General features: G+C 51.4%; 50 protein-coding genes and 6 pseudogenes (2 of these 56 cut by a window edge). 25 read left to right on the top strand and 31 right to left on the bottom strand.

Going from position 1 to position 57,671, the window contains the following annotated elements:
* The 4 genes from IE105_RS02740 to IE105_RS02725 all read left to right on the top strand — a co-directional run.
* A protein-coding gene (locus IE105_RS02740) for an SDR family NAD(P)-dependent oxidoreductase (RefSeq protein WP_189495188.1) crosses the window boundary here: on the top strand, nucleotides 1–207 show its final stretch. 777 nt of this gene lie to the left of the window's left edge; only the last 207 of its 984 coding nucleotides appear in the window; the start codon falls outside the window, past its left edge; the stop codon is at nucleotides 205–207.
* Between the two features lie 899 nt (nucleotides 208–1,106).
* A complete protein-coding gene (locus IE105_RS02735) occupies nucleotides 1,107–3,344 on the top strand; it encodes a GumC family protein (RefSeq protein ID WP_189495186.1) in 2,238 nt (745 codons plus the stop codon).
* Nucleotides 3,345–3,423: 79 nt separating this feature from the next.
* Entirely contained in the window at nucleotides 3,424–4,416 is a 993-nt protein-coding gene (locus IE105_RS02730; RefSeq protein ID WP_189495184.1) for a tetratricopeptide repeat protein, read from the top strand.
* The gene (locus tag IE105_RS02725; protein ID WP_189495182.1) at nucleotides 4,413–5,774 is read left to right on the top strand and encodes an O-antigen ligase family protein; all 1,362 of its coding nucleotides are present in this window, start codon (nucleotides 4,413–4,415) and stop codon (nucleotides 5,772–5,774) included. The genes IE105_RS02730 and IE105_RS02725 overlap by 4 nt, the downstream gene beginning before the upstream one ends.
* A 175-nt stretch (nucleotides 5,775–5,949) precedes the next feature.
* On the opposite strand, the gene IE105_RS02720 is transcribed toward IE105_RS02725, so the two are convergent.
* Both IE105_RS02720 and IE105_RS02715 read right to left on the bottom strand, forming a co-directional pair.
* Nucleotides 5,950–6,456, bottom strand: a complete 507-nt coding sequence (locus IE105_RS02720; protein WP_189495180.1) for a site-specific integrase — start codon at nucleotides 6,454–6,456, stop codon at nucleotides 5,950–5,952.
* A gap of 139 nt (nucleotides 6,457–6,595) precedes the next feature.
* Complete coding sequence (locus IE105_RS02715; protein ID WP_189495178.1) at nucleotides 6,596–6,853, bottom strand: hypothetical protein; 258 nt, start codon at nucleotides 6,851–6,853, stop codon at nucleotides 6,596–6,598.
* Between the two features lie 256 nt (nucleotides 6,854–7,109).
* On the opposite strand from IE105_RS02715, the gene IE105_RS02710 reads away from it, so the two are divergent.
* From IE105_RS02710 to IE105_RS02690, 5 genes and pseudogenes are all read left to right on the top strand, one after another.
* The gene (locus IE105_RS02710) at nucleotides 7,110–7,988 is read left to right on the top strand and encodes a class I SAM-dependent methyltransferase (protein ID WP_189495176.1); all 879 of its coding nucleotides are present in this window, start codon (nucleotides 7,110–7,112) and stop codon (nucleotides 7,986–7,988) included.
* A 425-nt stretch (nucleotides 7,989–8,413) separates the two neighbouring features.
* Complete coding sequence (locus IE105_RS02705) at nucleotides 8,414–8,584, top strand: hypothetical protein (RefSeq protein ID WP_189495174.1); 171 nt, start codon at nucleotides 8,414–8,416, stop codon at nucleotides 8,582–8,584.
* Between the two features lie 78 nt (nucleotides 8,585–8,662).
* Complete coding sequence (locus tag IE105_RS02700; protein WP_189495172.1) at nucleotides 8,663–9,202, top strand: hypothetical protein; 540 nt, start codon at nucleotides 8,663–8,665, stop codon at nucleotides 9,200–9,202.
* A gap of 34 nt (nucleotides 9,203–9,236) precedes the next feature.
* Nucleotides 9,237–10,012: pseudogene (locus tag IE105_RS15335) on the top strand (DDE-type integrase/transposase/recombinase); the annotation flags it as partial.
* Nucleotides 10,013–11,159: 1,147 nt separating this feature from the next.
* The gene (locus IE105_RS02690) at nucleotides 11,160–12,056 is read left to right on the top strand and encodes a class I SAM-dependent methyltransferase (protein WP_189495168.1); all 897 of its coding nucleotides are present in this window, start codon (nucleotides 11,160–11,162) and stop codon (nucleotides 12,054–12,056) included.
* 439 nt (nucleotides 12,057–12,495) lie between these two features.
* Here the strand turns inward: IE105_RS02690 and IE105_RS15605 are convergent.
* From IE105_RS15605 to IE105_RS15325, 18 genes and pseudogenes are all read right to left on the bottom strand, one after another.
* Nucleotides 12,496–12,992: pseudogene (locus IE105_RS15605) on the bottom strand (IS66 family transposase); the annotation flags it as partial.
* 66 nt (nucleotides 12,993–13,058) lie between these two features.
* Nucleotides 13,059–13,205, bottom strand: coding sequence for a hypothetical protein (locus IE105_RS15760; RefSeq protein ID WP_189495164.1), 147 nt, complete (start codon nucleotides 13,203–13,205; stop codon nucleotides 13,059–13,061).
* Between the two features lie 54 nt (nucleotides 13,206–13,259).
* Nucleotides 13,260–13,613: an IS66 family insertion sequence element accessory protein TnpB gene (tnpB, locus tag IE105_RS02675; RefSeq protein ID WP_189495162.1), complete on the bottom strand. Its 354-nt coding sequence runs from the start codon at nucleotides 13,611–13,613 to the stop codon at nucleotides 13,260–13,262.
* 203 nt (nucleotides 13,614–13,816) lie between these two features.
* The gene (locus IE105_RS15600; protein ID WP_373299040.1) at nucleotides 13,817–13,969 is read right to left on the bottom strand and encodes a transposase; all 153 of its coding nucleotides are present in this window, start codon (nucleotides 13,967–13,969) and stop codon (nucleotides 13,817–13,819) included.
* A gap of 124 nt (nucleotides 13,970–14,093) precedes the next feature.
* On the bottom strand, nucleotides 14,094–14,927 hold the full coding sequence (locus tag IE105_RS02665) for a glycosyltransferase family 2 protein (RefSeq protein ID WP_189495159.1): 834 nt from the start codon (nucleotides 14,925–14,927) through the stop codon (nucleotides 14,094–14,096).
* Nucleotides 14,924–15,502 carry an LbetaH domain-containing protein gene (locus tag IE105_RS02660; RefSeq protein WP_189495157.1) on the bottom strand — a complete coding sequence of 193 codons (579 nt, stop codon included), beginning with the start codon at nucleotides 15,500–15,502 and terminating at the stop codon, nucleotides 14,924–14,926. The genes IE105_RS02665 and IE105_RS02660 overlap by 4 nt, the downstream gene beginning before the upstream one ends.
* A 14-nt stretch (nucleotides 15,503–15,516) precedes the next feature.
* Nucleotides 15,517–16,608, bottom strand: a complete 1,092-nt coding sequence (locus IE105_RS02655; protein ID WP_189495155.1) for a glycosyltransferase — start codon at nucleotides 16,606–16,608, stop codon at nucleotides 15,517–15,519.
* 25 nt (nucleotides 16,609–16,633) lie between these two features.
* Nucleotides 16,634–17,215, bottom strand: coding sequence for a sulfotransferase domain-containing protein (locus tag IE105_RS15595; RefSeq protein WP_373299039.1), 582 nt, complete (start codon nucleotides 17,213–17,215; stop codon nucleotides 16,634–16,636).
* Between the two features lie 140 nt (nucleotides 17,216–17,355).
* Nucleotides 17,356–18,234 (bottom strand): sulfotransferase family protein, encoded by an 879-nt coding sequence (locus tag IE105_RS02645; RefSeq protein WP_189495151.1) that lies wholly within the window; start codon nucleotides 18,232–18,234, stop codon nucleotides 17,356–17,358.
* A gap of 4 nt (nucleotides 18,235–18,238) precedes the next feature.
* Nucleotides 18,239–19,510 (bottom strand): hypothetical protein, encoded by a 1,272-nt coding sequence (locus IE105_RS02640; protein WP_189495149.1) that lies wholly within the window; start codon nucleotides 19,508–19,510, stop codon nucleotides 18,239–18,241.
* Nucleotides 19,500–20,270 (bottom strand): hypothetical protein, encoded by a 771-nt coding sequence (locus tag IE105_RS02635; protein ID WP_189495147.1) that lies wholly within the window; start codon nucleotides 20,268–20,270, stop codon nucleotides 19,500–19,502. The genes IE105_RS02640 and IE105_RS02635 overlap by 11 nt, the downstream gene beginning before the upstream one ends.
* Nucleotide 20,271: 1 nt before the next feature.
* The gene (locus IE105_RS02630; protein WP_189495144.1) at nucleotides 20,272–21,567 is read right to left on the bottom strand and encodes an oligosaccharide flippase family protein; all 1,296 of its coding nucleotides are present in this window, start codon (nucleotides 21,565–21,567) and stop codon (nucleotides 20,272–20,274) included.
* 13 nt (nucleotides 21,568–21,580) lie between these two features.
* A complete protein-coding gene (locus IE105_RS02625; protein WP_189495142.1) occupies nucleotides 21,581–22,273 on the bottom strand; it encodes an acetyltransferase in 693 nt (230 codons plus the stop codon).
* Nucleotides 22,243–23,310, bottom strand: a complete 1,068-nt coding sequence (locus IE105_RS02620) for an N-acetylneuraminate synthase family protein (RefSeq protein WP_189495140.1) — start codon at nucleotides 23,308–23,310, stop codon at nucleotides 22,243–22,245. Before IE105_RS02620 ends, IE105_RS02625 begins: the two co-directional genes overlap by 31 nt.
* Nucleotides 23,303–24,025, bottom strand: a complete 723-nt coding sequence (locus tag IE105_RS02615; RefSeq protein ID WP_189495138.1) for an acylneuraminate cytidylyltransferase family protein — start codon at nucleotides 24,023–24,025, stop codon at nucleotides 23,303–23,305. Before IE105_RS02615 ends, IE105_RS02620 begins: the two co-directional genes overlap by 8 nt.
* Nucleotides 24,026–24,027: 2 nt before the next feature.
* Nucleotides 24,028–25,509: an aminotransferase class I/II-fold pyridoxal phosphate-dependent enzyme gene (locus IE105_RS02610; RefSeq protein ID WP_189495135.1), complete on the bottom strand. Its 1,482-nt coding sequence runs from the start codon at nucleotides 25,507–25,509 to the stop codon at nucleotides 24,028–24,030.
* The gene (locus IE105_RS02605; RefSeq protein ID WP_189495133.1) at nucleotides 25,502–26,365 is read right to left on the bottom strand and encodes a sugar phosphate isomerase/epimerase family protein; all 864 of its coding nucleotides are present in this window, start codon (nucleotides 26,363–26,365) and stop codon (nucleotides 25,502–25,504) included. Before IE105_RS02605 ends, IE105_RS02610 begins: the two co-directional genes overlap by 8 nt.
* A 315-nt stretch (nucleotides 26,366–26,680) precedes the next feature.
* Nucleotides 26,681–27,683 (bottom strand): annotated as a pseudogene (locus tag IE105_RS15325) (IS3 family transposase).
* Between the two features lie 353 nt (nucleotides 27,684–28,036).
* On the opposite strand from IE105_RS15325, the gene IE105_RS02590 reads away from it, so the two are divergent.
* Together IE105_RS02590 and IE105_RS02585 are read left to right on the top strand one after the other, a co-directional pair.
* Nucleotides 28,037–29,341: a UDP-glucose dehydrogenase family protein gene (locus IE105_RS02590; RefSeq protein ID WP_189495127.1), complete on the top strand. Its 1,305-nt coding sequence runs from the start codon at nucleotides 28,037–28,039 to the stop codon at nucleotides 29,339–29,341.
* On the top strand, nucleotides 29,341–30,306 hold the full coding sequence (locus IE105_RS02585; RefSeq protein WP_189495125.1) for a UDP-glucuronic acid decarboxylase family protein: 966 nt from the start codon (nucleotides 29,341–29,343) through the stop codon (nucleotides 30,304–30,306). Before IE105_RS02590 ends, IE105_RS02585 begins: the two co-directional genes overlap by 1 nt.
* 172 nt (nucleotides 30,307–30,478) lie before the next feature.
* Here the strand turns inward: IE105_RS02585 and IE105_RS02580 are convergent, their stop codons facing one another.
* Entirely contained in the window at nucleotides 30,479–31,423 is a 945-nt protein-coding gene (locus IE105_RS02580; protein ID WP_189495123.1) for a tyrosine-type recombinase/integrase, read from the bottom strand.
* 37 nt (nucleotides 31,424–31,460) lie between these two features.
* On the opposite strand from IE105_RS02580, the gene IE105_RS02575 reads away from it, so the two are divergent.
* Complete coding sequence (locus IE105_RS02575) at nucleotides 31,461–31,694, top strand: helix-turn-helix domain-containing protein (protein WP_189495121.1); 234 nt, start codon at nucleotides 31,461–31,463, stop codon at nucleotides 31,692–31,694.
* A 28-nt stretch (nucleotides 31,695–31,722) separates the two neighbouring features.
* A complete protein-coding gene (locus tag IE105_RS02570; RefSeq protein ID WP_189495119.1) occupies nucleotides 31,723–32,082 on the top strand; it encodes a VanZ family protein in 360 nt (119 codons plus the stop codon).
* 21 nt (nucleotides 32,083–32,103) lie between these two features.
* On the opposite strand, the gene IE105_RS02565 is transcribed toward IE105_RS02570, so the two are convergent.
* The 3 genes from IE105_RS02565 to IE105_RS15490 all read right to left on the bottom strand — a co-directional run bounded on the left by IE105_RS02565 (nucleotide 32,104) and on the right by IE105_RS15490 (nucleotide 33,534).
* Nucleotides 32,104–32,382 (bottom strand): HGGxSTG domain-containing protein, encoded by a 279-nt coding sequence (locus IE105_RS02565; RefSeq protein ID WP_233353951.1) that lies wholly within the window; start codon nucleotides 32,380–32,382, stop codon nucleotides 32,104–32,106.
* The gene (locus tag IE105_RS02560) at nucleotides 32,379–32,999 is read right to left on the bottom strand and encodes a hypothetical protein (RefSeq protein WP_189495117.1); all 621 of its coding nucleotides are present in this window, start codon (nucleotides 32,997–32,999) and stop codon (nucleotides 32,379–32,381) included. Before IE105_RS02560 ends, IE105_RS02565 begins: the two co-directional genes overlap by 4 nt.
* Nucleotides 33,000–33,402: 403 nt before the next feature.
* Nucleotides 33,403–33,534 carry a hypothetical protein gene (locus IE105_RS15490; protein WP_267904648.1) on the bottom strand — a complete coding sequence of 44 codons (132 nt, stop codon included), beginning with the start codon at nucleotides 33,532–33,534 and terminating at the stop codon, nucleotides 33,403–33,405.
* Between the two features lie 1,128 nt (nucleotides 33,535–34,662).
* On the opposite strand from IE105_RS15490, the gene IE105_RS02555 reads away from it, so the two are divergent.
* From IE105_RS02555 to IE105_RS02545, 3 genes are all read left to right on the top strand, one after another.
* Nucleotides 34,663–35,421, top strand: coding sequence for a polysaccharide biosynthesis/export family protein (locus IE105_RS02555; protein ID WP_189495115.1), 759 nt, complete (start codon nucleotides 34,663–34,665; stop codon nucleotides 35,419–35,421).
* A 209-nt stretch (nucleotides 35,422–35,630) separates the two neighbouring features.
* Nucleotides 35,631–36,863 carry a glycosyltransferase family 4 protein gene (locus IE105_RS02550; RefSeq protein WP_189495113.1) on the top strand — a complete coding sequence of 411 codons (1,233 nt, stop codon included), beginning with the start codon at nucleotides 35,631–35,633 and terminating at the stop codon, nucleotides 36,861–36,863.
* 1,189 nt (nucleotides 36,864–38,052) lie between these two features.
* Nucleotides 38,053–39,179, top strand: a protein-coding gene (locus IE105_RS02545; RefSeq protein ID WP_189495111.1) for an IS3 family transposase whose coding sequence is annotated in 2 segments (ribosomal slippage) — nucleotides 38,053–38,284 and nucleotides 38,284–39,179 — 1,128 coding nt in all. Because the reading frame shifts where the segments join, the coding sequence is not laid out codon by codon here.
* 36 nt (nucleotides 39,180–39,215) lie between these two features.
* Here the strand turns inward: IE105_RS02545 and IE105_RS15320 are convergent.
* Nucleotides 39,216–40,081 (bottom strand): annotated as a pseudogene (locus IE105_RS15320) (IS3 family transposase); the annotation flags it as partial.
* A 384-nt stretch (nucleotides 40,082–40,465) separates the two neighbouring features.
* Here IE105_RS15320 and IE105_RS02530 point away from each other — a divergent pair.
* From IE105_RS02530 to IE105_RS02515, 5 genes and pseudogenes are all read left to right on the top strand, one after another.
* Nucleotides 40,466–41,050 (top strand): annotated as a pseudogene (locus IE105_RS02530) (hypothetical protein); the annotation flags it as partial.
* Between the two features lie 40 nt (nucleotides 41,051–41,090).
* Nucleotides 41,091–41,219 (top strand): hypothetical protein, encoded by a 129-nt coding sequence (locus IE105_RS15485; protein WP_267904646.1) that lies wholly within the window; start codon nucleotides 41,091–41,093, stop codon nucleotides 41,217–41,219.
* A 160-nt stretch (nucleotides 41,220–41,379) separates the two neighbouring features.
* A complete protein-coding gene (locus IE105_RS02525) occupies nucleotides 41,380–42,939 on the top strand; it encodes a TylF/MycF/NovP-related O-methyltransferase (RefSeq protein WP_233353981.1) in 1,560 nt (519 codons plus the stop codon).
* Nucleotides 42,936–43,871: a hypothetical protein gene (locus IE105_RS02520; RefSeq protein WP_189495101.1), complete on the top strand. Its 936-nt coding sequence runs from the start codon at nucleotides 42,936–42,938 to the stop codon at nucleotides 43,869–43,871. Before IE105_RS02525 ends, IE105_RS02520 begins: the two co-directional genes overlap by 4 nt.
* Nucleotides 43,872–43,925: 54 nt before the next feature.
* Nucleotides 43,926–44,609 (top strand): annotated as a pseudogene (locus IE105_RS02515) (hypothetical protein); the annotation flags it as partial.
* 14 nt (nucleotides 44,610–44,623) lie between these two features.
* On the opposite strand, the gene fcl reads toward IE105_RS02515, so the two are convergent.
* Together fcl and gmd are read right to left on the bottom strand one after the other, a co-directional pair.
* The gene (gene fcl / locus IE105_RS02510; protein WP_233353949.1) at nucleotides 44,624–45,604 is read right to left on the bottom strand and encodes a GDP-L-fucose synthase; all 981 of its coding nucleotides are present in this window, start codon (nucleotides 45,602–45,604) and stop codon (nucleotides 44,624–44,626) included.
* Nucleotides 45,597–46,664, bottom strand: a complete 1,068-nt coding sequence (gene gmd / locus IE105_RS02505; protein ID WP_189495097.1) for a GDP-mannose 4,6-dehydratase — start codon at nucleotides 46,662–46,664, stop codon at nucleotides 45,597–45,599. Before gmd ends, fcl begins: the two co-directional genes overlap by 8 nt.
* Nucleotides 46,665–47,035: 371 nt before the next feature.
* Between gmd and rffA the strand changes: the two genes are divergently transcribed.
* Nucleotides 47,036–48,151: a dTDP-4-amino-4,6-dideoxygalactose transaminase gene (gene rffA, locus IE105_RS02500; protein ID WP_189495719.1), complete on the top strand. Its 1,116-nt coding sequence runs from the start codon at nucleotides 47,036–47,038 to the stop codon at nucleotides 48,149–48,151.
* The gene (gene rfbA, locus IE105_RS02495; RefSeq protein WP_189495095.1) at nucleotides 48,148–49,026 is read left to right on the top strand and encodes a glucose-1-phosphate thymidylyltransferase RfbA; all 879 of its coding nucleotides are present in this window, start codon (nucleotides 48,148–48,150) and stop codon (nucleotides 49,024–49,026) included. Before rffA ends, rfbA begins: the two co-directional genes overlap by 4 nt.
* On the opposite strand, the gene IE105_RS02490 is transcribed toward rfbA, so the two are convergent.
* Entirely contained in the window at nucleotides 48,996–49,703 is a 708-nt protein-coding gene (locus IE105_RS02490) for an acetyltransferase (RefSeq protein ID WP_189495093.1), read from the bottom strand. The two genes, rfbA and IE105_RS02490, sit on opposite strands and share 31 nt — an antisense overlap.
* Nucleotides 49,704–49,889: 186 nt before the next feature.
* On the opposite strand from IE105_RS02490, the gene IE105_RS02485 reads away from it, so the two are divergent.
* Nucleotides 49,890–51,692, top strand: a complete 1,803-nt coding sequence (locus IE105_RS02485) for a hypothetical protein (RefSeq protein ID WP_189495091.1) — start codon at nucleotides 49,890–49,892, stop codon at nucleotides 51,690–51,692.
* A gap of 108 nt (nucleotides 51,693–51,800) precedes the next feature.
* On the opposite strand, the gene galK is transcribed toward IE105_RS02485, so the two are convergent.
* The 3 genes from galK to IE105_RS02470 form a co-directional block, all read right to left on the bottom strand.
* Nucleotides 51,801–52,862: a galactokinase gene (gene galK / locus IE105_RS02480; RefSeq protein WP_189495089.1), complete on the bottom strand. Its 1,062-nt coding sequence runs from the start codon at nucleotides 52,860–52,862 to the stop codon at nucleotides 51,801–51,803.
* Complete coding sequence (locus IE105_RS02475) at nucleotides 52,862–53,935, bottom strand: galactose-1-phosphate uridylyltransferase (protein WP_189495087.1); 1,074 nt, start codon at nucleotides 53,933–53,935, stop codon at nucleotides 52,862–52,864. Before IE105_RS02475 ends, galK begins: the two co-directional genes overlap by 1 nt.
* Nucleotides 53,936–54,156: 221 nt before the next feature.
* Entirely contained in the window at nucleotides 54,157–55,050 is an 894-nt protein-coding gene (locus tag IE105_RS02470; protein ID WP_189495717.1) for an aldo/keto reductase, read from the bottom strand.
* A 249-nt stretch (nucleotides 55,051–55,299) separates the two neighbouring features.
* Between IE105_RS02470 and IE105_RS02465 the strand changes: the two genes are divergently transcribed.
* Nucleotides 55,300–57,671, top strand: the 5' portion of a protein-coding gene (locus IE105_RS02465) for a CHAT domain-containing tetratricopeptide repeat protein (RefSeq protein ID WP_189495085.1). Its footprint extends 589 nt past the window's final position; the window shows 2,372 of its 2,961 coding nt (coding positions 1–2,372); the start codon lies at nucleotides 55,300–55,302; the stop codon falls past the right edge of the window.

The raw sequence follows: 57,671 nt of genomic DNA, 5'->3' as shown, positions 1-57,671 counted from the left end.
GTGGTTGCGGTGGAGGAAGCCTGCGGGCGCGAAGCCAAAAATAAAATCATTCTTCCCAAACAGGCCGGTGACGTCTCTAACACCTATGCCAATGTTGACGCCGCTGGGCGCGACTTCGGCTTTGCGCCAAGCACGCCTCTGTCGGAGGGTGTGCCAAAATTTGTGGACTGGTACCGTGAGAACTGGACTGCCATCTTAGCGAAGTAAGTTATGATCTGCCCCGGTCTGGTGGACCACCTGCTCAGTTTTAGCTCGGCAGTTTGAGGTGCTTGGTCTGGGTGGTCCAGGTTCAGTGTTAAAATCCAGTGGCCATTTTCTTATTATTCCTGTAGCACCGGGATGATAAATCTGCAAATTCTCGCGATGTTAGGCCTCGGCTATGGAGTGGACGCAGTTTCCATTTAACAGCCCTTCTCGGACAGAATCTATTGAAAGACTTCATTTGGGCATTACCGTTGGCGTTCCAGCTCTAGAAAATTCTATCCTGACTCCTTGGGTCTTCGCCAAGAGGTGAAAGCGGTGTTCCTACCTTTCAATTACCCACAAGTGGAGGTCCTGTTGATTTTGCCACCCGGTAACCTTCGTCAAGATCAGACAACCGGGAGAAGCCGCGCCACATGACGATTGTTCCGGGAATCGGGGCACTCATTCGATCCAGATAGCCCCCTAAGGCGTGCGTTTCCGACCATGTCGAAGGCCAGGCCTCTTTGCGTACTGTAATATCTCCGAGGGGTTGAGCGCTCGGTTCCGAGCATTTCTCATGTCCGGGGACGCCTAAGCACTATCAGGTACCACTTTAACGAAAGCCGGTCGGTGTGACGTGCGGTGTCGACTCGAGCACGGAGTCGTTCGGGGTTAAAGGGAGTTAAGGCTTGCGGAGCGTCGGTAGCCAAGCTTACCTCAAAACACTAGGAAGGCATTATGTGAAAAGCAAAACCCGTGGCTGGCGCCAAGAAATATGACATATGAGTAAACCTACTTGGCACGTCGTTATGGTGATCAAATCTCATGGATTTCGTCCTTGAGGCTTTTGCTTCATAGCAATAGGTAACCAGAGAGAGAAACAAGGACTCGCAAAGTAGCGTGGCCACGGGAATATTAAGCTGATGAATAACCGTGAGATCGAGGAAAGAAGGGGCCAACGGGACAACGTTGTAATTTCCCCTCCCCAATCAGATGAATATGATCGCGTATTCGACCCCCGACTGTCTTATGGTCAAAACGCTGATGAGCAGGAAGGCTTCGATTTTTGGGGGGCTATCGCTACACTCACCAGGTTCAAGTGGCTAATTATCGGCCTCCTCCTTGTAGGAATAGGGGCCGGCTTCCTTCTCACCCTCAGTTCAACGCCTTTGTATAAGGCGTCCGCGTCCATCGAAATCCAGAAACAGGAAAATCAGATTGTCGATGGGGCTGCCGAGCCGGGCTTTATTGCAGATGCCGAGTTTATGGCAACGCAATATGAACTGTTACAAAGCCGTGTTTTAGCAGAGCGCGTGGTCAATTCGCTAGGGCTGGTGAATGATCCATCTTTTGTTGACCAGAGCTTAGATCGGGTAACACGTCGAGAGGTTGCGGCTAGGAAAATTCAGGAAAATATTCGGGTGGAGCCTGAAGGGCGTAGCCGTTTGGTTAAGGTAACCTACATCAGTCCGGGTCGAAATGAAGCAGCGAGTATTGCGAATGCAATTGTTGATAACTTTATCGAGTCGACCCTCGAACGAAGGTATAACGCGACAGCCTATGCGAGGAAATTCCTGACTGAACGGATCGTGCAATCTAGAACGGCGCTAGAACAATTCGAGCTTGAAGTTGTCGGATATGCTGAAGACGCAGGAATTCTGGACGTACCGACTGGAGAGAATAGAACAACGCCGCTTGAGGCGAGCACAATCCTGAGTTTAAATGCTGAGCTGGCCCAGGCGCAAAGTCGAACGACTGAATTAGAACAAGCCTATCTGGCTGCAAGAGATTCGAGTGCGTCTGAGCAGACTCTCAAAAATTCTGAAATCCAAGAGCTTATGAGTGAGAAGCGCGAGTTGGAAGATGAATATCAGCAACTCATTCAGAGCAGAGGTCCGTCTCATCCCGATGTTCTGAATATCCAATCGCGCCTTGATGCCATTAATCCGGCAATCGCCGAAATCAAAGCGCAGATTATAGCGGCCGAAGAAGCGAAATTTTTAGCCGCACAAACGCAAGAGGCTGTTTTGCGACAGCGCTTTAATGAGCTCCGTTCAAACCTGAGTGAAGATCGAACTAAGCGCGTGAATTATACGATTTTGCAACGCAATGTAGATACGGCGCGCTCCCAATATGACGCGCTCCTTCAGCGACTTAAGGAGGTCAGCATTGCCGGGGGGGTTGGTTCCAGTCAGATTTCAGTGGTGGACAGGGCCTTGCCGCCGAGAGTGCCTTTTGAGCCGAGTTTGACACGCAATGTACTGCAAGCTGTGATCTTAAGTTTGGCGCTCGGTGTGGGACTTGCTTTCGGGCTCAGCTTTATTGATGATACCATTAAGGTGCCGGACGATATCAAGAAGGCGCTATCGCTGCCGGTGCTCGCCGTTGTCCCCAAAACGGATGAAAAGGAAGGGTCAATCGCCGATCAGTTTTCGAATCCGCGTTCTGCTGTGGCGGAAGCCTATTACTCAGGGCGAACAGCGCTTGAGTTCTCAAGCGAAAGCGGCACGCCAAAAAGTATAATTTTAACGAGTACTAATCCAGGAGAAGGCAAATCAAGCACGGTGATGGCGCTCGGAATTGCTTTCTCTAAGATTGGTAAAAAAGTACTCATCATAGATGCGGATATGCGAAAACCGTCCTTTGTGGCCGATAAGGCGGACAGTATCGGCCTGTCAGGCCTTTTGACATCAAAGGACGAGCTGTCTGAGAACATCATCTCATCAAAGATGGAGGGGCTCTACCTCTTGCCGAGTGGAGTTATTCCACCCAACCCGTCCCAGATCATTTCCAGTGATCGCTTGAGACAAATTATACGAGAGGCTGAAGGCACTTTTGACCTTGTCCTGGTGGATGCGCCGCCCGTACTGGGGCTGACAGACGCATTGACTTTAAGTTCGGTCTGTCAGGCAACCATTGTTGTCATGAAAAGCGGTAAGATCCGCAAACCCTCGGCGCGACGGACGGTCGACAGGCTCAAGGATGTCAACGCGAACATTATCGGTGCTGTGCTCAACCAGTTTGACGCCAAGCGGACAGGATATGATAGCGGATATTATTATTACGCTTACGGAGACGGGGCGTACGCTTATGGCGCAGCGGACAAGTCGTCTTCTAAAATCAAGGCCTTGCGTAAAATCAATCTGTTTACTGAAAAGTAAAAGACGACTGGGGTCCAATGCTTATCCAAGGATTGTTATGAGGTGGCTTCTCCTGGTTTTTGCAATCACGGGGCTATGCGTGACCATTTTTCTTGGGAGGCAGGGGGCGGAGGGTCGACAAAACGCTCTTTCGCTTAATCCAATCGAAACGATCCGACTTTCCGATCACGCAGGGTCCGTTTTCTTAGAAACCGGAACCTACCCAATTGAAGCGGCTCGCATCATTTTTAACCGAAACCCCCGGCATGAGGTGGCGCGACTCTTTTTAGCCAATGAGGCTCTGCTTAACGGGCGGCCAAAAGAGTTTGTCGCCCTTTATACGGGCCTGTTCAAAACAGATCCGCAAAACGCTCAAAGCTATGCCAAAGGCCTGGCGCAGACAATTGTAGCTTTTAATCTCCACGATGAGGTTCTGCCTGTTCTGAAGAGTCAACCATATTGGGCAAATGCCTATTTGCGAGAGGCTCTCGCCCAATCTGGGTATAATATCAGCCGTTTGTTGCCAGCCTTCCGTGTCACCCCTTCGGCGCAGCCCAATTATCTAGACGCGTTGATCCAGCTGAGTGGGTGGGATCAAGCCTATGCCGCCTTTCAGGAGTTTGTTGGAGTAACTCCGGATCCAAAGAGGGGTCTTTATGATCCTGAATTGAACAATCAGGGGGGGGCGGCTCCTTTCAACTGGCAATTATCAACCAACGCCGAATTCATACCCGGCGGCGGTGTCGCGGCATTTTTCAATGGTCGCGGCACCCCCTGGATTATGCGCCAAACCTTTCCTTTGGGACAAGGGGAGTTCCTTTTCGCAAGCGCGATGTCGGGCTACGCCTCAGAAGATGTGGGCCGCTATGAATGGGTGCTAAGGTGTGAAGGGCACAACACAACGCCGATGAAAGCTGGACCTCTGCGTCTCAGCGCAACCCCGGAAATGTTTGAGTATCGGGTCTTGGGGGATGAGGATTGCGACTTCGCCACATTGACGCTGCAAGGCGTGGCCGGCCGGTTTCCGCAAAGCTCGGATATTCTCGTGAAGCAGGTGAGCCTGCGTTGGCTTCAGAGCGAGGGGGAGAAATGAACCCCTCTCTCTATCAGACGCTGGCGTGGCTTGCGCTTTTGCCTATCATATTGCTTGCCTATCTGTTTGGTGGGTCCTCGACGGAAGGGTTAGAGCTGCGCTTGATCACGAATGGGGCAAGCGCTTTTCTCCTTGTTCTCCTGCTCATGACCGCACCGCGCTCTCAGATTGAAGCGTTTTCGCGCCCTCTGGCCGCATTTTTTCTAATGCTTTTTATTATATTGGGGCTGCAAGTTCTTCCCCTGCCGCCATCTCTCTGGGCGGCCCTGCCGTTTAGAGAGACGGTTGTCGCGGAACTGTCATATTTTGAAAGAGACCTTCCCTGGCTGCCTTTGTCGATGACGCCCGGCAAAACGCTGATCATGATGAGCGAGCTGATGCCCGCTTTGCTGGCTGCTTTTGTCGCTGTCGGCCTCGATCAGAAACGCTTTATATGGCTGCTGGGCGCTCTCCTTATCATCTCGCTCATCAGTGCGCTCTGGGGCTTCTTACAGGTCCTTATACCGTCAAACTTTGGCGATTATCTCTGGCGGGTGCGATCAGGGGGGACGCCATCTGGCGCTTACGCCAATATTAATCATCAGGCGACCCATATGCTGCTGTCCATGCCCATTCTGGCACTATGGGTAATATCGTTAAAGCGATCCAGTGGTCTGCCGGACGCGTTCCTTCATATACTGGGTCTTTCTGCGTTTTTCATATTTTTTATATGTCTAATCGCGGCTGGATCTGTCGCCGGCTACATTCTTGGGGCGGTCGCCGTTCTTGGCACAATTTGGATTTATGCGAGAAAGGTAAGGGAACCCCCTCGGCGGTTCCGGTCTCAGGCCGTAATGCCCTTGTTGGGTGGAGGATGTTTGGCCGCGATAATTGTGATCATTTTCACTAGTCCGAAGTTGTCTGGACTAGGTGTCACGTCCATTGAAAATACGCCGCTCTCACGCCTGGGCATAAATGAGCTCTCCCTGACCATTCTCGCCGATCAGTGGTTTTGGGGCACCGGGGCAGGCAGTTTTTCGCAAGTCTACGCGTCCTATGAGGCGCCTGAATTAGCTTCATTTAAATATGTCAATCACGCTCATAACGAATTCTTCGAGATTTTTATTGAATATGGAATCTTGCCGATCGGATTGTTGACCTTAATCGGGCTTTATGCAGTGTGGCGTGGATTTAGGAAGAGCTGCATGACTTCAACGTCGCAATATGCAATGATGCTAGTTGTGTTATTGGCTGCTCTGAATAGCTTTATTGATTATCCGCTGCGCAGCCAATTTCTCCTAATTACAGTTATAATTTGCGCGGCCCGGCTTTGCCCAACGGTCGAGACAAGGTTCGCCAGCGCAGATCGAACAGGGTAGAAATGTGGAAAGGCCCCAAGGGCAACGCATATGAAAAGTGACTGGAAGGGGGCATTACTTTTAGAATTACATATGCCGGACGCTGATAATCGTAAGCGGTCTTCCTACCCCACCTTTAAAAAGACCGCATGGTGACTTTGCAGGGAAAACCCCTTACGAAGCCCTCCGAGAAAAGCTATAAACAATACAAGAAGTGTTCCACCAGACCCACTATATTAATGTGCCCCGATAGGGGCAGGCCAAATGAGCGGCCCAATTTCATCCGAGAGATGGAGATTACCGCATCGTTCAGCCGCACCCAGTCCTGGCGCAGGGCAACGAGGGTCCCGGGGCGCAGGCCCGACAGGACCGAGCTTGTGCATGTAGCGCCGGAGAAGGTTTGGCAGTGCCTGCCCCGGGTCCACAAGTTGGCGAGGTCCTCGGGCATTATAACCCGGTTGCTGGCCCGATCCTTGTTGAACGCGACCGTCGCGACCGGGTTGCCCGGGAGGGCGTCCGGGTCGTCAACCACTTTGAGGGCGAAGTTGTAGGCGGCGCAGAAATCGCACATGGCGTTGTTCGCGATGGTCGCGCCGTGGTTGGTGGTTATCCGGCGGTGCTCCTCCCGGTCGCCGCTGCGCTTCACATCAGTTATGGGAAGGTCTCCCCACTTGGGCAGGTATCGGTCCAGCCTCTCCATCATGTCGGTTTATGGACCGCTCGACACAGCCCCCCGCGCGCATGGCCGTGCCATACTCCTCGAACATCCGCCGCACCGTCCATGCGCCCGCGTCCTCGGCGGCGTCCGGCGGCGGGGCGTTGTGGTCGATGCCGCGTTTGATCTAGTCCAGCACCGCGAGCGCCCGGCTCCGGGCGTCGTCCAGTGTCATCTCCTCGGTGCCCCCGAGGGTGTGGTGGACGGTCTTGACCAGCACCCGCCGCCCTCGAGGGCCCTGCCAGATGTCACGCTGCACCTTGTGGGATTTGCTGGTCTTGTTAACCGCAACAAGGAGCCCAGTCACCTTCGCGTCCCGCACCACGGCGGGCTTCCTCTCGAATGCGAGGGCACTCATCCCCGCCTCTCTAAGCCTCTCAGGCATCCCATGTTCCTTCCGAACCGCATAGCGGCCCGTCTGCGAACCGTAAACCAACCGGGAGGGGATCGGGCGGGAGCAGGCAGCCTAGGGGAAGTTGGCTCCAAATACCTGAGAACGCTAATGTTCAGGGTGGACTGAGGTAGAAAACACGGATAAGTTGTTAGAATTATAATCTGGATGTTGGGGGTCGGATCATCCCGGGAACGCCAAAATCCTGCGCTTGCAGGTGTCTGCAGTTAATTTGGGCGGATTCGTAATTATGTCGAACAGAATTTTTGAATATCTCGTGGAACTTGGATTGGTCAGTGAGAGCTCTAGCGAAGTGTTTTCTATTGGCACTCGTGACGTTCCGAACTTGAAAGTTTGGAAAGATAGGGCATCTGGTGTGATCTACATCAAAGATCATTATGTCGGTGAAGACGAATATAAAACCGGCGCTTACCGAGACGATGAGATATATCGTATAAACAAACCCGACTATGAGCGACTCAGGGACCTCCAAAGACGTGCCGCCTCTTATCAACACTTCTATGCTGGAAGGGACATCTGTGATTTTGGCTGTGGCGCAGGCGATTTTCTTGAAGAGGTTCGAGATAGCTGTAATTCCGTTATCGGAGTTGAGTTACAAAAATCCTATTTGGACCGGATGACGAGTTTAGGCATTGCGTGTACTAATGAACTCGCCGAGATCGCAGATGGCAGCCTAGACGTCATCTTTTTGTTCCATAGCTTGGAGCATTTTCCCGATCCTAAAGAGATACTCGCTGGTCTTGCGATAAAGCTCAGACCCGGAGGTCGGTTTGTCATAGAAGTCCCTCATGCGGGAGATTTTTTGCTGAGTGAAGACCTTGGGTGCGAAGCGTTCAAGCGCTTCACGCTCTGGAGTCAACACTTAGTATTGCATACACGAACATCTTTGCGGACAATCCTGCAAGACTGTGCCTTAAGAAGTATCGTGGTTGAAGGTGTTCAGCGCTACCCCCTTTCCAATCACATTTATTGGCTTTCTCAGGGCAGGCCCGGTGGACACAAATCGAATTTTGCGTTGTTAGATACTGTTGACTTGCTCCCAGCCTATGAGGGTGCCCTTAATAGGCTCGATGCCACCGATACACTCGTTGCTGTGGCTGTAAGGTAGGAGGGACAAGTGGGTTTGTTTATCATAGTCGCGGGCTTGGCTGGTCAGGGATAAGTTGCTGTTGACGCACGACCCAAGCGTCCCGATACTCTTTCCAGGCTGGCCATAGGCACAACATCGCTAACATCCCCAGCGGGCAGCCCGGAAACGGGTGCGACTAAGCCACGATGTCGCGGACGATTAGACCGTCTGTGAGCCGACAAGACCAACGTAACCCCGGTTGCGCTGGCTGTAAGCATAGTGTGCGTCCGCGTTACCCGAAACCGACTGCCAGCGCTCCGAACGACAGGAGTGACTGGAAGATGACCAGCTATCATCATGGGCCGACCTTCACAGAGATCATGGACTCTGCGCGGAGGGCCGCTCAATACGCGGTCCTGCTCAGGGACAGGTGCATCCTGACCTGTGAGATGAAAGAGGAGGCCATGTTCGCCTTGTGCCTCTACGAAACGCCCGATGAGGACCCATACCTCACCCGGGCTTTTTCCCGGATGGAGGAGGCCGTAGAGTCGCTGAATGCGGCGCTTGCCGACAATCCGGACGTGCGCGCCAATCTTGATACAAACCGTTTGACGATCAGCTTCAACGTCGCCTGAAACCCGCGCCGCCCGGTGGGTGCCGGGCGGCGCTCCTCCAAATCATGAAAGGAACACCCGATTGGTGAAGAATAAAACGTGGGCGACCACCGCCTACTCGCAGCGTTGCGCGCCGTAACGCGGCTGATCAAGGACATCAAGGCGGGACCGGAAGTGGACGGCCTTGACCACCGCCCGCTTCCGCTGGCCGCGTTGAAGGTCGCGGTGATGGCGATTGAGGCAACGATTGATGACCTCTGTTGGCCCCTTTCAGAGGCGGCGGTCATCATCGGCGAGGCGCTGGCAAAAGAAGCGGACAACGGGCCGGAAGACGGGGCGAACACCATCTGGGTCTCTGCCGAGGCGCTGGCCCGGGCGGAAGGCGTTGATGACTACGACCACCCTGCCCCAGACTTTGCCTCGTTGCGTGATTTGATCAGCAAGGTGGTGCAGCGCAGCACGGGCGATGACATAGACCGGAACGGACGTTGGACCGCACTGACCCTCTGGAAGACTAATGGCCATGACCCGACGCAGGCAGCCGGGATAATGAAAATCGCGCCGATCGTGGCAGAGGTCGCAGAGAATTTTCGCCTTGGCAGACCGATGAGCCGCAACTCTTTGGAAGCCATCCAGTAATACCCCCATTATTTAACGGAGTTCATAAGTAGAATTTACCATCAGCGAGAGTTGCTATCGTTATCAGCCCAAGCTGTCCCATGAGAATGCTGTGATTGCGCAGTGGCTTCAAACCCTGACGGAGACCAATCGAACGTGGGGCTTTAACTGTGCTTTTTATATCTTCGCAACGTGAAGGGCTTTGGCTGAAATCATAAGCGTGTGTACCGGATCTACTGCGAACTTTCGCTAAACCTGCGCATTAAGCCCAGACGGCGGCTCAAACGGCAGACGCCTACGGCTTTGGCCGTGCCGGACGCTGTCAATCTGACTTGGTCGATGGACTTTATGCATGTGGAGTTGTCAAACGGGCGCAGCTTTAGAGCCTTCAACGTCATCGATGACTTCAACAGAGAAGACTTAGCGATCGAGGTTGATACCTCTCTGCCGGCTCCGCGGGTCATGAGGGCCTTGGATCGGGTCATTGAATGGCGTGGTATGCCCAAGGCCTTCCGCTGTGATAATGGCCCTGAATATATCAGTGAAGCCTTGGCGGCCTGGGCAAAGAAACACAGCATTGCGATCATATTTATCCAACTGGCCAACCCACAACATTTGAAGCGCCCGCGCGAAGCGAGGAAAGGGCGCGGAATGGCTTATGTCGAGCGATACAATTGCACAGTCAGATATGACTGGCTGAATTAGCACATGTTTATGAGCATCGACAGAGCCCAAACCTCAGCCACTCATTGGTTATGAGCTTACAATAATGAGCGCCCTAACATGGCGATAGGCGGGATAACCCCCGCCCAAAACTTAAGCGGCACATGAAACGCGCCGCTTAAAAACGAGCCTACTTATGAACCCCACTAGAAATTGGGGGTATTACCATCCGGGCCATAATCTGACCACCACCCCAAAAACGCCGCGCTGGATCACACCGGCGCGGCCCACTTTTTCAAGTATCCGGGGGTGGCGCCAACCGCCCCCCCCCCGGATACTGCCGAATGCAGGGTCAGTCGACATGGCGCGCCCGCTCGCCGCGGGTGGGGCGGTGGCGACGAAGCAGACGCAGGACCGCAGGACACGCCGGGTGAGCCTGTCAGGAAGCGTACGCACGACAATCTCCGGGTGCCGCTGACTGGCTACCCATACCACCTTGCCGCGCGGATGATCAGGCGGAAGGAAATGATGACTGCCATCGAGCCCAGTTCTTGTACGTCCACGCCATAGGCTCCGGCGAACCGGATAACGCTCGGCACGTCTGGCCATGCGCCGGGGACGCACTATTCTGCGTAGCGCAGCAGGGCCTCCTGCGCCAAGCGCAGGTCGGGCGGGAACACGGTGGCCATGCCCTCAACAATCCGCCGGTCGCGGGCCTCGCGCGGTGTCACGCTCCGCGGTCTGGGCCAGTGTATGTGCCCAAGGCATCGTCCAGGAATACGCAGGGGGAGAAGCCGTCCGCCTCCTTTGCCGCGACCTGCGTGGTGTCGAAGCCGTCGAACGGGGTGCGCGGCGTGGATCGTTATGGCCGTAGAGCCGGAAAACGGTTCGTAGAACTTCTTGATGTTCTTGGGTAGGTAGTCGTCAATCATCGGCGCTCGCGGCCTGGCAGGGAATCGGGTGCGGCAATCTTGTCATCTTTCCCATCGTTTCCCGTGGATTGATCCAAGCACAATTTGTGGTCGGGTGGTAGCTCCACGCTCAGTCTTGCGCTAGTGGGCCGTGTCTCGGGCGAGGTCTCGCGCTGCCCCGGGTGTGGGCCAGTAGGCGGGCAGCAGCAGGAAAAGCCACAGCTGGAGGCCAGCCCGGCGGGCGGCGGAGGTGTGGAGGGAGAGCGCGGGGCGTAGTCCGCCAACAGGAGGACCGCGAGGCTCCCGGACAAGTCAGTTATTGATCTGGACTCAGAACGGAATTAATGTAGACGTTCCGAATCCTGTTTACGGAACGATGACTAAACTGAAGGAACCGGATTTCGATGTCAAAACTTAAGTCAATTTCAACAGTGTATGCGCGGAAACTTGCGCAGAAGTTTGGTTATGAATTATTGCGCATGCCTAAAGAAAATCTCAGCCGCCTAAAGGAATTTTACCCCAATGAAAGTATCAATTGCAAACGTTTTTACAACATTGGGGCAGGAGGTTTCTCTCACCCTCACTGGACTAATGTGGATCATCATAGCGAATGGTATAAATATAAACTAAAAGACAATGTAGCTATTGATTGGGATTTGCTCGAACTTAAGCCACTTGGAGTGGACGATGGGATTGCTGAGGCTGTTTATACAAGTCACACAGTAGAACATATCACTGATGAAGCGGTGAAAAATATGTTCTCTGAAGCATATCGAATTTTAAAGCCTGGTGGGTTCCTTCGCGTAACAACTCCTGATATCGATCTTGATTATCGAGCCTACATTGAAAACGATTTGTTATATTTTTATTGGTTTGACAACAAACGCCACAGCGACCCTTCTCTTTATCCATCAGCTCGATTAAACCAGCCGGGGAAAGATATGACTTCTGCTCAGAGGTTTGTTTTTCATCTTGCATCGAGCGTTTCGATTAATCACTCAGATACCAATGCAAGGACAATTGATGATGGCGAATTGAAGGACATCTTTAACAGGATGGAATATGAGGCGGCTCTTGATGAGGTAAAGGGGCGAGCTTCTATTGACACTCAAAGAAAGTACCCTGGAAACCATATTAATTGGTGGAATGAGAATAAGCTTCGCAGGATGCTCGCAGAAGCGGGCTTTGACACGGTCTATCGCTCTGGATACGGACAGAGCCATTGCCCAGCAATGCGCAACACACGATATTTTGACAATACACATCCTCCAATTTCTATATATATGGAGGCTCGGAAGTAAGTGGATAGCCGCCTGCGGCATCTGCTGCGAACCACTGAGCAAGGCACTTTCGGGACCGCCACCCTTTATCTGTTTGTCTTACGGGATTCCGTGTGTGAATTATCGGCGCTTCGTGCCGGGGATCATTTTCGTCATCAAAAATGGTTTTCGCTGACGGGATGCCCCGTCTGAATACGGGGCACATAAAACACTCTACAATCGCTTCATCCGGTTAAGTAAAATAGGCGTCTTCAAAGAGATTATCAGCCGCTTGACGGCTTAAAAAGACCCGCCGGACACGATGATAATCGATATCGCACATCTCAAAGCCCATCGCACTGCATCCAGTCTGCTAAAAAAGGAGATGCTCCCTGACGTATCGGGCGCATCAAAGGCAGGCTGAACTCAAAGCTTCATGCCTTCGTCGATAGTCAGGGCCGTCCCGTCATGATGTTGACCTGCCCGGACCCAGGATCGGCGCAGGCGTCTCATCCATGAACAACTGGCCCCAGTCTTGAGATGGTCCATGAGCGCGCAGGCGACGGGCCACAACTCGAACGCGGCGCGGCCGACCCATCCGGACAATGTGGAGCGGTCGATTTCTACACTCTGACGGGCCTAGATCTGGGACTGGCGGTAGAGCGGCAGATGGTCGTCATATTTACTGACTATCACATGGGCGAGCGTCGCGTCCGTCGGGAGACCACCGGTTATAATATGCGGTTTTGCTGGCGCTTGTGTGATGCCGACTTCGCACGCCCGGCAGACATAGCGGGGACGGCGCGTGACCAGAACGTGGAAGTTTGCGGGGATCACATCCAGACGCTCGCTGACATCCTCGCCGATTACCTGGCGATCGGACCCGCAGGCGCAGACCAGACTATCGGGGTGGATGATCTCTTCCAAGCGGGGAAGGTGCTTGGGTAAGAACCCAAGGTTTGCTTTACGCAGCCTCGCTGGGCGCGGGGGCAATGAGGCCGCCGACCACCGCGGACTGCGTCTCGATATCCTCAAGCGCAAACGCTAGCTGATCGACGTCGATTTGGGCCCGAACATCGCTTGGCGGAAGGACGCAACCTGAGATTCGAGCCGGGCGTTACGGGCCTCCGACGCCATCAGGCCCGCTTGCAATGTCGTCACATCGGACGGAAGATCGGCGCTCAGAACCACATAGCCGTCTTAGCAAAAACAGGCCTAAAAGGGGTGTTTAAACGGACCCCTGATTCACTCCGCCGCAATGGGTGCGCGTGCGCACAGAGCCGTCACCCGCCGCCAGTCCAGTCCGGCAAAGAGCGCTTCGTACTGGGCGGCGTTCAGGGTCAAAACACCGTCCCGGATAGCTGGCCACTTGAATGCATGCTGCTCCAGCCGTTTATAGTCCAAGACCAGTCCCATGCCGTCCCAGTAAATCAGTTTGAGACGGTCTGCCCGTTTGGCACGGAAGACATAGACTGCGCCATTAAACGGATCCCCCTTTAGATGTCTTTGCACGATCGCCGCTAACCCGTCATAACCCTTGCGGAAGTCGACAGGCTTGGTGGCGACGTAGATCTGAACGCCATATCCTGGATGGATCATATCGCGGCCGTAATCTCGCCGATACGGCGTGGAGGCGTGCTGCTGTGCAGTCTTATGGTAACACCGTTCTTGATGATACTCAGTGTCGATTGGTTTGCCCAGGCACAATCGTTTGAAGGCGACGGGGTGACGTCATTGCCCGGTGCGATCCTGAAGGAACAAACCCAATATCATGGCTCAAGCACAGGCAGAATCAGCTTGCCTTACCAGGCCTGACTGCGCCAATCGGAGAGATGGTTAGGTGCGAGATCATTCCGCCGCGCGGTCCCGCTCACTGTTGCGCCCTCAACCAGGCTCTCGGCGACAATCAGGGCCTTCATATCCTGTGGCCAGCGGCGCTTACCTCTGGGTGTCAGACGTCAGATATAGTCGCGTAAGGTAAAATTAAAGTGTACCATTAGAGCTCGACAGGTACGGACAGCGAGCGAAAAATCGCCAAAGGAGCGCCAGTAAAAGGCACAAACCACTTGACCTTTGTGATTACATTAATTGCTCGCGAATTAGGTTCCTTACTGTCTGAAAATACCACCTTTTGTAGGAAGCATATTGGTAGCCAGGCCCTCTATCTAGGAATCCGAACCTAAAAATATAAGTAAACAAAAAGTAAAGATCAGCAAACCAAAATTTCTCAATATTTCGATACTTAAAATTTTGGCGGGAGGATAGGTCATTTCCTATATCTGCCAAATTCGGCTTTAAAAGTAAATAGCGAGATGCTTCCCACTTGGCATAGTCAATGTGTCGTTCTAAAAATCGGGCTAAACCACGGAAATCACGATGATCGATTGGCGTTACAATTTCACCATGGGAACCATTGATTATGGGATGTTCATGAATTTCCATATCAAGGCTAGACCAACTGTCTTCTTCAATGCGTTCGTATTCCCCAGAATCGACCTTAAAGCAAGCTAACTTTCTTTGCGGCACTCCATACCTCAGTTTCGATCCCATGAAATAGTTGGTATAGTTGAGCCAAAAACCGGCGTGCGGAGTGTTTGCGATAGCTTGACGGAGCTCTTCACAAAAATTAATATCTACCACTTCATCCGCGTCTATAAAAAGCACCCATTCAGTTTGGAATTCATAATTTTTCAACAACCAATTTCGCTTCTTTGGGAACTTCCCGTCCCATCGAAAATCAATTAACTTAGCCCCCGCATTAATAGCAATCTCTCTAGTACTGTCCGTACTCATTGAGTCGACAACAACAACTTCAAAAAATCCCTTAAGTGCCGAGAGGCATGAAGACAAATTATTTTCTTCATTCTTTACGGGCACTACTACGGTAACTAATATCATGGGAGAGTAACTCATTTCTTGGTTCTCCGGCCCTTAGTATCGCGAGTTCCGATTTGCGTTGCAGGGTTGCCGACCATAATTGCGCTATTATTTATGTCTCGCATTGCAACAGCCCTCGCTCCTACTATAGCCCTGTTTCCAACAGATACTCCAGGACCAATAAACGCATCGGCACATACCCAAGCTTCAGCACCAATTTTAATTGGAAGTTTAGCAAGTGGAAAGTCACTACGTTGGTGATCATGGCTGCCAGCACACAAGTGCGCGTACTGCGAAATCGTAGTGCTGGGACCAATTTCAATGGTGCCCAAAGAGTAAAGAATTGCTCCGTCTCCAACTGCTGCATACTCGCCAATGGTCAAATTCCACGGAATCGCGATCTTAACGCTAGAAAAGATACGAACACCGGGCCCAATCTTAGCTCCAAAAATACGTAAAATAGTCCGCCGCCAAAACCATAATGGGCGTGGAGACCAGGCAAAAACGGGAGTGCGAACCAATTCCCAAATAAGTCGGCCAAGCAACTGTTTAGGAGTCCATTTCCGACTCGCCCGATTTGCTTTGACATTAATCGGAGATGTACCAACCATATTTAGAACTCTAATTAAGTTAACATCCGTTCATAGATATCAACGGTTTCCTTCGCAATCTTTAACCAACTAAAGTGAGTTTTGACCAGCCGTCTACCACGGTCGCCATAAGCTGCAAGGTTCGGAGTGTTAAGGGCTGCATCAACGGATTCCGCTGAATAAACCATCTCTAAGGCGGCCCGCGTTTTAAATCCAATCGAGAGATTGCATTCTTTTGTCATCAAAACAGGTAAACCATATGCCCAGGCTTCCAGGACGCTCATTGGGAGGCCTTCAGATTTTGATGGTAGAACGAATGCATCCGCTCTCCGCAACCAAGCTTTCTTATCGTCTCCGTACAGCGGCCCCACAAACACTATATCATCATTTAAACCTAGAGAGAAAGCGGTGCTCGCTAACTCCTGTCTATGAGCATTTTCGTCAGGTCCAGCAATTATAAGAGTCCAGTTCCTGCGAGTCTCTGAGTTCAGATGCGGCCAGATAGAAAGTAGTTCTTGAAGCCCTTTTTTTGGATGTATTCGACCGAGGAAAAGTAATTCACGTTTGGTTTTATTTTGAGTTATCTCTTTAATCGGAATATCTGTTACAGAATCAATCCCATTGGGGATGGTTGTGATATTTGCATTAGGCAGGACTTGCCGAATCGAATTGGCTTCTGCGTCAGCAAGAGCATGTATGTAAGTCGCATTTCTTAAATTCCGATGCTCCCATAAGGCCCAGGCAATTTTCTTTTTCTTTTTACTATTAGCTATTGCCCACTGATCAAGCATTCCTCGTGGAGAAATTATCACGGGATGTGCCACTTGAGAAACTGCATGAGATATAGGTAACCAAATACCATGCTGATGAATGATATCAGGCTGAAAATTTACAATTTCACGCTTAATCCCAAAGAACGTGGCAGCAGCCATGGCCGACCTAGGCGACAGAGCCGTTGGTAACAATGGCCCCCAATTTTTTTGATCGGTTTCGTAATCTGCGTCATCAATGCCTACAACATGAACCTCATGCCCCAGCTCGGAAATAGATTGAGATAGTCTACGCACCGAAGTAAACAAACCACCAGCTTGTCGTGACAATGATCCTGTCACTTTTAGAATGCGCATCGCTCACCTCCCAAACGCTTGGACATCAGGACTGATCTTCAAGAAAATAACCGAATTGTCGGGGCGCATCACCCAGGGCGTGATTTAACATCTGTATAACCTCTGCACTTAACAATGTTCGCCAAGTATCTATGCTACTTTTAGCTAGAAAACGATCATCAGTTGAAGCTTTCTTTAGCCGATTGAAATCTAGTTCTTCAATGGAACTTCTAATTACTTCTTGCGATACAGAATGGCCGGTCTGTTTGACGACGTGAGTGAGTGTGGAGAGAGGGTCGCGTTTGACATCTTCGAAACGCACCACTGTCCAGCGACTGTCAAGACACGCGTTTAGGTGAGACTTCATAGAGCATGTAGCGCCGGGCATATGCTTAATAACATAGTCGGCGAAGGAAGGGTGAATCATACCTTTCTCATCATAAACAATTCTCGACGTCGTCGGACTGAGCGCTCGAGCTGCGGAACAAAGTGTTTCACGAGGGTCGCGGACTACATAAAGTAGGTTTGCATTACCCTCAAAGCTTGTACTGTGAGTATGTAATAAGGTATTGGTTAAACGGATCTCAATTCTATTTCGGGTATACTCATATCCGCAACTAGCTGCCATAAGTTGACTTACCCAAGTCGTTCCGCTTTTCGGAAATCCAGTAATAACAAAATTCTGTTTTCGTCGTCGCTCTGTTCGAAAATAGGTACGCAAGGCAACCGATGAAATACTGTTTCGAAGTTTAATTATCTTAGGCATTATTAGCACGCGTCACTTTGAGGTAGACAGTCCGATAAAACATCAGACGGAGAATTATCAAGTGGGCCACTGACCAGATTATTAAAAAAGGACTCAGAATCTTTAAGGCGAATAATATTTACCCATTCTTCAACATCGAAGCGAATGGTTTCTTCGTTAATCTTATGAGACAGCAAGTAGCTTATGCTCGATCTAACATTTGGTGGCAAGCTACGCACCAAATTTATACGGCGCATGGATGAAATCAACTTGTCTATTGGGGCAGAATAACGCCGGGCAGTCTTAGCAGTGTTCCGTCGCACGACCTCCATAACCTTAATTGGGGGTACTCCTAGCCAAACACACAACTGATTGGCTAGGCGCTGCTGTGAATCGAGCTCCATCAAATCATTGAAATTAACAACAAAGATCTGGCTTGGCTTAACGATAGCAGTTAACAGGTTAATGGAGCTGCGGTAGTCAATCGCACTGTTGATGCGGTTGCTAATGATCGATGCATCTTTCTTAGGATCGAGGCCTGATTGTCTTGTCAAATGGCCAAAATAGCTTTTAGATAACGCCCTAGGTTCTCGGAGGGAAAAAATAAACCGACTAGAACAAAGTAAGCCTACGGCCTCTAGATTCTCCAAAAAATAATTTCTATTCAGTTCAGTGCCGTATTGAGTTGAAAAATCTGCCAGATACTTAGTAGTTTTTTTAATCTGATAACCGGAAAAATTTGGAAGTTCAGACGGAAGCCGATCAATAAAATCGTTTGGCTCTTTAGCGAAATGCACCGAAATATCAGGGCTTAAACCGAGGATGCTGCTCAGGGTCGTGGTTCCAGACTTGGGCATTCCATAAGAGAATAGCCAGCTAGGATTTGATGAAGTTTTGATCACAGGTCTAACGTCTATTCCAATTTGAGTTTCGTTTATATGATAGACTGTTTGAGCCTATGCGAGACGACCTCGGTGGTATCATGTTTCTAATGTGAAGAAAGCGGATTTTGAGAACAAACTGGGAAAATAACAATGCGGCAGTAATTATCAGGAATTGCATTCCTAGACGTCCAATATCACTCCCCATGAAATTTGGCGCCACGAAAGCTACTGATATAATAATTGCCGGGTATTTCCGCGCTAATAAGCCAACAATGACTAAAAATAATGCGGTTGATAGCAGGCCCAGTGCATACCCTCCCGCTCCGATAATCGCATAAAATTGTGCAGGAGTTGATATTGGAATACCCGCCCCTTTATCTGTTTCACCTCCTCCTGTGTTAAAAATTAGTGCTCCAACTATCCGACCCGATCCAACGTCGGGTTTTTCAACCCAAATAGAACGAGGGATGAATCCGTAAATTGGTGACAATAGCATCGAAGGCGGCAAAAATGGACTTGTCAAATCTACATACTCAATCACCATTTGATCTTTGAGAGGGGAGTATCCGTTTCCAAGGGCCCCTGAAACCTGATCAGAAAGTCTAACTAGTCCCTCCACCCGACCGACATTTGCGCGCTCCGACGTTACAGTGGCAAGGTAAAAAATCCCTAACCCGAGCAATGTCGCTGCGCCAATAACAAATTTAGGGAGTTGGTAAGACCGTTGGATCATCGAGAAACGCGCGAACACGATCAAGGCTATCGGCCAGATTACAGCTCCACGGCTACTTCCTAGATACGATTTGAAAACAACAAGTATAAATATTAATCCCGCTAGTCTTAATATCCAGATAGGCGTCTCCTTCCGATAAAACATCAAACCTGCAATCGCAAAACCAAAGTAGATGTTAATTATAGCGGAGGCAAAATTAGTTAAGCCTCCAGCATCATCTGTACGTTTCATGCTAACTAAGTCTGATAATCCGACTTGCTGCGCCCATAGAGTGAGTGCCGCCAAGAAAGGAACGAAGAATAGAAACTTTCTCAAAAAAGAAGTTTTTTTGCTGTAAATGAAAAAACGATCTATTCTTATGGAATTGCGATGGAAAATCCAACCAACGAATAAAAGTGCTATGAACCAGGCAATATTTATTGTGATAGATTCTGAGTCAGAGCGTAGCGTCGCGCCTATGCCATAGTATGCAGAAAACAGAATAAGTGGAGATTTCCAAAAGACAAACAAACTTACTATGGTTAAGGTCAAATAGACGTATAAAATTAGGTCAATACTCATTTGACAGCACCTTGCGAAGCTCATCATTGTAATGATGGTGAGTAAACTTCATGCCTTCAAGGTAACCAGTACGTCTAAGCTGCTCAATCATAGTTACCAGCGACGGTGTGGCGGCATTTTTTGAATTTGTGGGATGAGGAACAAAATCTCCTTTCATATTCTCAGATCCAAGGTCTGTTCCGATTAGGCTGACTTCATGAACTCCATTCAACCAGCAAATGTCTATCCAAAGGCTCAAGCTACCTTTCCATTGGATTGCTGTTCGGTCTCTATTAACTAAATGGCGCTGTAGCTTGAGTAATTTGTTTCCCGGAATATTGAAATGGTGCACATAAGAAACTGCATTATTGCTACCAAGTGGCTCAGATAAGGACGCTACCTTAAGTACCGCAGCGTCCTCTAGGCGTAGAAGAGAGTGAGGCTTGAAAACTAGAGGTTTTTTGGGCCTAGCCAAAAGCGAGTTAATTTGTGTGTAATACGTGTTCCTGTCATGATAATTAAATTCTGTCGACTGCACATCAGCATCGGGGATATTTTTCCAGGCTGAATTTAAGCTGACCACAATATCTTCATTTTCGCGAATTTCGTCGATACGTTCACGGGTGGCTGAGGGCCCCGCCCCAACGATCAGGACTTTTTGTCCAGAACAGAAAGGAGGCACGAAAGATTTAATGCCAAAACGTTTAAGCTTTCGCAGTCGAAATGACTGATAGAGGACTGATGGCGATCTAGAACCAAGGCTTAGAGCTTCTTTCATCATTCTAATTTCGCCTAAATTTTGGATTAAACCAAGGCATCGGATAAACAATATGACAAAGCGTGAGAATTCCGCCGGCGCGAAAGGCCGAAGCGACCGTGAAGGCTATGGCTGCTCCCATAATACCAAATGCCGGAACTAATACGAAAAGCAAAATGACCTGCAAAAGTCCAAGAAAAATCGTCGATAAAGCTAACGCTCCGGTTCTCCGTTCGTACATTAAAATGTTCACGAGGAAAAGGTACACCCCGTGAAAAGCCATCCCGAGGGCTAGAATTGGCAGGATGCTTCCCGCCTGAGCAAACTGAGGTCCAAGAAGCAATGCAATTATCCATCCTGAAGTAAGTCCAAAAATGACCGCGATAATAAATGTCATAGCGATCAACTGATAATAAATACCAACAATTTCCGCATTTTCTACGTTTGTACCTGAAAGCTTATCAAAAAGCCAAGGCTGGAAAGTCTTATTGATAGCATCATTGATCACTCGGATTATAAAGGTCAGCTGTATTGCTGCGGCGTATAGCCCCACAGCCTCTAACCCTTCGTAAGTTTGAAGAACGAATCGGTCAAAAGAGCCTAGTAAAAATTGCCCTATCGTATGTGGTATTAAGGGGGCCCCAAACATTGCCGCATCGCGTATCATTCCAACTTTTGGAGGAAAGTGTATCCGCTTATCACGAAGTAGTGAAAACATCGCTATACAAGCAACTAAGCCCGACGAGATAACTATCCCCAAAATTCGACCTTTTGCGGTCTGGAAGATAAAGAAGACTATTGCGATCGAAATAAGTAGGTTTGTAAGAGATTGTCCAACTTGAAATACGGCAAACGGCAGTGGTTGACCGCGGATTTGATAGTCTGCTAATCTGATGTTCACTATAAAGCCGGTGGACGCGGCCACGACACCCAGTGCGATAACCGGCGTTTCCAAACCAATATAAGGCTCGCCACTTGGCCCAAGGACGATAACAAGCGCGAGCATAAAGGCAAAAGTAATCGCAAGAATGGTCAACGCAGCCGCTACGTATTGCGCGTAATCCATCTCTGGATTCTTGTCCTGTGTTGTGAAGAAATGACGTTTAATAGCGCCCCCGGTGGCTAGACCAACTATCGCTAAGGATAACGTGACCACGGCTTGAAATACGGCGATCTTACCATATTCCTTTGTGTCGAGAATTCGCGTTAGAACGGGCAATAGGATGAGAGGGACTGCGGCGGCAAGGATATTACCAATCAGGTATACAGCCGCAGTCTTTTGCTTCAACGCCCCCTGAACTAGTTTATTAAACAGTGACATTAGTTTTTTTAAATCAGCTTAAGTCGGTTGATTTAATGCATGCAGGAACGCCAACAACTAGAACATTTTCCGGAATATCCTTTAAAGCGATTGCTCCGGCCCCCACGCGAGCTCCCGAGCCAATTGAAACATTGTCGCTGATGCAAGCGCCAATGCCTAAAAATGCATTTTGCCCAATTACGACCCGACCAGCAATTACAACGCCGGGAGAAACGGTGACAAAGTCTTCAATTATGCTCTCGTGGTCAACACTGCTACCCGTATTGACTATTACACCTTTTCCAATTTCGACTTCCGGGCCAATGAAAGCTCCGCCGCACACTAAGGCTCCGTCCCCAATATGAGCGGTGGGGTCAACGAAGGCGCTGGGATGAACGAGCGCTGGCAACTTGAGGCCGCTTTCCTCACATCGCTGAAACATTTCGCGACGCGTGGCGTTATTTCCTAAGGCTAGATACGCTGACGTTATGCCCATTCCTCGAAGCTGCCATAGGTCGTTCCATAGCCCTATAACGGGTAAACCCATGATAGTTTCGCCTGGTGTTGGACCAGTTCTGTCAAGAATTCCCATAAGTTCATATCTGCCTATGAGGTTCGCTGTGGCTATCAAGGCTCGAGCATGACCGCCCGTCCCCAGAACGATAGCTTTTTCGACGTTTGCTAAGGAACCTGATTTCATTGTTTCACAGTTGTGAAACACATCCATTCTACAGCTTGGTTCTTTGCAACATCATACGCCAGAGCTTTTCCCACTATTTTATCGGCGTCAGCAGGGGAAAGCGTGGCAGCCGGGCGTTTGAATGCGACGTCTTCTATAGCGATAATTTCACCAGCAGTTTTAGCGTGTCTGAAATAGACACCTTTTTGCATCAAGGACTTATTTTCGCGCTCTGCATCAGTGACTGTTTTGTCCGGCGAGCCGAGAATTAGTTCTACACGTCTTAAACTTGCGACAAGGTCTGCGAATTCAGAGGGCTCCGAGGATGCTAAGTGGTCCGGCCCTATCATTGAGCGATCAAGCGTAAAGTGTTTCTCTATAATCTGGGCCCCATGCGCGACCGCAAGTATCGCGACCTCAGACCCAACCGTGTGGTCTGAGAAGCCGACTGGACACCCGAACTCTATGAACATTCTGCTCATCACTCGAAGGTTAGCTTCCTCAGCCGGGGCCGGATAATTTGAAGTACACTGCAAGACGTAAAGTTCACCTCTATCATTTGTTTTTGCGAGCGCAGCCACTGCAGCGCGCACCTCGTCAATTGAACACATGCCAGTGCTGAGAATTACAGGGCAATCCAGATCATCAAGATTACGCAAAAATGGTATATTCGTTGCATCAGAGGAGGCTACTTTGATTGCCGCTACTTCAAGTTCTTCCGCGAGAAAACGCGCGCTAGCAATATCATATGGAGTACAAATATATGGGACACCAATTTCACTGCAATAGTTTCTTAATGTACGGTGTTGTTCGTTAGTCAGCTCCAATGCCTTAAGCATCGACCATTGTTGAGCATCTTTCGCTCCGGTCGTCGCAAGTTGATACGCAGCCTTATTAGCATGCGGTGTTACTAACTCTTCGGTTCGATATATTTGGAACTTCACAGCATCGACACCGGTCTCAGCCGCAGCATCTATCATCGCTTTGGCTGTGGCAATATCACCATTGTGGTTTACGCCTATTTCCGCGATAATGAAACAGCGATTTGCCTGGACGGCAGCATTGATAAGATTATTATCAACCATTTATATTTCCTTTTAATCGGCTTATGCACAGAAACTCTGCGATTTTGAAATCCAATTCGGTGTCGATGTCAATTGAACGTTCATGGTTCATTTGAAAGATGCGTGCATAACCTCGTACAACTGAATCATCGGTTTTTAGGAGCTCTTCTCGAGCCCAAACATAAACTGCACCGTTGAGAGCAAATACCTCGGGCGCTGCCTGACGAGCGGATATTTTCCTATCGATGACTTTGGATAGTGCAAAACCCTGACTCCCCTCTATCGGTTCTACTAAATTAAAGTAGGGATTATCTTTTGCTAAACACGCACTTAGGATCAAACGTGCATTAAGGTTTTCAAGTAAGCTTACAGCCCCTAATATATCTTGATCACTGCGCATAGGGGATGTCACGGCTAAGTCAGTGATGACATCGAAACGTTGACCGAGCTCGGACTCGGCTAGATTAGCAGCTTGTCGAATGGCCGGTAACTTCGTTATCGCATCGGTCGCAAACTCAACTGGTCTTCTAACAAGTACATGGGCCCCTGCTGCTCGTGCGATCTCAAGGTATTCTTCACTGTCTGAGCTAAAGGCGACAGCGTCAAAAACACCGCAGTTTAGAGCTTGCTTCACCGAACGCACAAGCAAGGGCTCCCCCAGAAACGGACGGATGTTTTTGTCACGGAGCCCCTTCGAACCAGCTCGGGCTAAAATTGTCGCCAAGCGCGCTGTCATGATTAAACTCGAGCCCACCTTTCAACATCCAACATATCAACCCCTTTGCGGAGTATACTACAAATATCGTCGATTTCTTGTTCACTAAGCCCGATATAGCATGGCAGCGCAAACCCGCGGTTAGAAGCCGATATGCTGTTGTCGTAAGAGCCAGAAAAACTCAGGTGTTGGTATGGAGGCATAATATGCATTGGAAAGAACAATCTCCGCGCCTCAATCCTATTTGAGTTCATAAAATCGATCAATCGACTCCCTCGTACAAGTGAATCGGGGTCACGCAACAAGACGACGTAATTCCAGAAACTATGAAGCGTACTTGGACGCGCAGACGGAAGCAGGAAATCATCACTTAAATCAGATAGCCGTTCAGTGTAGTGCTTAGCTATAGCCAATTTCGCGCCCAAAAGCTCATCAAAGCGCTCAAGTTGCGCAAGTCCAATGGCGGCTTGAATATTGGTCATACGGAAATTGTGCCCCACCTCAAGATGCCAGTAGCGCATTGCGGGGTCCATTCCGTGATCTCGTAGGATACGAGCACGCTTTGCAACTTCCGGGTCCTTGAATACCACCATTCCGCCCTCTCCGGTCGTGATCAATTTATTAGCAAAGAAAGAAAAGGTACCCGCATCGCCAATCGTTCCCGCATGACGACCTTTATATTCAGACCCTAGCGCTTCAGCCGCGTCCTCAACAATGAGGATCCCATTTTCCTTTGCAATTCTGACGAGCTCATCCATTTCGCACATTTGTCCGTAAAGATGGACGGGCATAATCGCTTTTGTTTGATTTGTTATTGCCGCCGCGACTGCCTTAGGGTCCATCGACAAACTGGGTAACTCAATATCAACTATTACCGGTGTAGCGCCAACATGAATCACCGCGTTTAGAGACGCAGCAAAAGTTAGATCCGGAACAATGACTTCGTCGCCCGGACCGACACCAAGTGCTGACAAAGCTAAGACAAGTGCCACTGTACCATTTGAGACGCTAACTGCGTTTAAGGTGCCGGTCTTTTGCTCAAACGCTTTCTCAAATGCGCCAACATAGGCTCCCTGTGACGATATCCATCCGCTTTTAATGCAATCTAGGGTATAGGCCAGCTCATTACCTTTTAGAGATGGCTGGGCTGCCGGAATGAAGGTTGGATCAGAATTAAAAACAAAACGTGTTACTTCGCCGTCATCATTTACTAACGGAATTACTGAAATACGATCGCTCAATGACTGCTTTAAAACATTATCTTTCATCGTATCGTTATACGAGACGAAGTTTTTGTTCATCACATTCGAAATCTTTTCCTCAAGTGTAAAGCCAGCAATCAAGCCCCGTCGCACATCTCCATCTGTCAGAACCCCAACCAATTTTTTCTTACTATTGGTAACAAAGAGGATGCGCATACCACTTCTATCAAGACTTAAAAGCGCCTGCCTCAAAGAAACGGCGTCGCCGATGCAAAGGTCATCGGGCAAACAGGACTTACTCATATGCAAACTCCACGGCATCAATGCATTCGAGCGCCTGAGATTTATTGAGGCGATAAGATTCGATCACAACATAATCAACTTCGAAAGCGCCGAGTGTTTCGACAATCCAAGAGGATCTGTCAAACGGCTCATTGGAGTCCCGAAAGCCGTCATTGTCGCTGAGATGGAGCGCTTTTGTGAAGGGGGCAACCATCTCAGTGAAAGCTTCACGATCTAGCTTTAGCGATTGACAAGATACGTTCATATGCGCGACATCTATCAGCATACCGAAATTAGGCCCATAAAATCGAGCAGCGAACTCGCTAATTTCCTCTCCGCTAGCCAAGAGTAACATTTCGTTTTCGCCGTTGATTAAGTTGACGGGCTCGACAACATTGTTTTCTATTAGAAGCACCACATTATGGGAAGCCGCATATTCCACTAGATCGCAGACCGATTTTTCGAAAGTCTTAATGGCTTTTCTTCTATCAGTGCGCATGTCCGCAGGGATTCCTTTTCCAAGATGCTCTGGCCGCACCAATGCTGCAAATCCCGCATGAACACTGTAATAAGGGCTGCCTACGGATTGGGATAAGTCGATAGCCTTCCGGCAGTGTTCGAGACTAAGTTGCAAGGTAGCCATGTCTTCAGATGCTAAATTTAGGACGAAGGGGCTAGGAGGAGGAGGGAAGTAGTTATGTAATAAGAAACTGAATTCACTCTTGTCTAATATGGCTGACCTCCAACACTCTTCTGTTTCCAGATTTGCTGTTAACTCAATGTTAGAAATCCCCCAGGCTCGCGCTCCCGAAGTTATTGCGGACAATGAGCCTCGGCCAAAAGCTCCCGACGACATAAATATTTTTGGCGTTTTCATTTTCCATTCCCATAAAATATTCTCCAACAAAGGCTGGATTACGCTTCAACAACTTTCGAGAAATGCTCTACTAACATCAGGCTGCCCTCTACTAACATCAGGCTGCCAAAGACAAGTCTTAGATGTAAAAAGGATTGCGACCTGACTAGGGTCTAAACCTCTATAAGTATGAAACCCAAAATCACAACTCACTAAAGTGTCCATTCAATCAGGACCACTCAGATGATTGCCCGCGTCGCTGGGGCTGAGGTGCTTAGTTTGGGGGGGGCGGGTTCAGCGTTAGAGTCCAGCGGCCATTTTCTTGTTGTCCCTTTGTCACAGGGTTGATAAATTTGCAAATTCTCGCGGCGTTCGACCTTTGCGAGCCATGTGAGGTCGGCACTAATTTTAGTGCCTCCGCCAAGCCTCGGATAGTCGATTAACTTCTGCCAGGCTGATGAACCAAATCACGTTCAACAGTTCGTTTCGGACCGATCTGTTGAAGGACTCGATATGCGCGTTGTCCGTCGGTGTACCCGGTCGAGAGAAGTCTAGTCGAATTTTGTGGCTGTAAGCCCAGAGATCCATGGTCTGACCTGTGAACTCCGCGCCATCGTCGCAAAATACCCGTTCGGGTCTGCCATGCAAATAGACAAGCCGGTTCAGGACGTTGGCCACGTTCTCGTCGCGAAGCCGAGGGCCGTCCTCGATCGCCAAGGCTTCTCGGGTGAACATATTAATAACGATGAGCAGCCTGATTTTCGCTCCATATGCCAGTTTATCCGCCATAAAGTCCATGGACCAAGCTTGACCTGGACGCGTTGGTTGCGGGCGACGTTATTGATGCGCCAACATCTTACGCTGGCATGGCCGTTTGCGCCGCAAACACAGGCCTTCCAAACGGTAGATGCGATGAACGACATGCTTGCCGACGTCCCAACCCTCGCGCTTGAGCATAATGTGAATCCGTCGATATCCATACCGGATGTGCTTCTGGCTGATCTCTCGCATCCGAAGGCGGAGTTCAGTCCTTGGCTCACTTGTCAACCGCTTCCGCTGTATCGAGCGATGCTGGGGAATTTTTTTGATAGCACGTTATGGAGGACAGCTTTGTCCATACTGAGCACAGCCACCAACCTCTTGAGTCTCGCATTCTCGTCAGCCAGCTGCTTGAGCTCGCGGACCTGATCCGATTCCAAGCCGGCATACTTGTTCGTCCACCGATGGTAGGTCTACGCGGGATGCCCATCTGTCGGATCAAATCTGCGACCGGCAGGCCCGATTCAGCCCGTTTCAGAGCGCCCACAATTTGTTCTGTGGGATATCGTATTCTTGCCATAGTCAGTTTCCTTTATTCAAAAAAACCGCTGCAAAACCAACACCAAAATCGGACCACTTTCACCAGGCCACGTCAATAGCAGTTTCCCCGCCGGCTCATGCTGGCATCCAGATTGTAATCGGTCAGGAACTCTCGCCACTTATAGCCCTTAAACTGTGAACCTTGTAGGGGCACATCAGTCAGTCTTGCACTGATTAGAGAAACGATTATAGATTCTTTTCTACCCAATAAGAGTGTGGTCAAAGCCTCCGCCTTCCTTTAACGTGTTAAGGATCACATGAGCCATTCTAGGTTTTTTGGTTCCTTTTTTCTTTTCAGTTCTTCCACCATCTTCATTCTCAAAGGGCCATTCTGTGAATATTGCTATTATTGGGACGGGTTATGTCGGTCTGGTCACCGGAGTTTGCTTTGCAGATTTTGGACATAATGTCGTTTGTGTAGATAAGGACGAGCAAATGATTAGCATGCTGCTCGATAGAAAAGTCCCGATTTATGAGCCGGGTCTTGAAGACCTGATGGCGCGGAATGTGGCGGAAGGACGTCTGGAGTTCACGACTGATATTTCCCAGGCCATGAATGGGGCGCATGCGGTTTTCATTGCTGTCGGGACGCCCGCGCGTCACGGTGACGGGTTTGCTGATCTCAGCTATGTTTATGCGGCTGCAGAAGAAATTGCACAGCATATTAAGGAATTCACCATCGTTGTGACGAAGTCGACTGTTCCGGTCGGGACTGGCGATGAAGTGCAGGCAATACTCGCGAAACATTGCGATCGTGCGCATTTTGAAGTTGTTTCGAATCCGGAGTTTCTTCGCGAGGGCGCTGCCATCGCAGATTTCAAGGAACCGGACCGTGTGGTCATCGGAACTGACCATGTTCAAGCCACGGACGTTATGAATGAGATTTACCGGCCCATCTCCCTCAATGGCAAACCGATCCTGTTTACGTCACGTCGCACGTCCGAATTAATCAAATATGCCGCCAATTCTTTCCTGGCGACCAAGATCGCTTTCATCAATGAGATTTCAGACTTGTGTGAGGTGGTGAATGCAGATGTGTCCGAGGTTGCTCGGGGGATTGGTCTCGACAGCCGAATTGGTAGCCGTTTCCTGCAAGCGGGTCCGGGTTACGGTGGATCCTGCTTCCCTAAGGATACGCTTGCCTTGCTTAGGACTGCGGAAATTAACGACGTTGATCTGTCGATTGTCGGATCAGTGGTGGCGTCGAACGATCAGCGTAAAATCAATATGGCGGACAAAGTCGTTAAAGCGATGGGTGGTAACGTGTCTGGTAAAAGGATCGCTGTGCTCGGTCTCGCATTTAAACAGAATACGGATGATATGCGAGACTCACCCGCCCTCACAATTATTCCTATTCTGCAGAAGGCCGGCGCGAAAATTATAGCGTTCGATCCGGAAGCAATGGAGGAGGCAAAGCATCTCATGAGCGATATTGAGTATGCCAACGATGTCTATGACTGTGTAGAGGGCGCTGCCGCTGCCGTTGTTATTACGGAGTGGGATGTGTTCCGCGGCCTCGACATGGCCCGAATTAAGTCACTTTTGTCAGAGCCAAACTTGGTTGATCTACGTAATATTTATAGTGCAAAGTCAATGGCGCAGCTTGGTTATAATTATGTGGGCGTAGGTCGAAAGTGATGAGGAATATTGAAATTACGAAAACACCCCTAAAAGTACTGGTTACAGGCGGCGCGGGATTTGTCGGGTCTCACCTATGTGACCGGCTGCTAGAGAAGGGCCATCACGTCATTTGCTTGGATAATTTCTTCACGGGCTCGCGGGACAATATTGTCCATAATCTTGGGAAGTCTAATTTTGAACTAATCCGTCACGATATTACTGAGCCGATTCTGCTGGAGGTCGATCAGATATATAATCTCGCCTGTCCGGCTTCACCCGTCCACTATCAATATAATCCGATTAAAACGGTGAAAACGAATGTGATGGGGACATTGAATATGCTGGGTCTGGCCAAGCGCGTGCAGGCCCGTATCCTTCAGGCGTCGACATCGGAAGTTTACGGTGACCCGGAAGTCCATCCGCAGGTCGAAAGTTACTGGGGCCACGTCAATCCGATTGGTATCCGAAGTTGTTATGATGAGGGCAAACGGGTGGCGGAAACTTTGATGTTCGATTATCACCGCTCTCATAATCTTGAAATCAAGGTTATGCGCATTTTTAACACGTACGGACCCCGGATGAACCCACAAGACGGAAGGGTCGTCAGCAATTTTATTGTACAGGCCCTGAAAGGCGATCCAATCACAATTTATGGAGACGGCTCACAAACACGGAGTTTCTGCTATGTGGACGATCTTGTTGAAGGCATGATCCGTCTGATGGGAAGTGATCCAGAGTTTACCGGCCCGGTCAATATAGGAAACCCTGTCGAAAACACGATGCTGGAGTTGAGTGACGCTATTTTGGAACAGGTAGGCGGTAACTCCAGAAGGGAGCATCTGCCCTTGCCTAAAGATGATCCAAAGCGCCGCCAACCCGATATTTCGATGGCCAAGTCGCGCTTGGGGTGGGAACCAAAGGTTTCGCTTGCGGAGGGCCTAGAACAGACGGTCGACTATTTCCGGGGCGTTGTTGGTTCTTGAACTTTAGCTCAACTGTTACGACATTTCGCAATGGTCGAGACAGGACGAGCCAACGGAAGTTATGTTTTAACCAGACTTACTGGTTGAATGTCTAAAGCCAGTTTCCGACTTGAGTCGGAGAGGTTTCTTCTCGATGGAGGCTCAAAAAAGAGCCGAGAGCTTTTTGAAGAGCTCAGGCCGCGTTCAGCACTTTGAGGCCCTCCCAGCGGCGCTCGTGCATCAGCTCAGCCGAAGCGTTCTCCACATAGCGCGACAGGACTGCGTGGGATTTCCATCCCCCGGCGTGCATGATCCCAATCATATCTACGCCGGCCAACATCATGTCTTGAGCGGCCCCCACACGCATCGAATGGCCCGACAAAGAGCGCACCGTTGCGGGTTCAAGCTCAGCCCTTTTTGCGGCGGCCTTGATCAGCCGGCGTATGGATGAAGTGTCCAAAGGCCGGTTCGACAATTGGCGCGTGTGCAGCCCGCGAAACAGCGGCCCCTCGTGAAGGTCTGCCGCGCTCAGCCAGGCACTCAGTCGCGTGGCTGTAGCCGTGGACAGATAAGCGATCCGCCCATCGCCGAAGGGGTCGGACTTGGCGACTGGCACCCGAATTCGCGAGCAATCCGCGTTGAGGTGCTCGACATACATGGCAGCCAATTCACCGCTCCGGCATAGTGTATCGTAGCCGACGCTCAGTAGCGCCGCGTCCCGCTTCCCGCTTAATGTGCCGGGACAGGCCGCGACAATCTTTGCTAAGAGTTCCGATGTCAGCCCGGCCGATTGTTTCGGTCGTCGGTGGCGAGCGCGCCGGGCGCGCCGCAGGGCCAGATAGACCACGCTATTATCGGTGGGCGAGGGCAGATCCGCCATCCGGTGCGCAAACTTGATTGCATCAACGCGGTGCTTGATGGTCGATATCGCCTTGGTTTCGAGTTGCGTGTCGACAAAATCGGCGATCGTTTGTGGCGCAGCCGGCAGCCAATCCATATCATGCCCATCGCACCAGGCCTTGAAATGTTTCAGATCGTTGCGATAACCGCGCAAAGTGTTATCTGAGTAAGCGCCTTCGCAGCGGGTGAATATTGCATCAATCATGAGGTCTGTGTTTTGTGCTGACGTAATGGACATTGTGATATAATTTATATCTTAATATTGATGGAAGTCAATGATCTCAGGAAGTCAAATTCGCGCCGGAAGAGCGCTCCTGGGTATTTCCGCTGAAGACCTTGGTGAATTAGCGGGTGTGAGCTGGCCAACGATTCAGCGATTTGAGTCGGCTGAAGCCATCCCGACTTCCCGCAGCGGGACACTTGAACGTGTAAAAGCCGCGCTCGAAAGCGCCGGTATCGAGTTCATCGGCGATCCCGTAACCTCGCCTGGCGTCCACCTGCATCGCTAAGAGAAGTTCCCACTATAATGCTACTATTATGATCGCCGCTCTCTCTCCGCTGCACCGCCTGGCGCGGCTGCTCTTCTGGGGCGCGGCCGCTTTTGCGCTTATTATGGCCTGCCTGCCACAGTTGGTCGCTTTGCCCGGTCATCCCGGCGACAAGCTCCTACATATCATCGCCTTTATGGCTCTCGCGCTGCTGGCGGCCTTAGCTTACCCGCGGGTTCGTTTGCTGAGCGTTCTGGCCGGCCTCAGCCTGTTTGGCGCCTTGATCGAGCTGGTCCAGCTGATCCCGGCGCTTAACCGGACGGGGGACTGGACCGACTGGGCCGCCGACACACTGGCAGCCGCTGCCGTGCTGGGCTGTGTCTTTCTCCTACGCCGCCTCCTGCGTTGACGCGCCGCAGCGCGGCGTAACTCAACTGATCTCGCGCAGCGTCGCCTTGGCTTCGCGGATCATTTGCGAAAACTCTCGTCTCTCCTCGAGCATTTCGCGGGTGAAGGCCCCGTGTTTCAGGGCATTTTGATTGCCCTTGGGAGCCCCGGACCCCGCCGCACCGCCGTGCATCCGGCAGCGCTTTTTGCCGCTGACTGCAGGAGAACGACAGGGAGGTCCTTTGCGGGTTTTCGCGCCGCAGCGAGGGCTTGCCGCCATGGGCGCGGTGTTGCGCGGGTGATTGCCGACCTTTTTCTTCATGGGCTGTTCTTGCGAACCCGCTGTTTCGCGGGCGCGGGGGTCGCCAGAGGATTGGGCAGCCGGACCCCTTCGTCCGTCGCGTCCGAGAATGCGCGCGGGGCAGGGGCGGCCTGGCTTGGCGGTTGTGCTGGGGCGTCGACATTACCCACGATAGCCTGACCGCCCGCGTGGACATTCACATGTTCAACCGTGATTTTCTGCCGACCCTTGCCGCGATGCTTGTCGAGTGCCGCCAGTTGGCGCTCATAAAGCCCCATGAGCTTCGTGGCATGTTTGAGGTTTTGGTCACGGCCTTCGAAGGTATGGGTTTCCATCATCGCCCGGCGCAGGGCCTCCATGGCGGCGTTATGCGTCGAGATCATCTGCGCGGCCAGCATGCCCTCAAGCTCGCTGCGCGGCGCGATTTTCTGAAGCGCATCATAGGCGGCTTTCCCCGCCTGCAGCTTTTGTTCGTTTGTCTTCCATTCAGGCTGCCAAAGCGAGGCTGTCACCTGATCAAGCAGCTCGTTTTGAAAATGGACTGATTGGGAACCACTCGCGGCCTTCATGCCATCCAAAGTGACCCTCAAAGACGCCTTTTCGGCGCTCTGCGGCGTGTCTTTCTTTCGCTTGGCCATGCGCGTCCTCCCATGCCGGCGCTCACGACCAGCCCGCGCACCTTACCAGCCCGCAAGCCTGGCTAAAACACCAAATCTCTACTGTGCATGGGGTTGAATTAGAAAAAAAGTTTAAACCCCTACTCCCCTCTCCTATAATCTGAGGTGGCCCCGCGCGATAACACCACGTGTCAGGCCAAGTGTCATACGAAGTCTCGGGCGATGGAGCGGTTAATGGATCAGGCGATGGGCTGGCCGGGATTTGGAAGTGGCGTTATGGGACGAGGCCAGGCTTTCGTCAGCGCTTAACGTTCGTCTTTCGCACGCGTTTACGGAGATGGCGCGCCAGACCAGACGGGGCTCGATCTCGGGTGTTGGCCAATCAGACGTTTGGCGAGAGCGGGTGAGGATCGATCGCCCCGCCTTACTCCGTCACCGCACGCTTGGTAATTTGCGAAATGGGCGCCTCGACCTTGAGGCTTTTGCCAATGACATCCAGCAGAATGATGGCGCGATCGAAGCTTTTAAGCGTCAAGACCTTGGCCTGTCCAGTCATGAAAGGATCCTTGGGCAAAGCGGACCGGATAGCCTAGAGCCAACGCGTGCTGGAACTGGTACACACCGTCCGCACGCGAAGCACGTTAATCAGATCCGGGGAGACAGAGGCCGGCTTGTATGTAAATTCTACCCTAAAGAGCAACCGCGTGTATAATTGATCAGCGCCAAAAGGACATGTCTTCGCTCCGGGCCCCGACAAAGAGATAGCCCGGAAAGAGTGGCCGTTTGACGTCCTCGATTTGCGGGACACTCTGATGCATTTGCGGATGAGCGGGAGAGATGTCTCAAAACACTGATTGTTCAAACCAGACGCCGCAAGAAATTTCTTATTTGGCTTGGTTTTGACAAAATGCCAGGCAGTCATTCTCTTGGCCTTATGGTACAGAATGGGACTTTAACACGAGTGAGCCTATCTTTTTTGGATGTCTCAGAGCCCCTTATCGGTGACGTAATCTTTGCCTTTACACGCCACGGCGCGAGGACAGTTGAGGATGAGGGGGGCGTAGCAATTTCCTAGATCACGTCATTCGTAGGGGTCAGTCGCGGAGACAATCGGTGGGCCATATTGGTTATTCGAATAAGGCTTGGTAACGTAGCACCTTCATGGAGGGCCAAATGACCCTATGTGGTCCAAGGGTCCGCGCCTTCGGTCTTGTCAAACGACAGGCACAGGAAGCGTGTCAAACGATTGGAACGTGGGCAGCTTCGGCTGCGCCTCCAGGATAGCTTTTAGGCCTCTACTCTTAGCAAGCCCAAAGACCCGCGTCGCTGATTCGGCGGAATCTTAGACTGATGTAATGAACGTTTCGCCTCGTTCCAATGCGCATTGGGAAAGCCGTGTCATACAGAATGATGTTTGTCCTGCTGGTGGGTTTTCCGTTGCTCTAAGAATCAAATGAAAGAGGTTGCAAGCAGGGTCTTAAGCCTATTTCATCGCTTTTTATCGACCTGAATACGGTTTTCAAATCTTTTGCAGTTAGCTTAGAAGAGAATTCGCGTACAGAGGGTAAATGGACTTTATTGGTAGTCGGTGCGGTGAGTATAAAAGAATTCCACGGTCAAGGTGGTAAGTCACTTATTGCTGTTGTACAGACGGCGCAACAGAAGTGTTAAGGATAGAAGGCTCATGGTTACGCTCCGAATCTTAAAAAAAAATCCTCTTCAAAAGGCTGGGGTTTTGTGTTTGGCGATGCTCGTGACGGGCTGTGCGTCGACGCCGTCCCTCTCCTCGCTACAAACGCAAGCGGCTGAACGTGGCGTTAAAGATGTGACCTTCACGGACGCGCTGCCGTCTGTCGATTTTGGGAACCTCGTCTCAGAACGGGTTTATCCGAAACTGCAAGTCGGAGATGGTGCTGACGTTAAGATATTTGGGTTTGAAGATATTTCGGGTCGTTTCATTGTTAATCGGGACGGAACGATTATTTTCCCACTGATCGGATCTCAACAGGTGGAAGGCCTGGACGCACTTGATCTCCAGATGAAGCTGACTCAGGCCTATGGGGACGGTTTTGTACGCGACCCGTCCATCACCGTTGAAGTCGACACCGCGCCTTTGGGTCGAATTGTCGTTGACGGGGCGGTAAACAGGCCGGAGGTGATTGATTTGGAAGAACCGATGCGCCTCAGCGAAGCCATCGCCCTTGCGGGTGGGTTAAATGATGATGCGGATATGGACGGCGTTTTCATCGTTCGGTCTGTCAATAATCAACGATATGTCAAAACCGTTGATCTCGCAGATTTGCGGGGCCTTGGGTCTGAAGAACCGCTTCTCATTCCAAACGACTTTGTCTTTGTGCAGGCTGACAAGAATCGCCAACTCTATCAAGATTTCCTGACGTTGATCCCGGCTCTCAATCTTGCAGCGATTATTGCGACTCGATGATTTATCGCACGGTTGTGGTCCAGCACGGTTGTCGTCCAGGCTCCAATCTTATTTTAAGGATTTGGACCGGGACAGCTTAGGTGCTCAGGCGGTCCTGTTCGAATTTGGTCGGCCTCAGGCCGGTGCGTCTTACTGCTATGCCTCAATCCTGCCAAATTGAGGTTCGAAAAGCGGCATTCTCCCTCAATTTAGGATAGGCTGCGTCTGCTGTGCGAATTTTGTTTATCAATCGTTATGTTCCTCCTGACCGGAGTGCAACTGCGCAGATTTTGAACGATTTAGCGACCCATCTGGCGCTTGAAGATCATGAGGTCGTGCTGATCGGGTCGCGCCTCGCCTATGATGATCCGATTGCGAATTATTCACGATATGAGAAGGTTGAACTCGGAAAAGGATCCTTAACGACCCACCGCGTTGTGACCACCCGGTTCGGGCGGGCCTCTCTTTTTAAGCGCGCTTTTGATTATCTCAGCTTCTATGTGAGCGCATTTATCAGATCGCTGCAGGTGATAGAACGCGGCGACATTGTCGTCGTTAAGACAGACCCACCGCTGCTCTTGATTCCCATGCGCCTCGCTGTCTTTTTAAAAGGCGGTATAATGGTAAATTGGGTGCAGGATATTTATCCCGAGGTCGCGGTGGAGCTCGGTGTTGAATTTCTTCGCGGTCCTTTGGGATGTTGGCTTACCGCACTCCGCGATAGTAGCTTTAGACGGGCAGCGATTAATATTGTGATTGGATCTCGGATGGCAGATCGCCTGAGGGCGGCTGGGGTTAGTGACGACCGGATTAGCATCATCCCGAATTGGACGGATGATGAGGCGGTTGGGCCGGTAAAAATTGAGGCCAATGCGCTGCGAAAAGCTTGGGGTATTGACCCTGAGACATTTGTCATGGGCTATTCGGGTAATCTCGGACGTGCGCATGATTACGACACGATCGTTGAGGCTGCGACGCGGCTCCGGCATCGAAAAGACATAGTGTTTCTTTTTATCGGTGGTGGGGTGGGGCTTGAAGCGGTGCAGGGTCAGGTCGAAAAGCGGAATCTTTCCAATGTGATCTTTAAGCCTTATCAGCCGCGTGAGAAGCTTGCGGAGGCGCTGTCGGTCGCAGATTGCCATTGGGCTAGTCTCATCCCCTCACTTGAAGGTCTCATCGTTCCCTCAAAGATTTACGGTATCGCCGCAGCCGGGAGACCCTTGCTCTTTATTGGAGCTGTGGACGGTGAGGTTGCTCGTTTGATCGACAAATTTAGTTTTGGTCAGGTGATTCAGCCAGGCGATGGCGACAGCGCTATCAATATCATTGAAACACTTTCACACGATAAGAATATCCGAGAGCGCTGGGGCGGCAAGGCCCGGCAAATGATTGATACAGATTTTAACAAGCGAGCCGCCTTTCAGGCGTGGGAGTCAGTCTTGCACCGTTTGAATACTAATTAGATCGATTTCTTTACCGATCAAATTAATAGGTTTCGCATCGGAAACCCCCGCGAAAAGAAGCGGCACGGAGAGAGGGCGGGCCTGGAATAAACTTTCGAAGCTATGCATTATCAATTCTCATTATTTTTACGTCCAGGCCTAGTTAAGCGCCGTTCTTTTGAGATTTTAAAGGCTTCCTTGTCTAGGTTTGCAAGTTAGTGTCCGACCTAGCTCTCAAAGCTTCCGGTCTTTCTGCTTCTCTCTGCGCCAATCGCATTTCCTCCATCGCCTTCTTAAGCTGAGCATGGGGCCGCTTTACGATTGTGAGAGGAGGTAAGACTTTAGTGTCAGGTTCTTTTATTGCAGGCTTGTCGACGAACGGAACAGGTTTCCGAGTTATAGGGGGCGGGGCGGGAATATGCTTGTTAATATATACTGGATTGAGAGTGTTAAAGAGATCTATCTGGTGATACCGACGTGATCGAACTCGTCTCTTTAACCGCCTCAAAAATCTTGAGAGATTCATCAAATTCGCCCTTCAAGGCAAGGTGTAAATGCAAATATTAGGACTGTTAGCAAGTCATATTTGGCCTATTCCCTATTGTTCTTGCGTGTCTTTAAGCGTGAAGTATCTAAAAGATCTTCTGGAACAACGTCAAGAATTGGCCGGCCCCTTCTGTCAATTATTGCGCGTCGCTTCGAAGCACAAAAATGGAGGAAGTAACCGGGAAGTTCTATAACATCCGTCTTGAAGAAAATCTCGCCCAGCGAAAAACCTGCCGATATCGCCCCGTTTCCCGACCGCCAGCGCTGGAACATTTTGCCTCCACCAACGCCTCTCATCTGAGGAAATACTGGATTTTTAGGCGTTTAACCTGTCAAGCGAATCAGCATGTAAGAATTCAAGCTATGGTTCTGCCCCGTGCGTTACAGTTTAGGCCTTAACTCCACAATAGTGGCGCCACGAGGGGACGTTGAAATGGCTCCGACGTTTGTCGGACCTTGAATTGAAACTTGGAGCCTGTTTCGCATAATAATAGTAAAAGATAGTAATTTCGCGCGCCTGACCTGCCCCTATTAGGTGGTCCGCCATTTTAGTTAGAGATTGGCGGTTATGGACGTCCTGTTGGACTGTCCGGAACGGAGTGTATGATGTGCCCCTAGCTTTGTAGACACCTTGGTCCGTAAAAGTGGAAGCAAGGAGCATCCCATGAGTACACGGATCAGATATACGGAAGAGTTCAAGCGCGAGGCCGTCTCGCAGGTGGTCGAGAGGGGTCACAGTGTTGCCTCTGTCGCCGGAAGGCTCGGCGTCAGCACCAAGTCTCTTTATGACTGGACGAAGCGGTACAACGACAAGGGTTCCAAGCGGTCCAAAGAGGCCGACGAGGTGAAGGCTCTTAAGGCCGAGCTGAAGCGTGTCACCGAGGAGCGTGACATTCTAAAAAAGGCCGCCGCGTACTTTGCCAGCCAGTCCCGCTGAAGTACGTGTTTATTAGAGACCATCAGACGTTATTCAGGACAAGACCCATGTGCCGTGTCCTCGGCGTCCATGCGAGCGGATTCTACGCTTGGCTAAGGGCCGAGCTCAAGCCCACGACCGTGCGACGAGCACGTCTAAGCAAGCTGGCCAAGCAGTCGTGGCTGGAGAGCGGCGGGATCTACGGCTATCGCAAGGTCCATCATGACCTCATGGATGCTGGTGAGCCCTGTGCGCCCAACACGGTTGCGCGGATCATGCGCTCCGCCGGGCTGCGAGCTCAGGTGGGCTATCGCCGTCGTCCGGGCAAGTATGGCACCAAGCCGGCCGTGGTGGCGGCCAACAGGCTGCAACAGGACTTCAATGTAGATGCACCAGACCGGGTTTGGGTCACCGACATCACCTATATCCGGACGCATGAAGGCTGGCTCTATCTGGCGGCTGTGATCGACCTGTTCTCGCGCAAGGTCGTGGGCTGGTCGATGCAGCCGCGTATGCACACGAAGCTCGCCCTAGATGCGCTCATGATGGCCGTTTGGAGACGTCGCTCGGCACCGGGCGTGATCGTCCACTCCGACCAAGGATCACAGTTTTCGAGTCAGGAGTGGCGATCGTTTCTCGACGCCCATAACCTGGTCCCGAGTATGAGCCGCCGAGGCAACTGTTACGATATTGCGGTTGCAGAGAGCTTCTTCCATCTTCTCAAGACGGAGCGGATCCGGAGGAAGACTTACTTAACTAGAGTAGATGCCAGACAGGACGTGTTCGAATATATCGAGATGTTCTACAATCCCAAGCGTCGTCATGCTAACAACGGAATGCTGTCGCCCGTCCAATTCGAACTGGCAGCAATGTGAAGGACCAAGGTGTCTATAAAGCTAGGGGCACATCAATTCGCGCACAGCGGTAGCGGTAAATTCCGACTCATTATCTGGACTGATATGCTCAGGCGGGCCATTCTTTGTGAACAGATCTGTGAGAACAGCCAGGACATTATCATGCTTGAGCTTTCGTTGGACATGGATGGATAGGCACTCTCGTGTGTGCTCATCAATGACAGTCAGCATGCGGAAGTCCCGCCCGTCATATGTACGGTCAGCCACAAAGCCATAAGACCACACGTGCCGTTGATGCTGCGGTCGCAACCGCACACAGGAGCCGTCGTTAAACCAAAGCCTGCCGCGTTTGGGCTGCTTTTGTGGGACTTTAAGCCCCTCACGTCGCCAGATCCGTTCCACTCGCTTAACGTTGACAGCCCATCCGTCGCGACGGATCAAAGCCGTGATACGACGGTAACCGTATCGGCCATACTGCTCTGCCAAGCGGATAATATCGGCTGTCAGATGCGCTTCGTCGAAGGCCACAACCTTCGGCTTACGCTGTGTGGAACGATGCTGACCGATGACGCGGCATGCCCGACGCTCGGATATACCGATCACATCGCTCACGTGGTCAACTGCCAGCCTGCGGTGCGAAGGGCTTAGAACTTTCCCTCAAAAGCCTCTCGCAAGATCAGAGCATCCAACGTGAGGTTCGAGACTGCCTTGCGAAGCCGTTGGTTCTCTTTCTCCAGATCTTTTAGCCCACGAGCTTGAGAGACCTTCAGCCCTCCATACGCACGTCGCCATCGATAGTAGCTTTGTTCTGAGATTTCGAGGGAACGACAGATCGTCCCTGTCTCCTCGCCTTGAGCCAGCCGAACCTCGGCTTCTCTCAATATCACGATGATCTGATCAGGTGTGTAGCGTTTTCTTGCCATCGTGTGCTCCTTCAAGCGAAAAATAGCCAAAACTCTAACTTTGAAAATGGATCACTTTTATGGGGGGCAGGCCAGAATGTGAGATGCAAGCCTCATTCCAGTCCAAAACGGTCCACAATAGAGGGTTGTGAGGATTCACTCATTTGATCCCACAAAAACTACCGCCAAACCTTTTAGATTTAGTTGGTTTGAGATAGATCTCATTAGACACTGTTTCACATTCAAGTATCTATTTCTAAGGGCTTATTGGTCGGCTTTGAATGTTGATGGTTTTGGACAACGCAGACTTTGACGGCGCCGCCCGCGTCTCCTCAGGGGGGGGACGCGTATATACTCGCCGAGACCGGAACAGAAGCGTGATCGGAATGGCCCGCTGGTACATTAGCGATCTATGACGCTGACGCGTGGTTGCGCATAGACCCCTGTCAGGGTTGGCGGATCTATGTGGTCGATGAGGCGGCCATGATTATTTTTGCGGCGGGACAGTGGACGGGTCCTAACATGTCCATACCTGAGGTCGGCGTGAACACGCAAGCCGACAGCACCAACAGATTAGCCGTAAAATTGGATACTGTGTTGTTCTCACATGGCAATGTCACGCCGGGCACAGGCGATATGCGGGTGGTTATTAACCGGAACGACACAACTCGATCAGGCGCGTTTATGTGGCAAACGAATTATCAGGCACAGGCCGAATGGGGTCTGGAGGGTCCCGATGACCTGACCTTGAAAGTCACGGATGACGGTGCATCGTCCCAGTCTGCGATGCGCGTGTTCTGTGTCACGGTCGCTGTGCACTGTGCGGCAGGCTTAACGGCGCAAGGGGCTCTCGTTTGCCCCAGTGGGTCAGATTACAGCAACCTTTCGATGGGGTTTAGCCATGGGTCAGGCTCACCGGGTGCGGGCGAACCACGCCAATTACGCATCAGAAGGAACGGGGTGGAGTCCCTGGCGCACCGTTTGGAGTGAAATAAGCCAAGGGTCGGGGTCGGGACTAATTGCGGATAAGGTGACAGCTTACGCCGCTGTCGATGTGCCGTCCGCCGTTGATCGAGGGGAAGGCGCGCTTATCTTTATCACAGGAGCAGGCGGTGGCTTGGCTGTGTCAGATGGTGCCGTTTGGACGAGCTTATCGTGAGGCTATTCATGATTCCAGACGATCGGGAACAGACCGTCAATCCGGTCACGATTTGACCTAGCCATGGCATTGCGTGAATGCCATTTATGTGCGCGTGACCCATCTTGCTTTTATTCATAAATTGAACAGTCCCGGACACCATTTATGGTGTCCGTCCTTGGTGCGAACAGCCCACAAAACACTGATGTTTGCGAGTAGCTGGCCGCAAGCGGAGGGGTTTAATGCTTGGCGCGCCAAGTCAAAGATTGTCGTGGCAACGCTTGACCCGAAAACACTGAAGGCCACATCTGACTTTAAGCCTGTGTCGGGGTTACCTCCCGCAGCCAGCCTGCATAATCCAAGGGCTGTGCTTGATGATGCCGGAGAAATGTGGCTCTTTTTTTCCGAGAGTTTGCTGGAGCAAAAATGCCGGATTGGTGTCGTGCAAATGGATACGGAAACGCTGGCGCCGAAAACGGATGTGGTGGACTTGTTTCCGGGGTTTTCCGAATTAGGGATGCACCCATCGCAACTACAGGGACCGACGAATCCAGCCCCGTATTACGATTCAGACGGTCGGTGGGGGATGCTGTTCCGCTCCGCCGCAGGTCCGGGCAAAGCCCGACAGCTGTTTCATGCAACCGCACTCGCGCCGTCGGGCCCTTGGTCCACACCACACGCGGTCGGCGGCGCCACAGATGTCGAGGATCCAACCGTGTGGATGCAAGGGGATTGCGCGCATGCCGTGGTGCGCGATATTGGCGGAACTGTGTCCGGCAAGTCTTGGCCTTCCTTGGCGGGTATGGGGCAGGACGCCACTGGTGCGTGGGGCGCGATGCAGACGCCGCATCTTTGCAATCGGAGCCTACCGGATATATCGGGTGACGCTGTCCTTTATCATCGCGTCGAGCGACCCCATGTTCTGGTCACGCCGGAGCGAATAATTTTAAGTCTCGCCGTTCAGCCACACCCCGATACTGCATCAACTATTCAGCTGTTCGATTGGTCCGCGCAAACCCCTTATTTGGAAAAAGGGGAGGCCTTTCAATTCAACGAACCGGCTACTGTCGAGACGATCCAGTCCAAAAGGCTGAGCTATCTTCATAAAGCCCGTCTTGACAGTCTGGACGCAGAGATGGCTCGCCTTCGCGAGCGAAATGCCAACGGTCTTGTCGTTGAATTTGGCGTTGCATTGGGCGGCAGCGGCGCACTGATGGCCGGAAATATGGCGCCGGGATTGAAATTCATTGGCTATGATGTTTTCGGCCAGATACCTCCGCCCGATGAAAATGACAGCCCGCGATCGCATGAGCGTTATGAGATCATAGATTCCGGCCAATCCAAGGGCATTTCCGGCGACTCCTATTACGGCTACCGCGATGATCTGATTAATGATGTGAAAGCCAATTTTGCCCGCTTGGGCGCACCGGTCGATGGGCACCGTATCTCGCTCGTCAAAGGGTTATTTAGGGACACAGTTGATTTCCCTGAAAGCACGGTAATCCAGCTCGCCCATATTGATTGCGATTGGTATGATCCGACGCTGTTCTGCTTGAATAGTGTTGCACCTCATATCCCTAAATGGGGAACGATCATCATTGATGATTTCGATGATTGGGAGGGATGCCGTCGGGCAACACATGAATTTCTCGCTGCGAACCCGGATTTTCGACTAAGGGAGGTTCAACCCCATGCCATCATTCGACGGTTTGAAGCTCCAAAAGATCGGACCGCCACATGAGGGCACAGTTCAGTAGCGCGACATTCTTTAACCGCTATCCGCATATTTTTCAGGCCGCGCAACAAATCGCCGCGAGAGATTTGCCGACGGATCGACCGTTGCGTATTTTATCCTTCGGCTGTTCAATCGGGGAGGAAATCTTGTCACTCCGACTTCATTTTCCGGACGCTGAAATTTTCGGCTGCGACATAAATCAAACTGTATTGGCGTCCGGAGCGGAAATTTTTCGCCAAGCGGATGCAACGGCATTCCTCTCAACCCATGCCGCGATACGCGATCATGGACCTTTCGATATTATCACGGCCATGTCAGTCCTATGTCGTCATCCCGTCGGCGATATTGCCAACACATTTCCATTTAGCGCATTTGAAGATCATCTCGGACCGCTGGATCAATCCCTGTCGGACCACGGATTGCTGATCGTTTACAATGCGTCTTATCTGTTCCGGGGCACAGTGCTCGCGACACGATATCGTCCTTTGCGGGCGGACAGTATCGGGTCGAACGGGTTTGTAACACGTCATGGGCGGGCCAGTGACCCGCTGGCGCATTTTGTCTATTCCGATCTCGACACCACTTACCGGGTGGAATGTCCGGATAGGATTCGGTTTGAGGACTTTATAGATTGCATCCATCAGAAATGTCCTGCCGGACATTCAACCGATCCAGAATATGTGAAAATCCGGTCCTCCTTAGACGGGCAAAAAACCAAGGAGATTTTCACATGGTCGCGGAAAGGCGTGCTGAATGGTCTAACGGCAGAGCTGCCAGTTGACCTTATGGACACGCATATCGACATGCGTCTGATTGAAGTTTTGGATGCGGGGCCGGGCGGCTCTGGGGCGCAGCGTTATCTGGAAAAATCATCGTCCCGACGGGACATTTGGCGTCAGGGCTACCGCGGACGCGCCCGTTTTTTGATGGCTGTTTGACAAATGACGCGTGATAATCACATCCTCCTTTCGGTTGGATGAACGGGGACAGAGCTTTTGGGGCAATCCCTTTCAGAGCATCCTTCTATCGAGTCTTTCAGTGAGATTTTCTTTGAAACGGAAGCTAACAGACATGCTATCAATGACATAGTTTACCAAAATGGTGAGGACCCCGTGGCCTTTTTGAGCCAATCCCGATGGGGGCAAACCCTTGAGGATTCGGACATATCCGTTGGGTTTAAAATTTTCCCATTTCACATGCGCTCAACAGCGTTGCAGGCTTCGATTTGGCCCTACCTTCGTCACCATAAACGTTTGAAGCGGATTATTTTGGTGCGCGATAATGTATTCGATGTTTATGTCAGTAGTCTGCGCGCGCGTCAGTCGGGTGTCTGGCATCCAACTCCAAAACTAAGTCAAACGCAGCGTGATAAACATGCAAAACCGTTGATCGTCAACGTGCAGGACGCGTTTGCGCATATGTCCCGCAATTATGCTTATTATGCGTGGCTGCAGGCAACATTTGGTGGGGACGGCGCGATAACCGTAAAGTTCGATGACTTGCGTCGAAACTTTAATAGCGAAATGAACCGGGGCTTGGGTTTCTTAGGTGCTGACCCGATGGAGTATCCGGATCGGTTCGAGGCTTTAAACCGAACACCCCACGCCGAGGGAATTGAGAACTGGGCCGAGGTCCAGTCCTTCTTTAGGCGCTCTATATTCTCGGACTTGTTCTAGTTCAAGAGAGCGGGTTAATCCGCCGCATTGTCCAGATACCAATCATACGCCTGACGGATGCCCGTTTCCAGGTCTGTCGTAGGCGTCCAGCCCATCGACCGCAGCCGCTCGGAGCTCATCAGTTTGCGCGGTGTGCCGTCGGGTTTTGATGTGTCGAAACGAAGTTCGCCTTCAAAGCCGACCACACGTTGGACAGTCTCGGCCAACTCCCGGATTGTCACATCATCGCCGTAGCCAATATTGACATGGTCATAGCCTGAATAGTTTTTCAGCAAGAAAATACACGCGTCGGCCAGATCCTCGACATAAAGGAATTCCCGCTTCGGTGTGCCTGTGCCCCAAACTTCAAGGGCATCATCGTCATTGGTCTTGGCCGCATCTGCTTTTCGGATCAGGGCGGGCAGGACGTGGGACGATTTCAAATCAAAATTATCATAGGGACCATAAAGGTTGGTCGGCATGCCGGAAATGAAATCGTGGCCATATTGCTTACGGTAGGCCTGACATAATTTAATGCCGGCGATCTTTGCAATCGCATACCATTCATTCGTTGCTTCCAACGACCCGGTCAGAAGTGATTCCTCTTTGATCGGCTGTTCGGCAAATTTTGGATAGATGCAAGACGAACCCAGAAATAGCATCTTTTCCGTGCCTAAGTCTGCTGCAGCCTTGATGATATTTGCCTCAATCATGAGATTCTCATAGAGAAAATCTGCCGGATAAGTGTCGTTCGCTAGAATTCCACCGACTTTTGCCGCCGCAACAATAATCGCATCGGGTTTCGTTTTGCCGAGCCAGCTTTCGACCTGATCCTGACGGGTCAAATCAACTTGATCCCGTCCGGCCGTGATAATCTCGGCCACGGATTCAGAGCCCAATCGACGCACGAGTGCCGCGCCAACCATACCGCGGTGTCCAGCAACCCAGACGCGCTTTCCGGTCAAATCATAAGGGCCGCGCCCAAGGTCATCCTGATTGAAGGCCTGATCAGTCATAGCGGTTCTTACGGTCCATTTCTTTGGCGACTTGCAATAAATCGGCGGCCATCATGTCGGACACAAGACCTTGGAATGTTGTTGTTGCCACCCAGCCCAAATCTCTTTTGGCTTTGGCTGGGTTCGCCAGAAGCTGCTCGACTTCCGTTGGGCGGAAGTAACGCGGATCAACCCGAACCATAATGGCGCCGGACTCTGCATCGCGGCCAACTTCATCAATCCCTTTGCCCGACCATTCGATCTTGCGATCAACATGGGCGAAGGCGGCTTCGACAAAGGCGCGAACCGTATGCATTTCGCCGGTGCCCAAGACGAAATCATCCGGCTTGTCATGCTGAAGAATACGCCACATGCCTTCGACATAATCCTTGGCGTGGCCCCAGTCGCGTTGTGCGTCGAGATTGCCGAGATAAAGCGTGTCCTGAATGCCAAGGTGAATGGCGGACACGGCGCGGGTGATCTTCCGCGTCACGAATGTTTCGCCGCGAAGCGGGCTTTCATGGTTGAACAGAATGCCGTTCGTCGCAAACATGCCATAGGCTTCACGGTAGTTGATCGTGATCCAATAGGCGTACATTTTCGCCGCCGCATACGGGCTACGGGGATAAAAAGGTGTCGTCTCGCTTTGCGGGACTTCTTGCACCAATCCGTAAAGCTCTGATGTTGACGCTTGGTAGAAGCGCGTTTTGTCTTCCATTTTCAAAATGCGGATCGCTTCGAGCAAACGGAGTGTGCCGACGGCGTCACTATTGGCGGTATATTCCGGCGTGTCGAAGCTGACCTGAACGTGGGATTGCGCTCCCAGATTGTAGATTTCGTCCGGCTTAGTTTCCTGCACCAAACGGATGAGGTTCGTTGAGTCGGTCAGATCGCCATAATGCAAAATGAGCTTGGGATCATCACTGTGTGGATCTTGATAGATATCGTCGATCCGCGATGTGTTGAAAGAGGAGGACCGGCGTTTGACGCCGTGAACCGTGTAGCCTTTGTCGATCAAGAGCCGCGCGAGATACGCCCCGTCTTGTCCTGTCACACCTGTGATGAGAGCTGTCTTGCTCATGATACTACCGTTTCTAAGATTAAGTTGCGCCAATTTTGCGCCCCTTTATTGGTCTCAGGTCTGACTTTCAAGAAGTTTGACTTCAGGGTTACTTAAAGGTGTGCCGAGAGAAAAATACAACGCGCTAGACGCTATATGTGCTTTGCGTGCAGGTGCTCACGCGGTTCAACAATTAGGGACATGAAACAGTGTCAGGCATGCGTCCCTGCCAATATATTTCGACACGGGCCTGTCCATTCATAGAGCGCTAAATTCTCTATTGAGTTTGCCGATTTCAAACGAGGTAATCTGACAAGTTTTGAATCAGAATAGATTGCCAAGGTGATCGGTATATGTCAGGCGCTCTTCCTAATTCTGACAGGGGCATGTCCGTGATACCGTTTTGTAAGGCTGCCGTAACTGGCGACGAAATTGACCATGTGAAAACGGCCATTGCGTCGCGGCAATTAGGCGGCGATGGCGCCTTTACCAAGAAGTGCTCGGCATGGTTCCGTGAATACGGGAATGCCGCAGCCTTATTAACGCCGTCCTGCACGCACGCGCTCGAAATGGCGGCTTTCCTGATTAATACAAAGCCCGGCGATGAGATTATCATGCCGAGCTATACTTTCGTTTCTACGGCCAATGCGTTCGTGCTGCGGGGTGGCAAGATCGTCTTTGTTGATGTCGATCCTGAGACCATCAATATTGATCCCAAGCATATTAAAGACGCGATTACCGACCGCACGACCGCTATTGCCCCCGTTCATTATGCGGGCATGCCGTGCCAAATGGATGAGATCATGGCGATCGCGCGCGCGCATGATCTGTTTGTGATTGAGGATGCCGCACAAGGCTTGATGAGCCGATATGATGGCAAGCCTTTGGGCACGATTGGCGACTTCGGTGCCATCAGTTTTCACACAACAAAGAATTTTACGTCGGGCGGCGAAGGCGGGCTTTTGTTCGTCAATAATCTTGATTTTGTTCACCGCGCCGAGGTGTTCCGCGAAAAGGGTACGGATCGGTCGGCGTTTTTCCGCGGTGATATCGACAAATATACGTGGCGCGATATGGGCTCCAGCATGCTCCCCAGCGAGTTGCAGATGGCCTATTTATGGGGGCAGCTCTCCGGAATCGAAGCGTTACACACGCGTCGGTTGTCGATCTGGAATCGCTATTATGACGGTTTGAAGGGGTTGGGACTGCAAACATCCAAGCCTCCGACAGATCCCCGAATGGAGCATAACGGCCATATATTCTTTATTATGTCGCCCGGGGACAAGCAGACTTATTTGGAGGCGTTCAAAGCGCGCGGTATTCATGCCACCTCGCATTATGAGCCTTTGCACGAAGCGGAAATGGGTAAAAAACACGGCCGCGTGTCGGGACCGATGGACGCCACCAATATGGCCAAAGAACGTTTAATTCGATTGCCGCTTTATGTGTCGCTGACCGATGATGAGGTGTCTCATATCATAACGTCAGCGCAGGAGATTTTTTCGTGAAGGGTATTATCCTTGCTGGCGGCGCGGGAACGCGCCTTCACCCCGTTACCATTGCCGTGTCCAAACAATTATTACCGGTGCACGACAAGCCGATGATCTATTACCCGCTCTCTGTGCTGATGCTGGCGGGCATTCGTGAAATTATGATTATCACGACCCCGGAAGATCAGAGTCAGTTTAAACGGCTGCTTGGTGATGGGTCCCGCTTTGGTGTGGATTTGACCTATGCTGTTCAGGCGGCACCCAATGGACTGGCCGAAGCCTTTATCATCGGTGAAGATTTTATTGGTGACGACACAGCTGCGCTCGTTTTGGGCGATAATATTTTCTACGGCCAGAGCTTCATGCCGCTTTTGCAGGACGCCGTTAAAACTGTCGAGACGGAGGGCGGTGCCGTCATCTTCGGTTATCAAGTGACGGACCCGGAGCGTTTCGGCGTGGTGGAATTTGATGACAACTTCAATGTCGTCTCGTTGGAAGAAAAACCGGAAAAGCCGAAAAGCGATTACGCCGCGACGGGTCTTTACTTTTACGACAATCGTGTCAGCGAAATTGCAAAGGCTGTGGAGCCGTCTCACCGGGGTGAGCTGGAAATCACATCGGTCAATAATGACTATCTTCAGGCAGGGGCCTTGAAGGTAAAACTATTGGGTCGCGGCTTTGCATGGCTCGATTCCGGCACGCACGACAGTTTACTCGACGCCTCACAATTCGTTGCCACCATCGAGAAACGCCAAGGCTTGAAAATCGCATGTCTTGAGGAAATCGGCTTGATGAAAGGCTGGTTGACCAAGGAGGCGCTAAGCAAAATGGTCGATACGCGCAGTAAGAGCGACTATATGATTTATGTCAGAGGTCTCGTCTCTGACGATTGAGTATCTAAGGCCGTTAAAATAGCGTCCCTGACAGGATGGGACGCTTCTTTTATGGGCTTTGCAGGGACACCGGCCACAACCATATTTTCACCAACATCGCGTGTGACGACGGCCCCGGCGCCAACATAGGCGCCCCGGCCGATTGTGACATCCGGGAGAATTGTGGCGTTAGTTCCGATCGTCACAAAATCTTCGATGGTAACGCGGCCCGCCAGGGCCGCGGCCCCCATAATATGGCAACCCGCTCCGATACGGCTTTCATGATCGATCGTGGCGCCTGTATTGAGCGTGGTATCCGGGCCAATTTCAACAAATTTGTTGACCGTGACAGACGGCATAACCAGCAATCCATCACCAAGTTCGCAGCTCGGGTCCAGATAGGCTGTCGAATGAATGACGTCCAAACCCGTTAAGCCCTGACGACGAAGGGTGTTGGCAATCATATGGCGCGCAAACCCATAATGTCCGCCAACCCCGATCGAGAAATGCGTCACTTGCTGAACTAATGCGTGCAATTCTTCGACGGTTTGCAGTGGTATGTGTCCCGTTTCAGGGAAGATGTCGTCACTAGCCTCGTCGAAAACCCCGACTATCTCGCCCAGCTGCTGCTCTTTGATCATGGCGGCAATAAGTCGGGCCTGACTTCCAGTTCCCCAAAGCAAAATTTTCAAGCTCATGGCAAGGCTTTCTCAAAATGTCTGCGGTGATGTTTCACAGGTCGCCTAACATCTAATTTAGGACTCAACCCTTCTTTAACGGCACAAATCCGTAAAATCACGACAAGACATGCCACTTGATGTCTCTGATCCCAGCGAGGCCCATGTTTCTTGCTAATTATAGCGAAGAAACATATGGAGCCACGCATGATAAGCAACATGCGAAATGGTCTTGGCCCCTCACGGATCGAAGACAGTCAAGTCAGTATATATCTGGCACTTTTTGCTCTCGTTTTTCTTCCCAATATCGTTCTGATCAATGGCTATGCCGGGGTGATCCACGACGATGCATTCCAGATGAATACAACGTTCGAATATTACAATAAAAGCTGGTTTGGCGCTGTCTATTATTTCAACGCCTTTCGCGAAAATCTACTGTCCCATTTGGCGACATTTGGATCGCCCCTCTTGGCGCGCCTGTTCATTGTGGTCGTGTATATATGCGGGGGGTCAGCCCTTCTTTACAATCTTTTGACGCGCTATCTCGGTGTGACGAAATCAATCGCTTTCATGGCGGCGTCCTTGCCTTATTTGACGGCGTTTATCTGGAGTGTGCCAAACGGTATCAACATTTCCTATGTCGCGGGCGACGCGTTCTTTTTCATCATTTCCTTGACTATTATTGCGTTTTTGATGCGGGACGAAGCCTTGTCGCTGGTTGTCATCCCCCTTGCCGCCATCTTGTTTATCCTCACGACAGAAGTGCAGAGTTCGTCAACCGTGACAACAGCGCTTGCGTTCGCCGCTGTAGTTCTCTTTCCCGGACGGAGGCGGCTGGTCAGAGGTCTTCTCCTCGCCGTCACAGCATACGCGGTTTTTGTTGTTGCCACAGGTGAAGCCGGGGCGTCTCGTATGGGGGTTATCAATCTCGGGCAAGCGACCACAAATTACGTTCAATTTATGATCAACGGCGTCAGTGAAACCAGTCCGAACCTGTCAGTCTGGCTCTGGTGGGCGGTTACCCTTGTCGCATTCATAGGCGGAGGCGTGGCCGTATTATTTGCGATCCCGTCGCGCCATTCCGACGAACGATTTCTCGCGTATGGAGTTCGGGTCATTCGGACGCCCGTCATCAGTCTCATTGCCTTCGCTTTGGCTGTCCTGATATGGTCGCCAGTTCCCTACACGCTGGTGTCGTCTTCCCCCTCCGCAGCGCAACAAGCGCGTTACTATTTCATCTGGGTGTTTGCATTTTGGGGCTTATGGTCTGCGGGTATATTGGTGGTTTCGGCCTATCTCCGCACGCTCTTGGTCACACGATCATTCAAGGGAAACCTACGTCGGGATGTGATAGGGCAGGCCTTATTGCACCCGCAAATTTATCTGCTCTCAGGCCTGATTGCGACAGGCTTTTCGGCTCACAAAGCCCTCGCCGTTCCGGCGGATTTGAACACCGGCAATCAAATGGTGCGGGCGCTTCAACTGGATTTGCGCGCAGCGCTGAAATTTGATCGAAACCGTCAGCTATTGCTCATTTTGGATCATCCGTCTGTGAAGTGGGTCGCGCAACGTAGCTTGGCCCATGTCAGTAACCCGCGTGCAGGGAGTGGCTTGGTCAATTATATGCTACAGCCGCAGTCTTATGCGCACGCCGTCATTAGCCTGCCTAAAAATTGCAGCGGTATATTCAACGATCAGATTATCAATTATGGCTATTATGAAGTGAGCGGGTTTAATGCGAGTGAGCCCGTATCCGTCGTGAAATATGTCGCCTCAACCCGAACCACGATTAAGTACCAATATATACTGGATTTCATCGGGCCGAACCAAGGACAGATTCTGGACATTTCGACTGTTCCGACAGTTATTGGGGCGTTCGAAACACCGGATAGTTTGACGCAAATACTGAATGCTAACGCGATTGACGCCAAGACAGTGGCTTACGCAGACACATATCTAAGCGGGCAATGCGCATTTGCGGACAGGGCGTGGTCCCCTCAGTCTCCGTAAAATCTAATTGCTCGCTTTAAGGCGGTTGCGGCGGAGACTGGCCTCGAGGTCGAGTTTAAGGGAGACCTAGTTTAAGAGGCCAAATTTGGGGAGCTCAGGGCCTCTGTCTTAAGCGACATGAAACGCTTGCGGGTGGTGTTTTAAGACGGCGTCGCGCCACGGTAATAAACGCGCGCGCGGGACAAGCGCGACGATACATCCACCAAAACCACCCCCAGTCATGCGCGCGCCGAGCGCGCCTTCCCTGACAGCGGTTGCGACCAACAGGTCCAGTTCGGGCGTTGTAATCTCGAAATCGTCACGCATGGAATTATGGCTCGCAATCATCAACGGTCCAATCGCTTGAGTGTCATTTGAGGTGAGGGCGTTGGCCACCTGTTGGGTGCGGGTCTGTTCGGACACTAAGTGCCGTGCCCGTCGGCGCAGGCGCGGGTCGGCGATGGCGTCAACATCCTTCATCGTCGCGCGGCAAATATCCTCTCGACCGAGTCTGTCTTTGATACGGTCGCACTCTTCCTTACGCTCTTTGTAACGGCCCTCAGCCAAGCTCCGGTGAACACCGGAATGCAAGACGGCGATCACGGGATCATCCGGCAGCGTGATGAGGTCGTACGCCAGCGTATGTGTGTTCAGAAATAATGCCTCACCGGGGCGGGCCAAGACGATCGCCATCTGATCCATGATTCCACAGGGCATGCCGATGAAGTCGGTCTCTACGCGCCGTGCCATGATCGCTAAATCGACATTGCTGACCGTGATGGATTGCAGATCACGCAGGAGTTTTAAGACTCCGACGATCACGGCTGACGATGACGAAAGGCCGGATCCAATCGGCAGGGTGGACGAGAGGGCCACATCGACTCCGTGCGTTATCCAGCCTGCGCGACGGGCTTCGGTCACCGCACCAACAGCGTAATCAGCCCAATGTCCTGACGCCGGATCGCCGAGAGTCCGAACGGCGATGTCCTCAAAACTGACTGAGGCCACGCGAATGATGTCATCCTCGCGTGCGCGGATGGCCGTGTGCACGCCAAGTTCAAGCGCGGTTGGAAGCACAAAGCCGCCATTATAATCCGTATGTTCACCGATCAAGTTGACCCGCCCGGGTGTGAAACGGACCAGTGTCGCAGGGGCCCCAAACGCCTCAGTGAAAGTCGTCTCAATTTTCATCAAAGGGCTTTCAAAATTGATGCGGCGGATTCTGGCATAACATCCACGGTAAACATGCCAGTGCCCTGCTCGACACTGGCTAAATATTTAATCCGCCCGGGCGCCCGCAGCAGCGGGTAAAACTGCGCGGTGAACTGCCAGTCTTTTGCTGATCGCGGCGCGGCATGAAGGGTCAACATATAGGCTGTCGGACCTTCGAAGTGAGCGTCGTAGCGACGAGTTATGTCGCCGAGTAGATGAGCAAACCCCTCGGCTTGCTCAGGGGTGAAATCCCAAGGCCCTCTGACAGGGGTTTCAGGGACGAGCCAGACTTCGAACGGGAAGCGGGCATATGGCGGGCAGACCGCCCGGATACCGCCTGCGCGGGTGACGTCGTATTCGGACCATGTCTCGACTTCATGCGCGAGGTCGTAACCGGCCTCAAAGCTTTGCTGCATGTTGGCTTGAACATTCGGTACATTGGGGAACGCGTAAATTTGTCCATGCGGATGATGCAGGGTGACGCCGACGGGTTCGCCCCGACTCTCAAATGGCAGAACAAAGTCTGCGCCATGCGCAAAGTGATAGTTGTAACGATCCACCCAAGCGGCGAGCAGAAGCTTTCGCCGGGCCTGACCAACCGAATACAAGTTTCCAATTGCGTCCGGCGTATAAACAACGACATCGCATTGTCCTTTTGCGGTCGCGCTGGGAACCCCTACCACGTCTTGCGTCGGTGGCGCCTCATGATGAAAATTCGTGAATTTGTTTTCAAACACGGCGAGTTCGAAGTCTGCGAAAGGGATTTCTGTGGCGGCCGCGTTAGGGCGGGTTGGGGCCAACGGATCATCGGCGGCGCTCGGTTTGAACGTTCGGTTCTGGCGATGGGGCGCATAGACGTTCCACTCGCGTCGCAAGGGATGATACCGCAGCTCTCCGCCTTTCGCGACGGCGAAATCATCTTCGTGAAGGGGCGGCAAGTCGTGAGGCTTAAGGCCGTAGAGTTGTAGCCATCGCCCATCACGTTTCTGAAAGTCGCGACGGTAAATCGGCTCACTTAGCATCGGCATTGGCAGCGGGGTGGTAAAGGCCATACGCCGAATCTTAAGCGGAAGGGCTGGAGGATGAAACCTTTTTCGCCGCAAGGGTATCGTCTTGGTTACACCGCGTAGCAAAGCCCCCGCTGAGATACCGACATCAAGGGTGAGCGGACCTTCGATCAGCGCAGATTCATACGTGTCACGTTTTATATGAAGTCGGGCACAGAGACGCTTGCCTCAACGAGGAAGTGGGAGGCCGGGCTCTTCTTAAGTCTCTACGGGACCTCATGCCCTGTGCCGAGACTGTAAAGTTCGAACCACGTTTCGCGGTCCATATGAATATTGAACGCGGCGCCAATGGCCTTGATCCTGTCTAGCGAATTGGTGCCGACGATCGGGATAATGCCAGCCGGATGGGCGAGCAGCCACGCATAAGCGATGGTGGCGGCGTCCGTGCCGTGGGCGGTCCCTAAGGCTTGCAGGCGAGACAAGAGGTCCGCATTCTCGGGATTAAACAGCGTCCCACCGCCCAAAGGGGACCAAGCCATGGCGGGGATGTTTCGTGCCTGCAAATAGGCCAGATCTCCATTGGTCAAACTCTCACTGGCCGTCAGGCTGATCTCAATCTGATTGGTCACGAGCGGCTGTGACATCGCTGCTGATAAGAGCGCCATATCATGCGGCTTAAAATTGGACACACCAACGGCTTTGACTTTGCCGCTTGTGACCAGCGCGTCGAGTGCAGGGCCGGTGTCTTCCGGGTCCATAAAGGGGTCTGGGCGGTGGAGGAGGAGCAGGTCAATGTAATCCGTTTTCATTAGGCGCAAGGAAGTCTCGACGGATTGGTTGATATGCGCGGCCGAGGTGTCGTAATATTTGACGCGGGCGTCGGCATAGCGGCCTACGGGCGCGATGATCCCGCATTTGGTGACGACTTCGACGTGGTCGCGTAGTTCAGGTGCCGCGCCGAAGACGTCGCCCAATGCTGCCTCAGACGCATAACCTCCGTATATATCAGCCTGATCTAATGTGGTGATGCCTTGCGCGAGGCAGGATTCAATTTTGGCCTGCGCCAAGGCCGGCGTATGGTTCGGGTCTTCGGTTAACCGCCAAAGGCCGTAGACGATCCGGGAAATATCAAGGTTGGGTGCGAGTTGGCGGCGGTCCATCATGTTCGCGGTCCTATTTCTAGCGGTGTGGGATGGCGGGCTTGTGTGCACGCACCCATTAAAGTCGAGAGCAGACGGGCAATCGCCGCCGAAATAAAAGTCCTGATGCAACGCCCAGACTTCCCCCGACAGTGTTTATCATCATAAAATTTTCCTATCTTACTCTTAGGGATAAACGTGTCTATTATTGAGAATCTATAGATCAAGGGTCTTAGAGCGCGATAGGTTGCTGGGGGCAGTATGAGGCTAGTGCGAATAACGATAGCGAGCTGCCTTGTTTTAACGGCTTGTCAGAACGCGGAAGAGCCGTCGTCCGCTACGATATCGCCCGAAGCTGCGGACAGTCGTCACGATGTTCAATGCGCTAAAATCGAACTGACAGACGTTCAAACACAAAGGGTTAAAGACCTTAAGGCCGTCGCGGAAGCGATTGACGCCAGCTCAGACCCCACAGGCAGCGCCGTGGCATGGCAATCCGTAATAGATTATTTGCTGACGATTTATCCGGACCCGCATCCTGAAATTTCAGTGATTGAGATGCACATTGCCGAAACTTATTTTTACGTCGGAAACATCACAAAGGCTGCTGCTGCTTTTGAAGACCAAATTGCGATCATTGAACAGGCAGGGCCGGACTATACGTCAGACTTGATGGGCCTATATAACAATGTTGGCGTCGCCTATAATTATCTATCCAGACATGAAGACGCCCGGAAGAACGCTCAATTAGTCTTGAACTACCGCAAAGCCGAATTTGACGCGCTCGCCGACCCCTTTAATCAAGTGGCTGTGGTCTCTGAACTGGCCACGGCGTTTAATAACCTCGCGGCCTCAGATATGGAGTTGGCCCTCTACGACTCTGCCATATTTAACATTGGCGAAGCGATCCAGCTTGCAGATAAAATGAGCCCCCCACCCCCGACTGCGGCCCTGTGGTATGCGAACCTTCCAGTCTATTTACGGAAAGCCGGTCGGGACCAAGAGGCGATTGTCGCCGCTCGAAAAGCTGCCATAAAAATCGAGATGCTGTTGCCCAAAGACCACCCCTTTGGCGCCAATAACCTGTCTAATTTGGGCGCATTATTGACCGAAAAGGGCAAGTTGAATGAGGCCGAGCGCGTGACACGCAAAGCGCTTCGAATAGCGTCCGCAGCGCATGGACGTAAATCAGAACAAGCCGCCGCATTTCAACTTTCTATGGCTCAAATCCTGTTGTCTCGCGGACAGCATGAGCCCGCCCGCCAGTTTGCGGAAGCCGCGCGCGCGACGCTCGAAGACACATCGGGGGCGGGAAGCGATAAAGAGGTTTTAGCACGGCAAAAAATTGCTTCCAGTTTTGCAAGCGAAGATTTGAGCATAGCGATTGCTCTACAATCCATTGTCGTCACAGATTTTAAAAAGTCCAACTCAGGTGAAAATAGAGAGCTAATTGTCGCGCGAGAATTATTGGCGGATCACCTGATTCAAGCCGAACGCTATAAAGAGGCGAAAGCCGTAATCACGGAAAACTACAGCTATAAATCACGACTATACGCGCAAACGTCCGTCGAAATTTTGCTGGCGAAATCGCGAGAAATTTATGTCGATGCGGCTTTGAAAGATGGATCCTTTACGCAAGACCGTCTTCTGGCATTGTTGGGTGATGTTGAGACAAAGAATCTTGTGTCTTCCATCAGTGCCGCCAGCCTCAATAGCAATTCGATCTATATTAAGAAAATCTACGGCTACCTCTTTATGGCGTCCCTCATCGCCGAAAATGACGAGGTTAGTTTTCGGATCGCCCAGCATATGCTCTCGTCCGCAGCCGGAAACGCGGTAACAATAAACCAGCTGCGCGACAGTATTTCCAAACCGTCTTCGCGAGAGCTTCTCATAGAGATTCAAGACCTTGCAGAAGATAAAGTGTCCGCAGAACGCACCTATTCAGATTTGATGTTGGCCGCAGAGGAAGACCCTCTCAAAAAACAACAGACCCTTATTGACCGTCTTGAGGCGGACATCGCGGCGAAAACATCCGCTCTATTTGACATAGAAGACAGTCTATCTACGCGACTGTCTGCGGCAGGAAAACCTGTTCGGGCGCTACAAAATGAGCTGGACGATAATGTTGTCCAAATCGGGTATTTGTCATTTCAAGATCGTCTCTATGCGATTTCACTCACGTCTAACCAGGTGACAATTACGGCTTTGGATGGCCGCGCGCTTGACCTCAATGCACTCTCGGACAGGGTCAGAGCAAGCGTGACGTTACCGCGTTTTGGCGGCACGCCTGCCCCGTTTGATGGGCAAGCCTCACAGAGTCTATACGGGATGTTATTTCCGACGGCGATGCAATCCGTTTTAGCCGGTAAGACCACGCTCGAAATTATTCCTTCCGCTATCTTGGATGATCTTCCGTTCACCCTCCTGCAGACGGATGAGCCAGAGGGGGAGTATCTGATTGACCGGATGGCGATATCAATATCCCCAAAATTTGGCGGTAAGCGTATCAGGTCAAAGAAGGTGACGGGTCAGGATGCGCCCTCAATGAACGGCGTTAGCGGCGATTTTGATGTCACTGACCTGACGGTGGCCGATATGGCGGCGTCTCGATCTGTGTCAGACGGTCAAGGCATTAAGTC

Origin of the sequence: Algimonas arctica (genome assembly GCF_014652695.1) — a bacterium.
GTDB lineage: Bacteria > Pseudomonadota > Alphaproteobacteria > Caulobacterales > Maricaulaceae > Litorimonas > Litorimonas arctica.
The sequence above is the reverse complement of the archived record's forward strand: the minus strand, read 5'-3'. Positions and strand labels throughout refer to the sequence as shown.

What these genes read in the sequence shown, in the direction of transcription:
- IE105_RS02580 (WP_189495123.1), bottom strand. Translation starts at nt 31,423, where the DNA reads ATGTCCATTACGTCAGCACAAAACACAGACCTCATGATTGATGCAATA.
- IE105_RS02470 (WP_189495717.1), bottom strand. Translation starts at nt 55,050, where the DNA reads ATGGACCGCCGCCAACTCGCACCCAACCTTGATATTTCCCGGATCGTC.
- IE105_RS02570 (WP_189495119.1), top strand. Translation starts at nt 31,723, where the DNA reads ATGATCGCCGCTCTCTCTCCGCTGCACCGCCTGGCGCGGCTGCTCTTC.
- IE105_RS02575 (WP_189495121.1), top strand. Translation starts at nt 31,461, where the DNA reads ATGATCTCAGGAAGTCAAATTCGCGCCGGAAGAGCGCTCCTGGGTATT.
- IE105_RS02585 (WP_189495125.1), top strand. Translation starts at nt 29,341, where the DNA reads ATGAGGAATATTGAAATTACGAAAACACCCCTAAAAGTACTGGTTACA.
- IE105_RS02620 (WP_189495140.1), bottom strand. Translation starts at nt 23,310, where the DNA reads ATGGTTGATAATAATCTTATCAATGCTGCCGTCCAGGCAAATCGCTGT.
- IE105_RS02485 (WP_189495091.1), top strand. Translation starts at nt 49,890, where the DNA reads ATGATAAGCAACATGCGAAATGGTCTTGGCCCCTCACGGATCGAAGAC.
- IE105_RS02665 (WP_189495159.1), bottom strand. Translation starts at nt 14,927, where the DNA reads ATGAGTTACTCTCCCATGATATTAGTTACCGTAGTAGTGCCCGTAAAG.
- IE105_RS15595 (WP_373299039.1), bottom strand. Translation starts at nt 17,215, where the DNA reads ATGGCAGCTAGTTGCGGATATGAGTATACCCGAAATAGAATTGAGATC.
- IE105_RS02565 (WP_233353951.1), bottom strand. Translation starts at nt 32,382, where the DNA reads ATGAAGAAAAAGGTCGGCAATCACCCGCGCAACACCGCGCCCATGGCG.
- tnpB (WP_189495162.1), bottom strand. Translation starts at nt 13,613, where the DNA reads ATGATCCATCCAGGATATGGCGTTCAGATCTACGTCGCCACCAAGCCT.
- IE105_RS02555 (WP_189495115.1), top strand. Translation starts at nt 34,663, where the DNA reads ATGGTTACGCTCCGAATCTTAAAAAAAAATCCTCTTCAAAAGGCTGGG.
- IE105_RS02725 (WP_189495182.1), top strand. Translation starts at nt 4,413, where the DNA reads ATGAACCCCTCTCTCTATCAGACGCTGGCGTGGCTTGCGCTTTTGCCT.
- IE105_RS02705 (WP_189495174.1), top strand. Translation starts at nt 8,414, where the DNA reads ATGTTCGCCTTGTGCCTCTACGAAACGCCCGATGAGGACCCATACCTC.
- IE105_RS02520 (WP_189495101.1), top strand. Translation starts at nt 42,936, where the DNA reads ATGAGGGCACAGTTCAGTAGCGCGACATTCTTTAACCGCTATCCGCAT.
- IE105_RS02655 (WP_189495155.1), bottom strand. Translation starts at nt 16,608, where the DNA reads ATGCGCATTCTAAAAGTGACAGGATCATTGTCACGACAAGCTGGTGGT.
- IE105_RS02640 (WP_189495149.1), bottom strand. Translation starts at nt 19,510, where the DNA reads ATGAGTATTGACCTAATTTTATACGTCTATTTGACCTTAACCATAGTA.
- IE105_RS02490 (WP_189495093.1), bottom strand. Translation starts at nt 49,703, where the DNA reads ATGAGCTTGAAAATTTTGCTTTGGGGAACTGGAAGTCAGGCCCGACTT.
- IE105_RS02720 (WP_189495180.1), bottom strand. Translation starts at nt 6,456, where the DNA reads ATGATGGAGAGGCTGGACCGATACCTGCCCAAGTGGGGAGACCTTCCC.
- galK (WP_189495089.1), bottom strand. Translation starts at nt 52,862, where the DNA reads ATGAAAATTGAGACGACTTTCACTGAGGCGTTTGGGGCCCCTGCGACA.
- IE105_RS02610 (WP_189495135.1), bottom strand. Translation starts at nt 25,509, where the DNA reads ATGAGTAAGTCCTGTTTGCCCGATGACCTTTGCATCGGCGACGCCGTT.
- IE105_RS02560 (WP_189495117.1), bottom strand. Translation starts at nt 32,999, where the DNA reads ATGGCCAAGCGAAAGAAAGACACGCCGCAGAGCGCCGAAAAGGCGTCT.
- IE105_RS02690 (WP_189495168.1), top strand. Translation starts at nt 11,160, where the DNA reads ATGTCAAAACTTAAGTCAATTTCAACAGTGTATGCGCGGAAACTTGCG.
- fcl (WP_233353949.1), bottom strand. Translation starts at nt 45,604, where the DNA reads ATGACTGATCAGGCCTTCAATCAGGATGACCTTGGGCGCGGCCCTTAT.
- IE105_RS02615 (WP_189495138.1), bottom strand. Translation starts at nt 24,025, where the DNA reads ATGACAGCGCGCTTGGCGACAATTTTAGCCCGAGCTGGTTCGAAGGGG.
- IE105_RS02635 (WP_189495147.1), bottom strand. Translation starts at nt 20,270, where the DNA reads ATGATGAAAGAAGCTCTAAGCCTTGGTTCTAGATCGCCATCAGTCCTC.
- IE105_RS02630 (WP_189495144.1), bottom strand. Translation starts at nt 21,567, where the DNA reads ATGTCACTGTTTAATAAACTAGTTCAGGGGGCGTTGAAGCAAAAGACT.
- gmd (WP_189495097.1), bottom strand. Translation starts at nt 46,664, where the DNA reads ATGAGCAAGACAGCTCTCATCACAGGTGTGACAGGACAAGACGGGGCG.
- IE105_RS02715 (WP_189495178.1), bottom strand. Translation starts at nt 6,853, where the DNA reads ATGCCTGAGAGGCTTAGAGAGGCGGGGATGAGTGCCCTCGCATTCGAG.
- IE105_RS02475 (WP_189495087.1), bottom strand. Translation starts at nt 53,935, where the DNA reads ATGGCCTTTACCACCCCGCTGCCAATGCCGATGCTAAGTGAGCCGATT.
- IE105_RS02605 (WP_189495133.1), bottom strand. Translation starts at nt 26,365, where the DNA reads ATGAAAACGCCAAAAATATTTATGTCGTCGGGAGCTTTTGGCCGAGGC.
- IE105_RS02660 (WP_189495157.1), bottom strand. Translation starts at nt 15,502, where the DNA reads ATGGTTGGTACATCTCCGATTAATGTCAAAGCAAATCGGGCGAGTCGG.
- IE105_RS15490 (WP_267904648.1), bottom strand. Translation starts at nt 33,534, where the DNA reads ATGACTGGACAGGCCAAGGTCTTGACGCTTAAAAGCTTCGATCGCGCC.
- IE105_RS02710 (WP_189495176.1), top strand. Translation starts at nt 7,110, where the DNA reads ATGTCGAACAGAATTTTTGAATATCTCGTGGAACTTGGATTGGTCAGT.
- IE105_RS02735 (WP_189495186.1), top strand. Translation starts at nt 1,107, where the DNA reads ATGAATAACCGTGAGATCGAGGAAAGAAGGGGCCAACGGGACAACGTT.
- IE105_RS02625 (WP_189495142.1), bottom strand. Translation starts at nt 22,273, where the DNA reads ATGGATGTGTTTCACAACTGTGAAACAATGAAATCAGGTTCCTTAGCA.